The sequence below is a fragment of the Flindersiella endophytica genome (genome assembly GCF_054779015.1).
In genome coordinates, this window is sequence record NZ_BAAGYY010000009.1 from 960,183 (window position 1) to 1,017,461 (window position 57,279).

The 57,279-nt window shown below is 69.4% G+C and carries 51 protein-coding genes (2 of these 51 running past the window's edge); 31 read left to right on the top strand and 20 right to left on the bottom strand.

The genetic code is table 11. The annotated features are described in order from the left end of the window. Positions 1 to 182: the 5' portion of a DUF3073 domain-containing protein gene (locus ACYVF6_RS09640; RefSeq protein WP_460518807.1), read on the bottom strand. Its footprint begins 46 nt before the window's first position; the window shows 182 of its 228 coding nt (coding positions 1-182); the start codon lies at positions 180 to 182; the stop codon falls past the left edge of the window. A 368-nt stretch (positions 183 to 550) separates the two neighbouring features. Between ACYVF6_RS09640 and ACYVF6_RS09645 the strand changes: the two genes are divergently transcribed. Next, complete coding sequence (locus tag ACYVF6_RS09645; RefSeq protein ID WP_460518809.1) at positions 551 to 1,219, top strand: ThuA domain-containing protein; 669 nt, start codon at positions 551 to 553, stop codon at positions 1,217 to 1,219. A gap of 111 nt (positions 1,220 to 1,330) precedes the next feature. On the opposite strand, the gene ACYVF6_RS09650 is transcribed toward ACYVF6_RS09645, so the two are convergent. After that, on the bottom strand, positions 1,331 to 2,500 hold the full coding sequence (locus ACYVF6_RS09650) for a Glu/Leu/Phe/Val family dehydrogenase (RefSeq protein WP_460518812.1): 1,170 nt from the start codon (positions 2,498 to 2,500) through the stop codon (positions 1,331 to 1,333). Between the two features lie 619 nt (positions 2,501 to 3,119). On the opposite strand from ACYVF6_RS09650, the gene ACYVF6_RS09655 reads away from it, so the two are divergent. The 12 genes from ACYVF6_RS09655 (at position 3,120) to ACYVF6_RS09710 (ending at position 18,718) form a co-directional block, all read left to right on the top strand. Beyond that, positions 3,120 to 3,338, top strand: a complete 219-nt coding sequence (locus tag ACYVF6_RS09655) for a BldC family transcriptional regulator (RefSeq protein WP_460518815.1) — start codon at positions 3,120 to 3,122, stop codon at positions 3,336 to 3,338. A gap of 303 nt (positions 3,339 to 3,641) precedes the next feature. After that, positions 3,642 to 5,792, top strand: coding sequence for a glycoside hydrolase family 31 protein (locus ACYVF6_RS09660; RefSeq protein ID WP_460518818.1), 2,151 nt, complete (start codon positions 3,642 to 3,644; stop codon positions 5,790 to 5,792). Positions 5,793 to 5,898: 106 nt separating this feature from the next. Further along, positions 5,899 to 6,810, top strand: coding sequence for a DUF4129 domain-containing protein (locus tag ACYVF6_RS09665; RefSeq protein WP_460518821.1), 912 nt, complete (start codon positions 5,899 to 5,901; stop codon positions 6,808 to 6,810). Then, positions 6,807 to 7,328: a hypothetical protein gene (locus ACYVF6_RS09670; protein ID WP_460518824.1), complete on the top strand. Its 522-nt coding sequence runs from the start codon at positions 6,807 to 6,809 to the stop codon at positions 7,326 to 7,328. The genes ACYVF6_RS09665 and ACYVF6_RS09670 overlap by 4 nt, the downstream gene beginning before the upstream one ends. A gap of 61 nt (positions 7,329 to 7,389) precedes the next feature. Then, a complete protein-coding gene (locus ACYVF6_RS09675; protein WP_460518826.1) occupies positions 7,390 to 8,397 on the top strand; it encodes an AAA family ATPase in 1,008 nt (335 codons plus the stop codon). After that, entirely contained in the window at positions 8,394 to 9,653 is a 1,260-nt protein-coding gene (locus ACYVF6_RS09680; protein WP_460518829.1) for a DUF58 domain-containing protein, read from the top strand. The genes ACYVF6_RS09675 and ACYVF6_RS09680 overlap by 4 nt, the downstream gene beginning before the upstream one ends. An 86-nt stretch (positions 9,654 to 9,739) precedes the next feature. Further along, the gene (locus tag ACYVF6_RS09685; RefSeq protein WP_460518833.1) at positions 9,740 to 10,243 is read left to right on the top strand and encodes a hypothetical protein; all 504 of its coding nucleotides are present in this window, start codon (positions 9,740 to 9,742) and stop codon (positions 10,241 to 10,243) included. Positions 10,244 to 10,273: 30 nt separating this feature from the next. Beyond that, entirely contained in the window at positions 10,274 to 11,968 is a 1,695-nt protein-coding gene (locus ACYVF6_RS09690) for an ABC transporter ATP-binding protein (protein ID WP_460518836.1), read from the top strand. Beyond that, on the top strand, positions 11,961 to 13,775 hold the full coding sequence (locus tag ACYVF6_RS09695) for an ABC transporter ATP-binding protein (protein WP_460518839.1): 1,815 nt from the start codon (positions 11,961 to 11,963) through the stop codon (positions 13,773 to 13,775). Before ACYVF6_RS09690 ends, ACYVF6_RS09695 begins: the two co-directional genes overlap by 8 nt. A 113-nt stretch (positions 13,776 to 13,888) precedes the next feature. Continuing rightward, the gene (locus tag ACYVF6_RS09700; RefSeq protein ID WP_460518842.1) at positions 13,889 to 15,718 is read left to right on the top strand and encodes an ABC transporter ATP-binding protein; all 1,830 of its coding nucleotides are present in this window, start codon (positions 13,889 to 13,891) and stop codon (positions 15,716 to 15,718) included. Continuing rightward, positions 15,711 to 17,495, top strand: a complete 1,785-nt coding sequence (locus ACYVF6_RS09705; RefSeq protein WP_460518845.1) for an ABC transporter ATP-binding protein — start codon at positions 15,711 to 15,713, stop codon at positions 17,493 to 17,495. Before ACYVF6_RS09700 ends, ACYVF6_RS09705 begins: the two co-directional genes overlap by 8 nt. A 92-nt stretch (positions 17,496 to 17,587) precedes the next feature. Then, positions 17,588 to 18,718: a S1C family serine protease gene (locus ACYVF6_RS09710; protein ID WP_460518849.1), complete on the top strand. Its 1,131-nt coding sequence runs from the start codon at positions 17,588 to 17,590 to the stop codon at positions 18,716 to 18,718. 70 nt (positions 18,719 to 18,788) lie between these two features. On the opposite strand, the gene pdxR is transcribed toward ACYVF6_RS09710, so the two are convergent. After that, entirely contained in the window at positions 18,789 to 20,165 is a 1,377-nt protein-coding gene (pdxR, locus tag ACYVF6_RS09715; protein ID WP_460518851.1) for an aminotransferase-like domain-containing protein, read from the bottom strand. 70 nt (positions 20,166 to 20,235) lie between these two features. Here pdxR and ACYVF6_RS09720 point away from each other — a divergent pair, with 70 nt between their 5' ends. After that, positions 20,236 to 21,192, top strand: coding sequence for a DMT family transporter (locus ACYVF6_RS09720; RefSeq protein ID WP_460518854.1), 957 nt, complete (start codon positions 20,236 to 20,238; stop codon positions 21,190 to 21,192). Between the two features lie 10 nt (positions 21,193 to 21,202). After that, the gene (locus tag ACYVF6_RS09725) at positions 21,203 to 21,862 is read left to right on the top strand and encodes an HAD family hydrolase (protein WP_460518857.1); all 660 of its coding nucleotides are present in this window, start codon (positions 21,203 to 21,205) and stop codon (positions 21,860 to 21,862) included. Positions 21,863 to 21,878: 16 nt separating this feature from the next. Here the strand turns inward: ACYVF6_RS09725 and ACYVF6_RS09730 are convergent, their stop codons facing one another. Next, positions 21,879 to 22,802, bottom strand: a complete 924-nt coding sequence (locus ACYVF6_RS09730) for a GNAT family N-acetyltransferase (protein WP_460518860.1) — start codon at positions 22,800 to 22,802, stop codon at positions 21,879 to 21,881. Between the two features lie 81 nt (positions 22,803 to 22,883). Continuing rightward, positions 22,884 to 23,333 carry a VOC family protein gene (locus tag ACYVF6_RS09735; RefSeq protein WP_460518863.1) on the bottom strand — a complete coding sequence of 150 codons (450 nt, stop codon included), beginning with the start codon at positions 23,331 to 23,333 and terminating at the stop codon, positions 22,884 to 22,886. A gap of 52 nt (positions 23,334 to 23,385) precedes the next feature. Between ACYVF6_RS09735 and ACYVF6_RS09740 the strand changes: the two genes are divergently transcribed. Continuing rightward, positions 23,386 to 24,099: a helix-turn-helix transcriptional regulator gene (locus ACYVF6_RS09740; RefSeq protein WP_460518865.1), complete on the top strand. Its 714-nt coding sequence runs from the start codon at positions 23,386 to 23,388 to the stop codon at positions 24,097 to 24,099. 12 nt (positions 24,100 to 24,111) lie between these two features. Here the strand turns inward: ACYVF6_RS09740 and ACYVF6_RS09745 are convergent, their stop codons facing one another. The 3 genes from ACYVF6_RS09745 to ACYVF6_RS09755 all read right to left on the bottom strand — a co-directional run bounded on the left by ACYVF6_RS09745 (position 24,112) and on the right by ACYVF6_RS09755 (position 28,027). Then, entirely contained in the window at positions 24,112 to 24,771 is a 660-nt protein-coding gene (locus tag ACYVF6_RS09745; protein WP_460518868.1) for a hypothetical protein, read from the bottom strand. 9 nt (positions 24,772 to 24,780) lie between these two features. Beyond that, positions 24,781 to 26,244 carry a vanadium-dependent haloperoxidase gene (locus ACYVF6_RS09750; RefSeq protein ID WP_460518870.1) on the bottom strand — a complete coding sequence of 488 codons (1,464 nt, stop codon included), beginning with the start codon at positions 26,242 to 26,244 and terminating at the stop codon, positions 24,781 to 24,783. A 148-nt stretch (positions 26,245 to 26,392) separates the two neighbouring features. Next, positions 26,393 to 28,027, bottom strand: a complete 1,635-nt coding sequence (locus ACYVF6_RS09755) for an IS1634 family transposase (RefSeq protein ID WP_460518873.1) — start codon at positions 28,025 to 28,027, stop codon at positions 26,393 to 26,395. 158 nt (positions 28,028 to 28,185) lie between these two features. On the opposite strand from ACYVF6_RS09755, the gene ACYVF6_RS09760 reads away from it, so the two are divergent. The 3 genes from ACYVF6_RS09760 to ACYVF6_RS09770 all read left to right on the top strand — a co-directional run bounded on the left by ACYVF6_RS09760 (position 28,186) and on the right by ACYVF6_RS09770 (position 33,311). After that, positions 28,186 to 30,804, top strand: coding sequence for a bifunctional FO biosynthesis protein CofGH (locus ACYVF6_RS09760; RefSeq protein ID WP_460518876.1), 2,619 nt, complete (start codon positions 28,186 to 28,188; stop codon positions 30,802 to 30,804). Between the two features lie 81 nt (positions 30,805 to 30,885). Continuing rightward, on the top strand, positions 30,886 to 32,298 hold the full coding sequence (locus tag ACYVF6_RS09765) for an APC family permease (RefSeq protein WP_460518879.1): 1,413 nt from the start codon (positions 30,886 to 30,888) through the stop codon (positions 32,296 to 32,298). Then, entirely contained in the window at positions 32,295 to 33,311 is a 1,017-nt protein-coding gene (locus ACYVF6_RS09770) for an acetamidase/formamidase family protein (protein ID WP_460518883.1), read from the top strand. Before ACYVF6_RS09765 ends, ACYVF6_RS09770 begins: the two co-directional genes overlap by 4 nt. A gap of 39 nt (positions 33,312 to 33,350) precedes the next feature. On the opposite strand, the gene ACYVF6_RS09775 is transcribed toward ACYVF6_RS09770, so the two are convergent. Next, a complete protein-coding gene (locus tag ACYVF6_RS09775; protein ID WP_460518886.1) occupies positions 33,351 to 34,049 on the bottom strand; it encodes a GntR family transcriptional regulator in 699 nt (232 codons plus the stop codon). A 107-nt stretch (positions 34,050 to 34,156) separates the two neighbouring features. Between ACYVF6_RS09775 and ACYVF6_RS09780 the strand changes: the two genes are divergently transcribed. Beyond that, the gene (locus ACYVF6_RS09780; RefSeq protein WP_460518888.1) at positions 34,157 to 35,050 is read left to right on the top strand and encodes a glycoside hydrolase family 16 protein; all 894 of its coding nucleotides are present in this window, start codon (positions 34,157 to 34,159) and stop codon (positions 35,048 to 35,050) included. Positions 35,051 to 35,063: 13 nt separating this feature from the next. Here ACYVF6_RS09780 and ACYVF6_RS09785 read toward each other — a convergent pair whose 3' ends face one another. Beyond that, positions 35,064 to 36,278 carry a cobalamin-independent methionine synthase II family protein gene (locus ACYVF6_RS09785; protein WP_460518890.1) on the bottom strand — a complete coding sequence of 405 codons (1,215 nt, stop codon included), beginning with the start codon at positions 36,276 to 36,278 and terminating at the stop codon, positions 35,064 to 35,066. A gap of 85 nt (positions 36,279 to 36,363) precedes the next feature. On the opposite strand from ACYVF6_RS09785, the gene ACYVF6_RS09790 reads away from it, so the two are divergent. After that, a complete protein-coding gene (locus ACYVF6_RS09790; protein ID WP_460518893.1) occupies positions 36,364 to 36,822 on the top strand; it encodes a MaoC family dehydratase in 459 nt (152 codons plus the stop codon). A gap of 170 nt (positions 36,823 to 36,992) precedes the next feature. Here ACYVF6_RS09790 and ACYVF6_RS09795 read toward each other — a convergent pair whose 3' ends face one another. After that, complete coding sequence (locus ACYVF6_RS09795; protein WP_460518896.1) at positions 36,993 to 38,492, bottom strand: acyl-CoA synthetase; 1,500 nt, start codon at positions 38,490 to 38,492, stop codon at positions 36,993 to 36,995. Between the two features lie 139 nt (positions 38,493 to 38,631). On the opposite strand from ACYVF6_RS09795, the gene ACYVF6_RS09800 reads away from it, so the two are divergent. From ACYVF6_RS09800 to ACYVF6_RS09820, 5 genes are all read left to right on the top strand, one after another. Then, the gene (locus ACYVF6_RS09800; RefSeq protein WP_460518899.1) at positions 38,632 to 38,931 is read left to right on the top strand and encodes a PqqD family protein; all 300 of its coding nucleotides are present in this window, start codon (positions 38,632 to 38,634) and stop codon (positions 38,929 to 38,931) included. Positions 38,932 to 38,963: 32 nt separating this feature from the next. Beyond that, on the top strand, positions 38,964 to 39,305 hold the full coding sequence (locus ACYVF6_RS09805) for a lasso peptide biosynthesis B2 protein (RefSeq protein ID WP_460518902.1): 342 nt from the start codon (positions 38,964 to 38,966) through the stop codon (positions 39,303 to 39,305). Beyond that, entirely contained in the window at positions 39,302 to 41,260 is a 1,959-nt protein-coding gene (locus ACYVF6_RS09810; protein ID WP_460518905.1) for an asparagine synthetase B family protein, read from the top strand. The genes ACYVF6_RS09805 and ACYVF6_RS09810 overlap by 4 nt, the downstream gene beginning before the upstream one ends. Continuing rightward, positions 41,241 to 41,357 carry a lasso RiPP family leader peptide-containing protein gene (locus ACYVF6_RS09815; protein WP_460518908.1) on the top strand — a complete coding sequence of 39 codons (117 nt, stop codon included), beginning with the start codon at positions 41,241 to 41,243 and terminating at the stop codon, positions 41,355 to 41,357. The genes ACYVF6_RS09810 and ACYVF6_RS09815 overlap by 20 nt, the downstream gene beginning before the upstream one ends. A gap of 76 nt (positions 41,358 to 41,433) precedes the next feature. Beyond that, positions 41,434 to 42,468, top strand: coding sequence for a hypothetical protein (locus ACYVF6_RS09820; protein WP_460518911.1), 1,035 nt, complete (start codon positions 41,434 to 41,436; stop codon positions 42,466 to 42,468). Here ACYVF6_RS09820 and crcB read toward each other — a convergent pair. The 6 genes from crcB to mptB all read right to left on the bottom strand — a co-directional run bounded on the left by crcB (position 42,409) and on the right by mptB (position 47,679). Continuing rightward, complete coding sequence (gene crcB, locus ACYVF6_RS09825; protein WP_460518914.1) at positions 42,409 to 42,765, bottom strand: fluoride efflux transporter FluC; 357 nt, start codon at positions 42,763 to 42,765, stop codon at positions 42,409 to 42,411. The two genes, ACYVF6_RS09820 and crcB, sit on opposite strands and share 60 nt — an antisense overlap. Beyond that, a complete protein-coding gene (locus ACYVF6_RS09830) occupies positions 42,762 to 43,097 on the bottom strand; it encodes a DUF190 domain-containing protein (protein WP_460518917.1) in 336 nt (111 codons plus the stop codon). The genes crcB and ACYVF6_RS09830 overlap by 4 nt, the downstream gene beginning before the upstream one ends. Further along, a complete protein-coding gene (locus ACYVF6_RS09835; protein ID WP_460518920.1) occupies positions 43,094 to 43,480 on the bottom strand; it encodes a fluoride efflux transporter FluC in 387 nt (128 codons plus the stop codon). Before ACYVF6_RS09835 ends, ACYVF6_RS09830 begins: the two co-directional genes overlap by 4 nt. Before the next feature lie 695 nt (positions 43,481 to 44,175). Further along, the gene (locus ACYVF6_RS09840) at positions 44,176 to 45,069 is read right to left on the bottom strand and encodes an LLM class flavin-dependent oxidoreductase (RefSeq protein WP_460518923.1); all 894 of its coding nucleotides are present in this window, start codon (positions 45,067 to 45,069) and stop codon (positions 44,176 to 44,178) included. Next, positions 44,999 to 46,216 carry a glycosyltransferase family protein gene (locus ACYVF6_RS09845; RefSeq protein WP_460518926.1) on the bottom strand — a complete coding sequence of 406 codons (1,218 nt, stop codon included), beginning with the start codon at positions 46,214 to 46,216 and terminating at the stop codon, positions 44,999 to 45,001. The genes ACYVF6_RS09840 and ACYVF6_RS09845 overlap by 71 nt, the downstream gene beginning before the upstream one ends. Next, positions 46,213 to 47,679 carry a putative hexosyltransferase gene (gene mptB / locus ACYVF6_RS09850; RefSeq protein ID WP_460518929.1) on the bottom strand — a complete coding sequence of 489 codons (1,467 nt, stop codon included), beginning with the start codon at positions 47,677 to 47,679 and terminating at the stop codon, positions 46,213 to 46,215. The genes ACYVF6_RS09845 and mptB overlap by 4 nt, the downstream gene beginning before the upstream one ends. A gap of 132 nt (positions 47,680 to 47,811) precedes the next feature. On the opposite strand from mptB, the gene ACYVF6_RS09855 reads away from it, so the two are divergent. Both ACYVF6_RS09855 and ACYVF6_RS09860 read left to right on the top strand, forming a co-directional pair. Then, complete coding sequence (locus ACYVF6_RS09855) at positions 47,812 to 48,975, top strand: CaiB/BaiF CoA transferase family protein (protein ID WP_460518932.1); 1,164 nt, start codon at positions 47,812 to 47,814, stop codon at positions 48,973 to 48,975. Continuing rightward, positions 48,972 to 50,147 (top strand): acyl-CoA dehydrogenase family protein, encoded by a 1,176-nt coding sequence (locus ACYVF6_RS09860; protein WP_460518935.1) that lies wholly within the window; start codon positions 48,972 to 48,974, stop codon positions 50,145 to 50,147. The genes ACYVF6_RS09855 and ACYVF6_RS09860 overlap by 4 nt, the downstream gene beginning before the upstream one ends. A gap of 17 nt (positions 50,148 to 50,164) precedes the next feature. Here the strand turns inward: ACYVF6_RS09860 and ACYVF6_RS09865 are convergent, their stop codons facing one another. From ACYVF6_RS09865 to ACYVF6_RS09875, 3 genes are all read right to left on the bottom strand, one after another. Next, a complete protein-coding gene (locus ACYVF6_RS09865; RefSeq protein ID WP_460518938.1) occupies positions 50,165 to 50,959 on the bottom strand; it encodes a hypothetical protein in 795 nt (264 codons plus the stop codon). Between the two features lie 487 nt (positions 50,960 to 51,446). Then, positions 51,447 to 52,160 carry a lytic polysaccharide monooxygenase auxiliary activity family 9 protein gene (locus tag ACYVF6_RS09870; RefSeq protein ID WP_460518941.1) on the bottom strand — a complete coding sequence of 238 codons (714 nt, stop codon included), beginning with the start codon at positions 52,158 to 52,160 and terminating at the stop codon, positions 51,447 to 51,449. A 118-nt stretch (positions 52,161 to 52,278) separates the two neighbouring features. Then, positions 52,279 to 52,833: an SDR family oxidoreductase gene (locus ACYVF6_RS09875; RefSeq protein ID WP_460518944.1), complete on the bottom strand. Its 555-nt coding sequence runs from the start codon at positions 52,831 to 52,833 to the stop codon at positions 52,279 to 52,281. A 55-nt stretch (positions 52,834 to 52,888) separates the two neighbouring features. Between ACYVF6_RS09875 and ACYVF6_RS09880 the strand changes: the two genes are divergently transcribed. The 3 genes from ACYVF6_RS09880 to ACYVF6_RS09890 form a co-directional block, all read left to right on the top strand. Further along, entirely contained in the window at positions 52,889 to 54,103 is a 1,215-nt protein-coding gene (locus ACYVF6_RS09880; protein ID WP_460518947.1) for an amidohydrolase, read from the top strand. After that, positions 54,103 to 54,495 carry a DUF6188 family protein gene (locus tag ACYVF6_RS09885; protein ID WP_460518950.1) on the top strand — a complete coding sequence of 131 codons (393 nt, stop codon included), beginning with the start codon at positions 54,103 to 54,105 and terminating at the stop codon, positions 54,493 to 54,495. Before ACYVF6_RS09880 ends, ACYVF6_RS09885 begins: the two co-directional genes overlap by 1 nt. Before the next feature lie 99 nt (positions 54,496 to 54,594). Further along, a protein-coding gene (locus ACYVF6_RS09890; RefSeq protein ID WP_460518952.1) for an alpha-glucuronidase family glycosyl hydrolase crosses the window boundary here: on the top strand, positions 54,595 to 57,279 show its 5' portion. It continues 180 nt past the right edge of the window; the window shows 2,685 of its 2,865 coding nt (coding positions 1-2,685); it begins with the start codon at positions 54,595 to 54,597; its stop codon lies off the right edge, out of view.

The window sequence follows — 57,279 nt, forward strand, 5'->3', positions numbered from 1 at the left end:
TCGCCGGACGGGGTGCTGTCGGACTCCTCGTCGTCGTCGGGACGGTTGCGGCTGTCGCCGTTGCCGTCCTTTTGACCACCGCTGAGCTCCTGTTGCAGCGCGTCGAGGTCAGGCTCGTACGTGCGGTACTTCAGGTCTCGGGCGACCTTCGTCTGCTTGGCCTTAGCGCGGCCGCGACCCATGGGTCGACCCCCTCGCACAACATCACCGGGACGGAGGTGTCCTGCCGCCCTCGGTATCAACGGTCAAATATGTTCGTAGGTCAAAGGTACCGGCTGCAAACCAACTCGTGCACGGTGGGGGCGGCGACACACCGGTTCCGTTCACGTGACGGAGCCGGTCCGGAACGTAAGGGGTCCGGAGGACTTGTGCCGCTGACCAGCTTCGCCCGCCCGGTGGTCCGATCCGAAAGGCCGGGCCCGGTCGGCCGGATTCGGCCAGGACCCCGTTTCACGTTCAGGTCCCAGTGACAGGCTCAAGATGTAGAGCCACCGTCGCCTCCGCTGTACGAGTTCAGAGCTGATTCAAGAGCTGACCGAAAGGTTCCCCTGTGAACGACTCCAAGATCCGCGTGCTGGTCTGGTCCGAGCACACCGCGCCGAAGGAGATGTACCCCAACGACATCAACGGCGCCGTGGCGGACGGCTTTCGCGGTGACCCCGCGCTGGTGGTCTCGACCGCCGAGCTGGTCGACCCCGGGCAGGGCGTGCCGGAGGACGTACTGGAGCAGACCGACGTGCTCGCCTGGTGGGGGCACATGCTCCACCGCCAGGTGCACGACTCGACGGTCGACCGCATCGAGCGGCACGTGAAGGAGCGCGGCATGGGCTTCCTCGCGCTGCACTCGTCGCACATGGCCAAGCCGTTCTGCCGCCTGATCGGCGACGACGGACGGATCGGCGGCGTGAAGCACGAGGCCGGCCCCGAGTCGGTCAAGGTGCTGGCGCCCGACCACCCGGTGGCGGCCGGTGTGACCGACTTCGACATCGACCCGGAGGAGATGTACGACGAGGAGTTCGGCTGCGGCAAGCCGGACACGGTGGTCTTCCACTCCACGTTCCCGGGCGGGCACGAGTTCCGTTCGGGCCTGGCGTACGAGATCGGCGCGGGCCGCGTCTTCTACTTCCGCCCGGGCCACGAGGAGAACCCGACGTACTACCGCGACGACGTGCGGCACATCCTCCGCAACGCCGTCCACTGGTGCGCCAAGCGCACCTGACCCAAGCCGCGACTGGCCACGCCCGACTCCCCAGCCTTCGCAGTCGGACGTGGCCAGCCGCCTGTCCACGCCTGTTCCGGCCGGTTTCTGGGCCGGTTTCTGGAACCAGGCCTAGCGGGGGTTGCCGAGCCAGAGGCTGCGGAGGCGGCCGACCTCGGCGATGCGCCGCTCGGCCAGCCGGTCGGCGGCCACGGCGGGTGGCACGCCCTCGTCCTCGGCGAGGTCGAAGACCTTGCGGGTGGTGGCGAAGATCCCGGTCGCGCGGGCCTTGGCGCGTTCGAAGTCGAAGCCCTCGATCTCGTCGGCCACCTGGATGAGGCCGCCGGCGTTGACGCAGTAGTCCGGGGCGTACAGGATCCCGCGTTCCTCCAGCGCCTTCTCGATCCCGGTGTGGGCGAGCTGGTTGTTCGCGCCTCCGCAGACGACCCTGGCCCGCAAGGTGGCCACCGTGGCGTCGTCCAGCGCACCGCCCAGCGCGCAGGGCGCGTAGACGTCGACGTCGGCCGCCGCGAGCTCCGCGCTCGAGCCGACCGCGGTCACCCGGGGATGCTTCGAGACCACCGCCGAGACGGCGGCCTCCGAGACGTCGGCGACGACGATCTCGGCGCCGTCGGCGAGCAGGTGGTCGACCAGGTGCCGTCCGACCTTGCCGACGCCCGAGATGCCCACCCGCCGGCCGCGCAGGTCGGGGGAGCCCCACACGCGTTCGGCGGAGGCACGCATGCCCTGGAAGACGCCGTACGCGGTCAGGATCGACGAGTCGCCCGCGCCGCCGTGTTCGGTCGTGCGCCCGGTGACGTACGCGCACTCGCGAGCGATCAGGTCCATGTCGGGGGAGTACGTGCCGACGTCGCACGCCGTGATGTAGCGGCCGCCAAGCGACTGCACGAACCGTCCGTACGCCCGCAGCAGCGCCTCGGTCTTGTCGCGGGACGGGTCGCCGATGATCACGGCCTTGCCGCCGCCGAGGTCGAGGCCGGCGAGAGCGCCCTTGTAGGCCATCGCGGTGGACAGGTTGAGCACGTCCGACAGCGCCGCGGCCTCGCTGGCGTAGGGGTAGAAGCGGGTACCGCCGAGCGCGGGTCCCAGGGCGGTCGAGGCGATCGCGATGATCGCTCGCAGGCCGCTCGTGTCGTCGTTGCAGTAGACGACCTGTTCGTGTCCGGAGATTCGGGCGAACACACCCGGCTGAACCGGTTCAGCCTTGGCAGGATCAGGTTTGGCCGGCGGGTACGCCTGCGCCTCGCCCTCCCCGGTCGACGCGGTTGCGTCCTTGGTCACTGTGGTGACCCTCCTTCGACCATTCCGCTGGGTTGGCGCGGAGGTTTGGTGCGGACCTTTGGTTCAACGATAGATCCGTGCGGATCGGAACACTGGCGAGAGACGCGAGCCGGACCCTGCCAACTTTTCTCGCTTCGGGCCGGATTCGTTGCAACCGAGCTCTAGCTTCGCGAATCATCCCTAATGGGACTATCCAGGGTGCCGCAGCAAATGTCACGGTGAGTAGGCGAAAAATGGCTCAAAGGACCGGCGATGTGTCAGGGTGCTGACCTGCACGGACCGGGCCCCGCGAGCCTACTCGAACACTTTCCGCGACGGCGGCATCACGTTCCGATCGCACCGGCCCACAGGCACGATCGCTCGCCTCAAGACATCCCGGATCGGGTCAGAAATTTGGGGAAAATCTGGGCGGAACCCCTGTGGGCGAGTTACCGTCAGTCACGTGAGAAATGGGTTGGCTCAACACCACGATCACGCAGGGTGGGGGATGAATAACGGGGCGTGAGTCATCCAAGGACGTTGATCTGAGAAATGCCCATTTCTTATGCCAAGGATTCGATGCACCATGGAGGGTGCGGGACGGACTTCACCGTCCGGTTCTCGTGAGGAGGCCGCATAAATGACAACACGAGCGCAGGAAACCGAGCAGCTACTAACACCTGCCGAGGTCGCAGCGATGTTTCGGGTCGACCCGAAGACGGTCACCCGCTGGGCCAAGGCCGGCAAGCTGAGCTCGATCCGAACACTCGGGGGGCATCGTCGCTATCGCGAGTCGGAGGTACGCGCCCTGCTTGCAGGGGTACTCCCGGAGCAGCGTGGCGACAGCGACGATCATTGATCGACCTGTGACGGCCATGACCGGCACTAGGCGCCAACCAGGTGATCCTAGGCAGGCTGCCGGCCCAACGCCGTCCTAGAACAGGCAGAAGACGTGGCGACATCATCTATTCGCGGATGGTGTCGCCACGTTTTGTACGGGGTCCGGGGTCGTCCCCGGAAAGGTGCAGCCGGGGTCCGGGGTCGTCCCCGGAGAATTGCGGCAGAGCTGCGGGCGCTCGCGCGCTCGGCAGCGCTGATCGGTCCGGGCAACAGCCTCCGGGCGGTCGGGTACTCCGCCCGCCGAGCGGTGCGGGACCGGTCGTTGACCCGCTCGCAGACCGACCCGGCTTCGCCACCACGAAGCCCGGGAACGCTGCGGTCGGTCGACCAGACGGGCAGCGGCACGCTGTTCCGGTTCGAGCACACGACGCTGGAGCTTCGCTACCTGGCCGGGGGAGGCGTCTTCGTCGGCTGGGACGGCGCCGAGCCGCTGCCGTCCTACGCCCTGGTGAGCGAGCCCGAGACAGTGCCCGACTCGGGGACAGTCACGGACAGGCTCACGGTCGACGTCCGGCCCGACGGTGAGCTGCACTTTCGGTACGACGGGCAGCTCTTCCGCCGGGACGCAGCCCCGGAATGGTCGGGTGACGGCTGGACTCATCGCACTCACCTCGCGGCGGACGCCGCGGTCCTCGGCCTCGGCGGTCGTTCCACGGCACCCAACCGCAGGCCCGGGACGTACCGGCTCTGGAACACCGAACGCGGCGGCAGCTTCCAGGCCGGCGACGACCCACTCGCGCTGACCATGCCGGTCTACTACGCCACCGGCACGACCGGCCAGCTCACGTTCCACGACAACAGCTTCGACGGCACCGTCCGGATCGACGACGACGTCACCGTGACGATGACCGGCGGGCCGCTGCGCTACTACGTCTTCCCCGGTACGCCGGCGCAGGCGCTCGACTCCTACACCGCGCTCACCGGCCGGCCGGCGCTGCCGCCGCGCTGGGCGCTCGGCTATCACCAGTCCCGCTGGGGATACGGCAGCCAGGCGGCGATCCTCGCCGTCGCCGACGGGTTCGCCGAGCACGAGCTGCCGCTCTCCGGCATCTGGCTCGACATCGACCACCTGCGCGGCAAGCAGGTCTTCAACGTCGACGAGTACCGCTACCCCGACCTCAAGGGCCTCGCCGACGAGCTCGCCGGCCGCGACATCCACCTCGTCGTGATCGTCGACCCCGCGATCGCCCGCCGCAAGGACAACCCCCGCTACGTGTCAGGGCAGGCCGCGGGCGCCTTCTGCCGCGACCGGAACGGGAGGCTCGCCACCGGAGTGGTCTGGCCCGGCGTCACCGCCTACCCCGACTTCACCGATCCGTCGGCTCGCGACTGGTGGTCGGCGCAGTACGCCGGCTACCTCGACCAGGGCGTCGCCGGCTTCTGGCACGACATGAACGAGCCTTCGGCGTTCGCCGCGTTCGGCGATCCGACGCTTCCGCTGACCACCAGGCACAACCTCGACGGCCGTCCGGGCGACCACCGCGAGGCGCACAACGTCTACGGCCTGTTGATGAACCGCGCCGGCTACGACGGCGTTCGCAGGCACCGTCCCGGCGAGCGTCCGTTCCTGATCTCCCGCTCCGGCTGGGCCGGCATGCAGCGCTACTCCGGCAGCTGGACCGGAGACATCAGCACCTCCTGGGAGTCGGTGCGCACGAGCCTCGCGTTCACGATCGGCCTCGGCATGTGCGGCGTGCCGTACTCCGGCCCGGACATCGGCGGCTTCGACGGCCGCCCCGACGCCGAGCTCTACCTGCGCTGGCTCCAGTTGGCCGCCTACCTGCCGTTCTTCCGCACCCACTCCGACGTCACCGGTCCGCCGCGCGAGCCGTGGTGCTTCGGACCGGAGACACTCGACGCCGCCCGGGCGGTCCTGCGCGAGCGCTACGAGCTGCTGCCGTACTGGTACACGCTCGCCCACCAGGCCAACCGCACCGGCGCGCCCTACGTCCGCCCGCTCCTCTGGGCCGACCCGGCCGACCACGAGCTGTGCGACGTCGGCGACGCGTTCCTGCTGGGCGACGCCCTGCTCGTCGCGCCGATCCTGGAGCCGGGCGCCACCGAACGGACGGTCCGGCTCCCGTCGGGCCGCTGGTACGACCGCCGTACGGGGCTGGCGTACGACGGTCCCGGCGAGGTGCGCGTTCGGGCGGCCCTCGACGAGGGTCCCGCGGTGCTGGTCAGAGCCGGTGCGGTGCTCCCTCTGAACGACGAGCGGGGCCGCGTCCGGCTGGAGGCCTGTCGGCCGGCCGCCGGTCAGCCCGACGGCGGTCCCGGTGGCCACCTGATCCTCGACGGCGGCGACGGCTTCGACGAACCGGACGAATGGCACTTCGCGTTCCGCCAGGACGAGCAGGGCGCATGGACCCTCCCGCCCGCACCGTTCGACGTCCGATTGCTGCCACCCGGATGACGATGTGATCTCGAACGCCGCATTCGATCCGGGTTGTGTCTAAGGTGGCAACACTCGGGTGTGACCGTCCGCAGCCGCCGGACGTGCCGAAGGGAGGCGATGCGCTGTGCGCGCTTGGGAACGCCGCCTCGAGCAGCTCAAGCAGAACCCGCTGCTGCTGGTGGGCATCGTCGTGGCACTGCTCGCGGTCGGAGCCGTCGGCGTCGGCCTGCGCGAGCAAGTAGAGCTCGGCAAACAGTCCTACCGCCCCGACCTCACGCCCACGGTGCTGGTCGTCCTCGCCGCCTGCACCATCGTGTTCGGCTTCCTGCTCTGGGCGATGCCCAAGCGCCGGCCGACCGGCCCACCCCGCAAGCGCACGAACCCGCTCATGCAGGCGCTCGGCATGCTGATCGTCGCGGGACTGTTCGCGCTGGCCGCCCAGTGCGCTCCGAAGGGCAGAAATGCTCAGCTGCCGATGGTCAAGCCGCCGGGAACGGTGCCGACACCTCCGGCCGAGACCGGCAGTGGCTCGGTGTCGCCCGGTGTGGCGTCGGGCATCCCGCTGGCAATCCTGGCAGGCCTCGCGATCGCGGCGCTGGCCGGCCTGTTGTGGTACCGCACCCGTGACAACCTCCCGCCCGTCGACGAGCGGAGCGAGGCCGAGGACCTGCGGGTCGTGATCGCCGCCGGTCAGGCCGCGATGGCCGGCCAGGTCGACGCGAGGAGCGCGGTGATCGCCGCGTACGCCGCGATGGAGAACGCCCTCACGCGGGCCGGCGTCCAACGCAGGGTCGCCGACACCCCGACCGAAGTCCTGAGCAAAGCCGGTGCGGCCGGCCTGTTCGGTCCGGCCGCTGCGGCGGCGGCCGCCGAGCTCACCGAGCTGTTCGAACGGGCCAGGTTCTCCGATCGCCCGATGCCGCTCGGTGCTCGCGAGTACGCCGAGCGCGCGCTGGCCGAGCTCGACGCCGACCTCGAGGCAGCGATCGCACGAGCGGCAGCCGCCAGGCAGGACGAGTCGGCAGGAGTCCGATGAACGAGCTTCGGCCCTGGCTGTACTTCGCTGTGGTCGCCGCTCTCATCCTGCTCGGCCCGGCCGGGGCGCTGCTCGCGCTGCTGGCGCTCGCCGTCAACGAGTTCATCGCGCTGATGGTCAACCTGCGCGACGACCGGCTGCCGCGCTCGTCGCGACTGCGCGCCTGGTTCGGCTGGGCCGGCCGGCTGTACACCCGCTACCGGCACTGGCGCGGCTCGTACCACCTCGGCAAGTTTCCCGCGTACGACAAGGCGGTCAGCGACCTGGCGTGGGGCCGTTACTCCCGGCGCGACTTCGACGTGCTGATGCGCAAACGGCTGCTCCGGGCGGCCACGGTGCGCCTCGCCGACCGGCACGGAGTCGACCTGGACCGCCAGCCCGAACGGGCGCGGCAGCTCCTGGGAGAGCACGCGTGGCTGGTGCTGGCGCCCGAGCAGGCCCCGTCCCAGGACCGGTCCAGAGGCGGCGTGGACGTCCAGGAGGTCGAGCGCGTGGTCGCCGCGATCGAGGCGCTCTAGCGACAAGCACCTGCCACAAGCACTCACAAACACAGTCGACGGGGTTCGAGGAGAGAAGCAGATGAGCATGACGCCGGAGCAGACCCACGCCCGTGCGCGCGAGGTCGTCGGCGAGCTTTCGAAGGTGATCGTCGGCAAGCGCGACGCGCTCGAGCTCGTGCTGATGGGCGTGCTCGCCGGCGGCCACGTGCTGCTGGAGGACCTGCCCGGTATGGGCAAGACGTTGCTGGCCCGCACGTTCGCGAACGTGTTCGGCCTGTCGTTCACCCGCGTCCAGTTCACGCCCGACCTGCTGCCGCAGGACCTCACCGGCGCCGCGATCTACAACCAGAAGACCGGCGAGTTCAGCTTCCGCGAGGGCCCGGTCTTCACCCAGTTCCTGCTCGCCGACGAGATCAACCGCACGCCGCCGAAGACACAGGCAGCGCTGCTGGAGGCGATGGAGGAGCGGCAGGTCTCCTCCGACGGCGTGACCCGGCCGCTGCCCGGTCCGTTCGTCGTGCTGGCCACGGAGAACCCGATCGAGTACGAAGGCACCTACCCCCTGCCCGAGGCCCAGCTGGACCGGTTCGTCCTGCGGACGAAGCTCGGCTACCTCGACGCCGGGCTGGAGGCCGAGATGGTCCGGCGGCGGATCGGCCGCGGTGGCGTGGCGCCGACCGTCGACCAGACCTCCAGTGCCGCCGAGCTGCTCGACATGATGGGCTCGCTGGAGGCGGTGGAGGTGCACGACGATCTGCTCGCGTACATCGTCGCGCTCGTCCAGGCCACCCGGCACCACCCGAAGGCCCAGGTCGGCGCCAGCCCGCGCGGCACGCTCGCGGTCACGCAGCTGGCCCGGGCCGCGGCGGTGCTGGCCGGCCGCGACTACATCACGCCCGAGGACGTCCAGCGGGTCGCCGCTCCGGCGCTCGGGCACCGGATCGTGCTGCGGCCGGAGCTGTGGGTACGCCGGGTGTCGGGTTCGGATGTGATCGCCGAGGTGCTGGAGGACGTGGCCACGCCGGCGACCCGGCCCCAGAGCCAGCCCCAGCAACAGCATCAGCAGGCCGTCACAGGGGTCTCGTGAGACCGTTCACGCCGACCTGGAAGGTCTCCAGCCTGCTGGTGCGGCTGTCGGCCATCGCCGGGCTCGCCCTGATCGTCGCGGTCATCACGAGCCGGGCCGAGCTGGTCGTGGTCGCCGCGCCGTGCCTGGCCGCCGGCGTGCTGGTGGCGCACCGGCGCCGGCCACCGCAGGTGGCGGTGTCCGCGACTGTCTCCGAACCGCGCTGCTTCGAAGACGACGAGCTCGACCTGACCGTACGGGTCGCGTCGCCGGATCCGCTGGGCGGGATCGGCGCGGTGTTGCATATGCCGCACGGGTTCGAGCAGCCGGACGACGCCCGGCGGCTGAGCTACGACACCAAGGCCTACACCGCGACCTGGAAGGTACGCCCGGTCCGCTGGGGGAGCTGGACGCCCGGTCCGCTGCGGATCCGCCTGCATACGCCTGGGTTCGGCCATGTCGGCATGCTCGACCTGTCGATGGAGCAGGTGACGGTGTTCCCGCCGCCCGCCCGGGCCAAGGACCTCACGGTGCCACCGGTGCTGCTCGACCGCTTCGGCAGCCACGTCTCGCGGCGGCGCGGCACCGGCACGGAGTTCGCGGAGGTACGTGCGTACGCTCCCGGCGATCTGATGCGGCGGATCAACTGGTCGGTGAGCACGCGCCGGGGCGACCTGTTCGTGAACGCCTACCACGCCGAGCGATCCGCCGACGTGATCGCCGTCGTCGACACCACGGTCGACGTCGGGCCGTGGGGTACCTCCACGCTCGATCTGGCCGTCCGTGGCGCGGCCGGCGTCGTCCAGGCCTATCTGCAGTACTCCGACCGAGTGGGCGTGGTGTCGCTCGGCGGCTCACTGCGCTGGCTCGGGCCCGACATCGGGATGCGGCAGTACTACCGCATCGTCGAGACGTTGCTCACCACCCGCCGCGACGACTCGTTCCTCGAGCCGGAGCTGGCGCACCTGCCGCGCAAGGCGCTGCCGCCGGGCGCGCTGGTGTTCGTGTTCAGCCCGTTGATCGACCCGCGGGCGGTCGAGGCCGTACGTGACGTACGCGAGCGCGGGCACGCGGTCGTGGTGATCGATGTGCTGACGACCGAGCCGCCGACCGACCGAAGCCCGGAGGGGCGGCTGGCACTTCGGCTGTGGCGGTTGGAGCGGGAGGTGCTGATGCACGGGCTGGCGGAGATGGGCGTCACGGTGCTGCCGTGGGGTGACGGCGGGGTCCCGCTCGACCGCGTACGCCTGGAGCCGTTGTTGCGGGCGGCCCGATGACCGCGCAGACGCCTGTCCCTGCAGCCGGGGCAGGAACCGAAGCGACGCCTGCGCCGGCGCCGAGGCGAGCGCCGCGCCTGGCGGGCGTGCTGGCCGGTGTGCCGGGGCTGCTCGCCGTCCTGGTGACGGTACTGGCCGCGCCCGGCGGGCTCGGTTGGTTCGTCCTGATCGCCGGTGGATTGGCGGTCGTGCCGGGAATGATCCACCGGACCTCCGCGCTGTTCGAGCCGGTCGCGTTCATCGCGGTGATCATCGGGGCCGCGGGCGCCGCCGCCTCCGGCCGGTTGCCGGCGATATTGGCGGTGCTGGTCGGAATTCTGTTGCTGGCCTACGCGATCACGATCGAGCTCGCCGACGAGCTGGCCGGCAACACCGTCGTCGAGCCGGGCACGTTACGGCGCTGGGCGTCTGGCGTCCTGCCGTTGCTCGCCGTCGGCGTCGTCGCGGCCGCGACCGTCGGAGTGGTGCTGCTGCTGCCGATTCCGCCTTTGGCGCTTGCCGTTTTCCTCGCACCGCTGGCCCTGATGCTGGCGGCCGTACTCACGTTCGGCGGCCGCATGATCGGCACGAAGAAGCGCGCGAACCCTTAAGGGCAAGGGCATTTCGCGATATACTCGTGTGTGCTGGTTTTGCTGCGGTACACCCTGCGGGTTCGGCCTTGGTTGACGGCGGCCGCGATCGGTCTCGCGCTGCTTTCGGCCGCGATCGGTGTGCTGCTGACCTACCTCACCGGCCAGGTCATCGGTGCCGTGCCGGTGCTGGTGGCCGGCGAGAGCTCGGCGTTCGGCTTCCTGTTTCTCCTGGCGGCGCTGGGCGTCTGCTTCGTCGTCGACGCCATCGTCCCGGTCGGCCTCGACGCGTTGCTGGCCGATCTGCGCAACCACGTCGACGCCGACGTGACGTACCGGATCAGCCGGATCTTCCTCGCTCCGCGGGAGATCGCGCACCTGGAGGACCCCTCGGTCGCTGACCTGCGCGAGCGCGCGCAGGGTCGCGGTGGGATCTCTGTGTCGATAGGAGTGCAGTGGGCCATCCAGTTGTCACGCACTCGGTTCGCGGTCGTGGGCTCCGCGGCCCTGGTGGGCGTGCTGTTCTCGTGGTGGGTCGCGGCGGTGTTGCTGGTGTCGACGCGGCTTGCCGAGTGGCTGGTCGGGCGTTCGGTCGACAAGGAGTCCGGCGCGTGGACCATGCAGACGGAAGGGCATCGGCGAGCGAGCTACCTCTTCCAGTTGGGCATGGGCGAATCGCCGAAGGAGCTCAGGGTCTTCGGGCTCGCGCCCTGGCTCGTACAGCAGTACATCGAGCACTGGACGGCTGCGATCCGGCCGATGTGGCGGGCGCGGCGCCGAGCGGCACTCGCGATGTGCGGCTCGCTGGCCGGGCACGTTGCCGTGCACGCCATCGCTGTCTGGCTGGCCATCCGGGCGGCGACGGCCGGGCAGCTGACGATTGCCGAGGTCGTGACGGTCGTTCCCGCGATCATGGCGATTGGCCTGGGCTACAACGGCAGTGCCGCCGGCACCGTGCGGCGCGGCCTGGATCCATATCGCGCACTGCTCGAGCTCGACTCGCTCGTGAGGCCATCGGAAGAGGGTTCGGCGGCGTCTGGCGCGGGCGGGATCCGGTTCGAGAGGGTGAGTTTCCGCTATCCGGGTTCGGAGGTCGACGTGTTGCGCGACCTGGACCTGGAGATCGCGCCGGGTGAGGCGCTGGCTCTGGTCGGTGTCAACGGGGCGGGGAAGTCGACGTTGGTGAAGCTGCTCGCAGGCGTCTACCAGCCGACCGCCGGCCGGATCACCACCGGCGGCCGCGTCGCCGCGATCACGCAGGACTACCTCCGGTTTCCCCTGTCGGCGAAGGAGAACGTGACGTTCGGCCGGGAGGGCGACCTCGCAGGTGTCGCGGCGCGCGCCGGTGTCGAAGACCTGGTGGCGCGGCTGCCCGGCGGCTGGAGCACTGTCCTCGACAGGACGTACGAGGGTGGTGCCGACCTGTCGGGTGGTGAGTGGCAGCGGTTGGCTCTGGCCCGCGCGTTGTACGCGGTCGAGGGCGGCGCGCAGGCGCTCGTGCTGGACGAGCCGGCGGCGGCGCTCGACGTCCGTGCGGAGGCGAGGCTGGTCGAGCGCTACCTGGAGCTGACGAGAGGAACGACGTCGCTGATCATCTCGCACCGGTTCTCCGTCGTTCGGGGAGCGCACCGGATCTGCGTACTCGACGACGGGCGGATCGCCGAGTCCGGAACGCACGAGGAGTTGCTGGCGCTGGGCGGCACGTACGCCGAGCTGTTCCGGCTGCAGGCGGAGCGCTATGCGTGACGCGTTGCGCGACCTCGGGCTCTGGGTGGCGACCGCGTGGCGGGCGGGGCCGGTGTGGTTTCTGCTGGAAGCCGCGCTCGCGATTCCGCACGTGCTCGCGCCGGCGGGACAGGCGTACGGCATCAAGCTGGTCGTCGACGGGCTGAGCGGACGATCCGAAAGCCTGTGGCCAGGCGTCGTGGTGACTGTCGTGGCGTTCGCCTGGCAGTTCCTCGCGATGGCGGTCGTGGTGCCGATGGAGGCGACCATGAACGACCGTGCGTACGTTCACCTGCATCGTGAGCTGCTGCGGCTGACCGCCGGCATACCCGGGATCGCGCACCACGAGGATCCCGCGGTCGCCGACCGGATCGGGCTGCTCCGGGAGCAGGCGAGGAACATGTCGTACAGCCTTGGCGGGCTGGCCTTCGGCCTGGCCTCGGCGGTCAACGGCTTTGCCGTACTGGGCATCCTGGGGTCGGTCCATCCGGCGCTGCTGGTGCTACCGGTGCTCGGGCTGACGCGGGTGTGGGCGGCCGCGGTCAGCGGTAACCTCCAGCAGCGGGCCGCCGAGGAGAGCGCGCCGCAGCGGAGACTGGCAGGGCAGCTGGCGGGCCTGACCACGTCGGCACGGCACGGTCTCGAGATGCGGGTGTTCGGGCTCGGGCCGTTCCTGCTGGACCGGATCGCCGGCCTGTTCGAGCGGGCCCGGCGGCGGCGGTCGGCCGCGATCCGGCGTGGTGCCCTTCTGGAGCTCGCCGTTCGCGGAGGATTCGGTGTCGCGTACGTCGCGGCGATCGGGTGGACGATCTGGCTGGCGCGGAACGGGTCCGCGTCGGCAGGCGACGTCGCGCTGGTCGTCCTGCTCGCGCCGCAGGTCGATCAGGCCGCGACCCAGATCGCCGCGAACACGCGGAATCTCGGGCAGACCGCGCGATATTTCGGGCGGTTGCGCTGGCTGCGGGAGTACGCGTCGGAGCATTCCTGGGCGGATGCCCTCGCGCCGGCGCCCCCGCGGTTGAGGTCCGGGATCGCCTTGCGAAATGTGTCGTTCGGATATCCGGGGTCCGGGGTCGTCCCCGGGGAAGCACAGCCGCGGGCGGAACGACCCGCTTTGTCCGGTGTGGACCTGGACCTGCCCGCCGGGTCGACGGTGGCGTTGGTCGGCGAGAACGGTGCGGGGAAGACGACGGTGGTGAAGCTGCTCGCGCGGCTCTACGACCCGACCGGCGGCGCGGTGCTGCTGGATGGCGTCGACCTGCGATCGCTGCGTCCTGCGGAGTGGAGCCGGCGGCTGTCGGCGGGTTTCCAGGACTTCGCGCGCTTCGAGTTCGCGGTCCGCGAGTCGGTCGGTGCCGGTGACCTGTCGCGGCTGGACGACGATGCCGCGTTGTGGGGCGCGCTGGGCCGGGGCGACGCGGCCACGTTCGTACGCGCGCTGCCGGCTGGGCTGGACACCCAGCTGGGGAAGAGCTTCGCGGGTGGAGTCGAACTGTCGGGCGGGCAGTGGCAGCGGCTGGCGCTGGCCCGGGCGTTCCTGCGGGACCAGCCCTTGCTGCTTTTGCTGGACGAGCCGACGGCGGCGCTCGATCCGGCCGCGGAGCACGCGCTGTTCGAGCGGTTCGCGGCGGCGGCCAAGCAGGCGGCGGCCGCCACAGGAGGGATCACGGTGCTGGTGTCGCACCGGTTCTCGACCGTGCGGATGGCTGATCTGATCGTCGTACTGGAGGGCGGTCAGATCATCGAGTCCGGCGGGCACGCTGAGCTGGTCGCCGCCGGTGGGCGCTATGCGGAGCTGTTCGAGCTGCAGGCGCGCGCCTACCGCTGAGCGGCTTCCGTGGACGTTCTGTAGATCCTTTGTGGACGGTCGAGCGTGATCGTTCCGGACGGGAGCTAAAACCGGTCGAGTATGTCGGTGGACGGCGTTACGGTCGTCTGGCCATGTTCACTCTGTTCCGATACATGTTCCGGATCGCGCCCGTGAGCGCCGCGATCTCGCTGGCGCTTGCGATCGGCTCGGCCGGCCTCGGTGTCCTGATGACCTATGTCGTCGGTCAGGTCGTCGGTGCCGTGCCCGACGTGATCGGCAACCAGCCAGGTGCGATGTCCATGAGTGTGTTCAGCGTGCTGCTGGGCGCCCTGCTGTTGATCTTCCTGATCGAACGCGTGCTGCCGACGATCGATCAGATGATCGGCCTCAACCTCGACAACCACATCCACCGCGCGCTCGCGATCGCGATCACCGAGCCGGTGCTGCGGCCGCGCAGGGTCGCGCATCTGGAGGATCCGGAGATCCAGGACATCCAGGAACGCGCCAAGGGCAAGGCGGGCTTCCAGGTCGGGCGGGGCGTACGCAACGTGCGCTGGCTGCTGAGCAGCCGGCTGACGTTGTTCGGCTCGGCGGCCCTGGTCGGGCAGATGTTCTCGTGGCCGGTGGCGGCCGGGCTGGTCGTGGTCACGCTGCTGATGGAGTACTACCGCGCGTGGCTGTGCGAGCGGGAGATCGACTCCTGGTGGGGCATGACCGAGGGACAACGCCAGGCCGACTACACCTTCAACCTCGGCATGCGCGACGCGCCCAAGGAGTTACGCGTGTTCGGCCTGGGCGACTACCTCGTCGGGCGTTACGTCTCGAAGTGGATGGAGTCGTTTCGTCCGGTCTGGAAGGCCAGGCAGCGCGGCATGTGGCTGGCGATCGGCGTCGGCGTGGTGCACCTCGGAGCGCAGGCGGCCGCCGTCCTGCTGGTCGGGCGGGCCGCGCTGGCCGGAGAGCTGCCGCTGACCCAGGTCGCGACGGCCGTGCCCGCGATCCTCGCGGTGGGCATGTCCTACAACGGCTGGGGCGTGATGCAGATCCGGCGCGGGCTGTCGGCCTACAAGTCGATGCGCGACCTGCCCGAGATGATCTCCTCGCGCTATCCCGACCCGCTCGCCGACGAGTCGTCCCGAGCCTCGACCAGCGTGATGCCGCAACGGTCGATTCGCTTCGAGAACGTCAGCTTCCGCTATCCAGGGTCCGACTACGAAGTGCTGAGCGGGCTCGACCTCGAGATCCGGGCGGGTGAGGCACTGGCGCTGGTCGGAGTCAACGGTGCCGGCAAGTCCACGTTGGTGAAGCTGCTCGGCGGGGTCTACCAGCCGACGAGCGGCCGGATCACGGTCGATGGTGTCGACCTCGCCTCGCTCGACCTCGAGACCTGGCAGCGCCGGGTGGCCGCGATCGTCCAGGACTTCCTGCGCTTTCCCCTGCCCGCGACCGACAACGTCGTGCTGGGCGCGGTCGAGCATGCCAAGGATCCCGGCGCGATCGAGCTCGCGGCGCGGGAGGCCGGCATCGACGAAGTGATCGGTGCGCTGCCTTCGAAGTGGGAGACGGTGCTCGACAAGACCTACGACGGCGGCGTCGACCTGTCGGGCGGTGAGTGGCAGCGGCTGGCGCTGGCCCGGGCGTTGTTCGCGGTGCACGCGGGCGCGGGCGTGCTGGTGCTGGACGAGCCGGCGGCGGCTCTCGACGTCCGTGCGGAGGCACAGCTGGTCGAGCGTTACCTGGAGCTGACCAGTGGCGTGACGTCGCTGATCATCTCCCACCGGTTCTCCGTCGTCCGCGACGCGCATCGGATCTGCGTCCTCGCCGACGGCCGGATCGTCGAGTCCGGCACCCACGACGAGCTGCTTGCCACCGGCGGCCGCTACGCCTCGATGTTCCGCCTGCAGGCCGAGCGCTACATCACCGGTGGCCTCGACGACGAACTGGAGACGATCGATGGGTAGGACCTGGCGGGTGCTGCAGCTCTGGTTCGGCACCGCGTTCCGGGCGGCGCCGCTGCTGATGGCGGTCTCCTGTGTGCTGGTCGCCCTGCAGTCGGTGACCTCGCCGGTGCAGACCTACGGCGTGAAGCTGCTCGTCGACGGCCTCACCGGCTCCGAGAACTCCGCGATCGCCTGGGGTGTCGGCGTGATCGTGGTCGCGATGGCGGTCTCGTTCGTCGGCATGGTGCTGACCGATCCGTTGCGCGACACTGCGCAGGAGCGGGTTGCCTGCCGGGTGCACGCCGATCTGCTCGACGTCACCACCGGCGTGCCGGGCATCATGCACCACGAGCGCTCCGACATCGCCGACCGGCTGGAGCTGATCCGTGAGCGGTCCTGGCGACTCGGTGTCGGCGCCGAGATCCTGCTGTGGGTGGTGGCGACGATCGCCAACACCGGCACGGTGCTCACGCTGCTGGCCTCGATCCATCCGCTGCTGCTCCTCCTGCCACTGCTCGGTGCCGGGCGGATCTGGTCGGCCTACGTCAGCGGCCGGATGGAGCACCAGGCCTGGGAAGACACCATGCAGCAGGAGCGGTTGTCCGACCGGCTCGCCGAGATCGCGAAGGATCCGCGCAGCGGCCTGGAGCTCCGGGTATTCGGCCTCGGCAAGGTGCTGGTCAACCGGATCATCAAGCTGCAGAACGATCGCTACCAAATCCTGCTGCGCGCCACCAAGCGCGGCGGCTTCCTCGACGGTGGCGTACGCCTCGCGTTCGCCGCGTCCTACATCGCCGCGGTGATCTGGGTGGTGTGGCTGGCACGAAACGGCCGGGCGAGTGCCGGCGACGTCGTGCTCCTGCTGCTGATCGCGCCACAGCTCGACCAGATGACCGGCGGTATCGCGCAGAACGTCTTCTGGGTCGGCGAGGTCGTGCGGAGCTTCGCGCGTTACGAGTGGCTGCGCGAGTATGCCCGCGACAACGCCTGGGCCGAGGTCCGGGCCGAGACACCGAAGCGGCTGACGTCCGGGATCGTGCTGCGCGACGTGAGCTTCTCCTATCCCGGTTCGGAGAGCTCGGTGCTCTCCGGCATCAACCTCACGTTGCCGGCGGGCTCGACGGTCGCGCTGGTCGGCGAGAACGGCGCCGGCAAGACCACGTTGGTGAAGCTGCTGGCCCGCCTCTACGACCCGACCTCCGGCTCGGTGCGAATCGACGACGTCGACATGCGCGACCTCGATGCCAACGACTGGCGGCTGCAGATGTCCGCGGGCTTCCAGGACTTCGTGAAGTTCGAGTTCACGGCGCGCGAGACCATCGGCATCGGCAACGTCTCCCGGATCGACGACGACGCCGCCATCGCCTCCGCGATCCGGCGCGGCGACGCGGAGTCCGTCATCGCGAGGCTTCCGAACGGGCTGGAAACCCAGCTCGGCAAGAAGTTCAAGGGCGGCGTCGAGCTCTCCGGCGGCCAGTGGCAGCGCCTGGCCCTGTCGCGTGCGTTCATGCGCGAACGGCCGTTGCTGCTGCTCCTCGACGAGCCGACGGCCGCGCTCGACCCCGAGGCCGAACACGCGCTCTACGAGGAGATCGCCGAAGCGTCCCGGGAGTCCGCCCGCGAAACCGGCGGCATCACCGTGCTGGTCTCCCACCGCTTCTCGACCGTCCGGATGGCCGACCTCATCGTCGTCCTCGAGGACGGCCGGATCGCGGAGCTCGGCAGCCACGAGAAGCTCCTGGCGGGCGGCGGACGATACTCCGAGCTGTTCGAGATGCAGGCGCGCGCCTACCGCTGAGCCCGGCCGACCCGGTTTCTCAGGTTGCACTTATGTGGATTGACTCAGGTTGAGCCCAGGGTGGTCTCAGGCTGGGCGACGACATTGTTGGCATGACGCAGCCAGGACAGTTCCCCTCAGGCCAGAACCCCGTCCAGCCCGGCCAGCCGGTACCGCAAGCACAGCCCCAGCCCCAGTCTCAGCCTCGACCGCCGCAGCCGCAGCAGCCGCAGGTCACGCCGTCGCCGGTGCAGACCCAACAGATACCGGTGCCGGCCGGTGGTTACGGGCCTACCCAGTTGCCGCCGCGGTGGCCGCCGAGTGGGCCGACACCGCCAGGCGGTCCGGGTGTGCTGCCGCCTCAGCCGCGGCAGCCCGAGCCGAACGGGCGTAAGCGGTCCACCAAGGCGATGCTCGCCGCCGCGTTCGCCGCAGTCGCCATCGGAGCGGGCGCAGTAGGTGGCGTAGCCGGTGGTGCGCTGGCGTCCGGCAATGCACCTGTAGCCAGCGCGAACAGCGGTACGGTCACCACCCAGCAGGCCGCCAGCAAGACCAGTGCCCAGACGATCGCGAAGATCGCGGCAGCGGTTTCGCCGAGCGTCGTGCAGGTCGAGGTCGCCACCTACCAGGGGAAGGCGATCGGATCCGGCGTCATCCTGAGCTCCGACGGCAAGATCCTCACCAACGCGCACGTCATCTCAGGCGCGAGTGACGGCGGCACCGTCAAGATCACGTTCTCCGACGGCAAGACCGCGAACGCGACCGTGCTCGGCTCCGACACCAGCAGCGACCTCGCCGTCCTGCAGGCCGAGGACGTCAGCGGCCTGAAGGCCGCCACGCTCGGCGACTCCAGCAGCGTCCAGGTCGGCGACGAGGTCGTCGCGATCGGATCGCCGGAAGGACTGCAGGGCACCGTGACCTCCGGCATCGTCAGCGCGCTCGACCGCGACGTCACCGTCGGCTCCGAGCAGCAACAGCAGGATCCGACGAGCCCGTTCGGCCGCACCTCGTCCGAGAACAGCGGAACGACGACGTACAAGGCGATCCAGACCGATGCATCGCTCAACCCGGGCAACTCCGGAGGCCCGCTGATCAACCTTTCCGGCGAGGTGATCGGCATCAACTCCGCGATCTACTCCCCGGCCTCGGCCTCCGGTCAAGCCGGCAGTGTCGGGCTCGGGTTCTCGATCCCGATCAACGAGGCGAAGGAGATCATCACGCAACTGGAGAACGGAAACAGCTGATCCCAAGAGATCCCTCCTGGGTATAGAGAGAGCAGACGGCGGCGCGCGATCCCCTCCCAGCGCGCCGCCGTCACCCTGCTCGAAGGCAGGCCGAAGCGAGCACCCGCGCCGCTTCGGCCAGTTTGCGTTCGGACATCCGCGAGTAGCCCAGCACCAGCGCGGCAGCCGGCGGAGTACGAAAGTGCAGTGGCCCGGCCGCCTCCAGCACCACACCGCTGGCCTCGGCCCGCCGCAGGATCGACGCCTCGTCGAAGCCTGGCAGTTCCACGTACACATGCAGTCCGGCCGAAACGCCGCGGATCCGCGCCGCCGGCAGGGCGGCGGAAAGCGCGCTCACCAGTGCGTCCCGGCGACCGCGGTAGACCCGGCGCATCGCGCGCAGGTGCTTGTCGTGCTCGCCGGTGGCCAGCAGCCGCCGGAACGCGTACTGCTCCAGCACGGGCGAGCCCAGGTCGGTGTTCGCCCGCCACTGGCGTAACGCCGAGTCGTACGGTGCCGGCGCCACCGCCCAGCCCAGCCGGAGCCCGGGGGCCAGCGGCTTGCTCAACGAGCCGAGCAGGACGACATGATCGGGCGCCAGTCCCTGCAGGCACCCGACCGGCTCCCGGTCGTACCGGAACTCCGCGTCGTAGTCGTCCTCGATGATCAGGCCGTCCGTGGACCGAGCCCAGTCGACCAGCGCCGCCCGCCGCCGTGGCGAGAGCACGACGCCGGTCGGGTACTGGTGTGCCGGCGTGACGAGCACGACCCGCGCGCCGGTTCGCGCGAGCGCGGTGACGTCCAGCCCTTCGTCGTCCACCGGAACGCCGACCGGCGTGAGGCCTACCGAGCGCAACAACTGGTTGCATCCGCCCGACGACGGATCCTCGACCGCGATCGAGCCGATCCCCGAGCGGACGAACAGCTGGCCGAGGTTCGCCAGTCCTTGAGCGACTCCGCCGATGACCACGACCCGCTCCGGTGCGACCTCGGCCGCGCGCACCCGGCGCAGGTACGCCGCGAGTTCGGCCCGCAGCTCGGGGACGCCGGCCGGATCCGGATAGCCGAGCGCCGACGCCGGCAGCTCATCCAGCGCCTGGCGTACGGCCGCGGCCCAGCGCTTGCGCGGGAACTGCGACAGGTCGGGGGTGCCGGGCCACAGGTTGTACGCGGCAGTCGCCGCCGCCGGCGCGGACACCGGCGGCAGCGGGCGCTCGGGCTGGACGTGCCTGGCCACCCGGGTGCCGTCGCCGTGCCGGGCGACCAGGAAGCCTTCCGCGATCAGCTGGTCGTACGCCGAGACCACGACGCCGCGCGAGACGTTGAGGTCGGCTGCGAGTACCCGGCTCGCCGGCAGTCGCAGGCCCGCCGCCAGCCGGCCCGACCGGATGCCGTCCCGGAGCTGCTCGGACAGCTGGGCGGCATACCCGCCGGCGTCCCGGTCGAGCACCAGTGGAAGGTCGATCACGGATTTGGTCCTTGATTTCGCTGCACGATTGGACCTCCACTGTGGACCAAGTTGCCAATAGCGTGCAACTATGACCGCCGCGCCCACCGCCCCCGTCCCGCAGGCCTCCCACCCGGCCGCTCAGCTGACCGCGACCAGGCAACCGGTCGCCTGGCTCGGCGCGGGCTTCGCGATGTTCCTGGTCGGCAGCATGACCGGCGTCGGTCCGCTGATCATCGACTATCCGGTCTACGGCGGCCAGGCCGTCCGTTACCTCGTCGCCACGGTGCTGATGTTCGGCCTGATCCGGCTGCGCCGGCTGCCCCGGATCCGGCTCACGGCCCGCGATGCTGCGCTGATCGTGGCGCTGGCGGCGGTCGGGCTGGTGGCGTTCAACCTGTTCCAGCTCGCGGCGCTCCGGCACGCGACACCCGCGGTCGTGGGCACGATCCTCGGGTCGGTCCCGATCGTGCTGGCCGTCGCCGGGCCGCTCGCGACCGGCCGCCGCCCGCGGCCCAGAACGATCGCCGCCGCCGCGGTCGTGGCCGGCGGCGCCGCCATCGCAACCGGTTTCGGCTCGACCGACGCCGCGGGGATCGGTTTCTCGCTGGCCATGCTCGCCTGCGAGGCCGGCTTCTCGCTGCTCGCGGTGCCGTTGCTGACCAAGCTCGGCCCACTGCGCACGTCGGCGTACGCGATCGCCGTCTCGGTTCCGATGCTCACCGGCGTCGGCCTCCTCGCCGACGGAACCGGTTTCCTGCGCCGCCCGACGGGTGCGGAGCTCGCCGGGTTCGCGTACATCGCGGTTGTCGTCACCGTCGTCGCGTTCCTGTGCTGGTACGCCTCGCTGCCCCGCCTCGGTGCCGACCGGGCCGGCCTGTTCGCCGGCTTCGTCCCGGTGGGCTCGATCCTGACGGCCATGGTCGCCGGAACCGGTTTCCCCACCGGAGCCGACCTGCTCGGCGCGCTCGTCGTGATCGCCGGCGTGCTCATCGGGGTCTTGGGCGGCGGCAAGCGAGGCACGGGCCAGGTGGCGCGGACACCGTAGGCTCGCAGGCGTGGCTTCCGACTCCCGTGCGTACGACCTGATCATCTTCGACTGCGACGGCGTGCTCGTCGACAGCGAGCGGCTCGCGCTGAAGGTCGACGTCGAGATCTATGCCAAGCTCGGCTGGCCACTGTCGGAGCGCGAGATCGGCGACCGTTACATCGGCCGGACCTGGGACTTCATGCTCGCCGAGCTCGAGGCCCAGCTCGGCCACGCGCCCGACCCCGCGGTTCTCGAGGAGTGGAGCCGCCGCCACCGCGAGGTGTTCGAGACCGAACTGGAGCCGGTCGACGGCATCGCCGAGGCGCTCGACGGCATCACCACGCCGGCCTGCGTCGCGTCCAGCAGCGGTCACTCCCGCCTGCGCCGCACGCTCACCAAGGTCGGCCTGTACGAACGCTTCGCGGGCCGCATCTTCAGCGCCGAGGACGTCGCGCACGGCAAGCCCGCACCCGATCTCTTCCTGTACGCCGCCGAGCAGCTCGGCGTAGAACCCGAGCGCTGCGCGGTCGTCGAGGACAGTGAGTACGGCGTGCTCGCCGGCCGCAGCGCGGGCATGACGGTCTACGCCTACACCGGCGGCGACCTCATCCCCGCCGAACGTCTCGTCGGCGAACGCACCACCCTGTTCGACGACATGCGCAAGCTCCCCGGTCTGCTCAGTACCTGAGCCGGCGGAGGAGCCCTCAACCCCGTTCGGAACGGGCCCAGCCGCGCTTGGTGTGGGTGAGGACGCGGAAGCCGGCTCGCACCAGCCACGCGATCTCCTCGGGTTCGTCCTCCCACGCGTAGTGCAGTAGCCGGTCGATCCGTGCCAGCCGCAGCCAGTCGGCTGCCTCGGCCAGCAGGCGGAGCCGCACGCGCCGCGGATCCGCCGCGCTGACGGTGTGGAGGTTGCCGATGTCGGCCCAGCCGTCCTGCCGGGAGATCAGGCCGGAGACCGCCAGGTTGGTCTCGACCTCGATGTAGCCGGCCTCGCCGGACCCCAGGCAGGCCGAGAGGCGAACGCCGTTGACGCCGACGCTGCGCCGGATCTCCAACCCAGGCAGGGCGTCCGGCTCCGGCGCGGGCAGGTCCTCGACCCGCGCGAGCAGCACGATCTCGGTCTTGCCTTCGTGGACGAAGCCGGACCGCTCGTACAGGTCGCGAACGTGTGGCCACTGCTCGGGCACGCCGTAGATGCCGGGCGCCGGAAGGGACCCGTCGGCCCACTTCCGGCGTACGCCCCAGCGCTCCAGCTGGGCCAGGCAGGCGCGGATCAGCACGTCGCCGGACTCGTCGGCGCCCGGCCGGAACGGCGCCGACCGGGCGTGCACCAGCCACCGGATCTCGCCGACGCCGCGGTAGTCCGCGCCGACCTCCGACGTGCTGCCGTACCGCAGCAGCAGTGCCGCCGCGACCACGCTGCCCCGCAGCTCGGCGACCAGCGTCACGCGCTCGACCACCCACGGGTCGACGATCGGCTCGCCGGGCTCGCGCTCGAGCTGGCTGAGGACGGTGTTGACGGAGACCGACGAGCCCGGCACCACGGCGCTGACGTGAGCGTTGACCAGCCCGGTGACCTGCTCGCGGTCACTGCGGCGGAACGGGCGTACGACGATTGAAGACACGGGCGAACCTCCGAAGAAACGCAAGGGGAACAGGAGGCCGCTACCAGTGCGGTACGAGCCCGAGCTTAGCAGCGTCAGGTGCTAGGTGACGCAGAATTCGTTCCCTTCGACGTCCTGCATGATGAAGTGGCCCTCGACGTGGGTCACGATGGTCGCGCCGGCGGCGACGAGGCGTTCGGCCTCGGCGTCCTGCCGGGCGCGTACCTGGTCGGGCGGCAGGCCGAGGGAAGCCTTGATGTCCAGATGCAAGCGGTTCTTGACGGCCTTGCCCTCGGGTACGGCGAGGAAGAAGATGTCCGGCCGGCCTTTGCCCGAGGTGTCGATGATCGTACGGGCCGCATGGCGCTGGTCGGCCGGGATGTTGTGGGCGTCGGCCCAGGCTTCCCAGCTCTCGAAACCTTCCGGTGGGCTGCCGGCGGGCTGGTCGGCTGGGCTGCCCGGATAGTTGTAGCCCTCGAGCGCGGTCAGCCAGAACCGCGACACCTTGTCGACGTCGGCGCAGTCGAAGACGATGTGGATGTCATAGACCATGGTGAGCAGCATTCCTTGCCTCGGGTGACACCCTTGTGTCACCGTCTCAGCCATGAACCGTACGGATCGCCTTTACGCGCTGACCGAGGAGCTACGCCGGGCCGGTAGCCGCGGCCGCACGTCGGCGGAGTTGGCGGGACGGTTCGAGGTCAGCCGGCGCACGATCAAGCGCGACGTCCTCGCGCTGCAGGAGTCCGGGCTGCCGATCTGGGCGCAGGGCGGGCCGGGTGGCGGTTACGTGCTCGACGCCGCGGCCTCGCTGCCGCCGCTGAACTTCACGCCGGCCCAGGCGATCGCGGTCGCGGTGGCGCTGGCGTCGGTGCACCATGCGCCGTTCGCCGCTGATGGCGCGACGGCGCTGGCGAAGGTGTTCGACATCCTCGACGGCGACTCGCGGCGCCGGGCTACCGCGCTCGGCGCCCGGATCTGGGTCAACGACGATCCGCTCGATCCGCCGCCGGGAGCGACGACGGGCCCAACCGCCGGCGCCCGGGTGATCGAGGAGGCACTGCACCTCCGGCGGGTCGTCGTGCTGGACTACCTCGACGCCAAGGGCGCCCGGACGCGGCGCCGGGTCGAGCCGATGATGCTGGCGCTGACGTACGGCCACTGGTACCTCATCGGCTGGTGCCAGGAGCGGGACGCCGTGCGATGGTTCCGCTGGGATCGGGTGGTGGACGCGCGGCTGACCAAGCAGGCGGCGCCGGAGCGGGAGCTGTCGGTGATCGGCGAGTTCCCGCCCACGGCGCGTTCCATCCGGCCGTGACGCCCAGCTCGGTCAGGACGGCTCGCCACGTGGCCACACCGCGTTGTAGACGGCCCGGGCACCTTCGTAGCGGGACAGGTCGCTCATCCGGCGTACGTCGGTGCGTTTCCACCTCGCCGCGGCGGCCGGGCAGCTCATCCGTTCCGCCCGCAGGTCCTTGGCGTCCTTGATGTCGCCGGCCCAGCGCGTGACGGACTGCCGGGCCTCGAGCAGCAAAGCCTCGCCGGCGTTGTTCTCGTCGGCGCACGGGCCGTACTCACCCATCAGCCGCCGGTACTTCGTGTCCGCGCCCTGGAACGCCAGCACCGACCGGTCCGCCGCCGGCCGGCTGCGATCCCAGTCGCGCATCGCCTCCTTGAACTCCGTCCGCATGCCGAACAGCGCGTTCATCGCCTCGATGTGCTTGTGCCACTGGACGATCGCCTGCTCGGCCTCCGCGAGCGCGTCTCGCCGTGCGGCGTCGACCTTGATGCACGGGCTCGGCGTGCTGCGCGCGGCCGACGTCGACACGTTCGCCGAAGGCTCGGAACGCGTTGCTTCGTTGGGCAACCGGAGTTGCTGGTAGCCGAGCCCGAACAGCGTCACGGTGGCGCCCACCACTGTCATGGTGACGATGATGACCGCGAGCCTGCTTCGGTGTGGCTCCACGATGCCTGTATGGCGACCGTTCATCGTTGCTCCTCAGTTGCCATGGAACAGCTGGCCGGCCTTCGTCCACACGTCTTGGCCGATTCGCTGGCCGGCCTTGCGCGCATCCTCGTCGCCTTCCTCCAGATGGATTCCGCCGTAGCGCCGCGAGAGGCCGGCCTCGTCAGCCGCGGCGGTGAACGTCGGCCAGGACAGGGTGATGTCGGCCGCCGGCGTGATCCCGGGCTCGATCCGTGAGCTTCCCGCGCGTACGGTCGCCGACAGGCCGAACCGATCGCTTCCCGTGAACCGCTTCAACACCGTGGCCGCGGCCGCACTGAACGTCGAGTGACCGGAGGCGAACTCGCCGAACGGAGGGGTGGGGAAGGTCGCCGGCTGGTACGGCTTCCAGGTGCCACCGTCGATCGTTCGCGTGCCGAGCCCGGGTCCGGCCCAGGCTCGCACCTGCTTTCCGTCGTACAGGTAGCGAATCGCGGTGATCGGGCGCACCGAGTCGTAGGCCAGCTTGTTGTCCCAGGCGCAGATGCTCGCGTCCAGCAGCGCGTTGTTGAGGACGAAGAACATCCGTACGTCGTCGTCCATCGCATGGTTGTCGCGCTGCGACACGTGTCGCGCGAACAGGTTCCAGTGCCCGGGCGGGGTCTCGCTGTTCGGACCGTCCGACCAGTACTCCGAGATCGCCTTCTGGCGGTCGGTGAGGTTCGCGCTCAGGTCCAGCACTGCCTGCGCCTCCCGTGCGTAGGCCTTCTTGTCGAAGATCGCCGGACCGTTCGGGCTGCGTAGCTCGTCTCCGCTCCGCATGGCGAACGGCGTCACGTTGCCCCACTGCGGGGCCAGATACGCCTGCGTCACCTGGCGGCCGAGCGAGTTGGTGAAGACGAGCGGCTGCCATCGGTTCGGATCCCGGACTGTGCCGGGATCGATCGGGCCGGCCACGACCATCGGCGAGTTCACCGGTCGATAGCCGGTGTAGTCGGAGTATGCGCCGGGCGCCAGATCGCCGAGCTGGTTGGAGCCGTCGTGATGCCGGAACGACAGCACCGCGCCGCAAGCGGCGTAGGCGGTCTTCGCCGGCTGGCTGGAGGCAGAGGTGTCGTAGCCCTGCTGGTGCAGCAGTTCGGTGAACTGCTCCGTCCGCGCGGGGTACAGGTCGACGGCTGCCTGGTAGAAGCCGAAGCTGAACGCCTCGGCTCGATTGGCCTGGGTACGTTCGGCGGCTGGTCTTCGTAGCGCTCCGCCGAGCCGGGTGCCGGCAGCGGTGTCGTCGTAGGCCGCCCAGGCGTCATAGCCACAGGTGTGCGCGATGGCCATTGCGCGAGCGACCATGGGTGGGCCCAGGGAACCGGTGCGAACTGCCTCCAGCAGTGCGCCGTTCCATCGCAGAACGGGGTTTTCCTCAGCGCCCGTTCCAGAGATGCTCACCGCGGCAGCGGCGGAGATCAGCTGGACGGCGGTTGTCGCGGCCCACACCAAGCGGGCGGGCCCACGCGGAAACATCGGGGCGTGCTCCTTTGTCGCATAGAACCGTGAGCACAGACCCCTCTGCGGCCACCCTGCCTGCTCCTGATGTCAGCAAACCGCGGCACAAGCTAGCGGAGTTTCGAAAGCGCTACAAGAGCGCGGTAAGTGTTTTGGTTCACGGAATTCAACTGGAGGGGGGCGCATAAGCCCCCAACCCGAACAACTCGAACAACTGCTCCTGCACCGGATCCATCGTGGTGAGGACACGGCGCGTACGTGGCCGGCCTCCGGAGGAGGGATAGCGCAGCAGCGTCTCCTCGATGCCGGCCAGCTGGTCCAGCAGGTCCCGCACGGAGAGGTTGAGCCCCGCCTGCTGCGCACGCAGCCGCATCACGTGCGTAACAGTTGTGGCGAGCACCGAAATCAGCGTGTCGATCGCGACTCGCTGATCGTTCCACCGCCAGGCCGCCGACGGAGCTTCGACGACCGGGCCGACCCATTGCCGTAGCGTCGACTCGACGCGGTACTTCGCGCGATAGGCCGTGACGATCTGCGGCACCGGCCAGTCGTCATGGCTGGTGATCAGCAGTTGTTTGCCGAAGTGCTCGCTGTGGAGACGGGACAGGGCCGCGGTGTCCACCCGCCACCGCAGACCACCGGAGCCGGAGAGCGACGTGGAGAGCACCCGTTCGCCCCAGCGGAACCGGGTGATTCTCGAGACCTCTGCCGCGAGCAGCTCCCGCGACTGGCCCAGCTCGCCTCGCGACAGCGCGTCGGCCAGCTCGCGCAGCCTGCGAGTCGCCTGGCCCAGATCCTGGGCGAGTCCTCGAGCGTGCGCCGCCTGCAGGTTGGCCGAGTGAACGAGGACGGCCCGGCGCTCCACACCCGAGACGCGAGCGTGCGCGTCGAACGCGGTCAGACCCGGCTGGCCGGGATCGATCGACTGGCGGCGGCTCGCGGGAACGGCCAGCAGGGCTGGATGGTCGCTCGGCGGCAACGAGCCGATGAACGAGTGGGGTGGGCCCGTGGCGCCGGGGGCCGGATGAGCACCGTGCCTGTCCAGCCGCGGCTTCAGGTTGACCAATGCGCTCTGCTCGGTGTCGAGGACCACGGTGACCGGCGCGCCGAGCTGTTCCGCCAGCTCGTCGGCCAGCTCGCTGAAGGTCGGTGCCGCCGAGTCGACGTGCCGGTACGGCCGGGCCAGCAGCGGAATCGCGCCGTCGAGCGTGACGACCAGGCCGAGGCCGATCGGCCACAGCCGGTCGCCGGCGGCATCGGTGAACGTGGTGAACTGCGGCACGTCCAGCAGGAGAAGCTCGCTGCCGGGCTCGAACAGACTTGCCCGTAAGGCTGCCTGGAGTTGCTCGACATGTCCCGCGGTGAGCCTGTCCAGCGCGCGCCAGAGCCTGCTCTGGCTGAGGGCGTCCGCAGGTGGGCACGGCCGGACGATCCGTTCGGCGCCCACGCCGCTCCACCAGCCGGCGAGGTCCTGGTGCGGTGCCACGACGCGCTGGAGGACGGCGAGCGCGAGATAGGTGCCGACAGGAACGCGCATGCGCGTGCGTCCCACCACGCCGTCGGTCAGCTCCGCCAGCCCGAGGTCGGCGATGACGTTCCACACCCCGGCGACCGCCCCGAACGGAAGCTGCTCGGCGCGGGCCGGAGCCGCGGACTCGCGGCCGGACACGGCGGCACCGATCTCCTCGGCCGTGCCGAGGTAGCGCTGCGCGACGATCCGGGGTTTGCCGTCGACCCGGCCGGACTCGGCGAGGTAGTAGTACGTCCTGCCGTTGACGCGCTTGCCGATGACCGATGCCACACTTTAGGTAATACATCCGACGAGCCGTCAAACGCAACTTTCGCCAGCAGCATGACCTGCGCGGATCCTGTCCGAGCAGCGCGTGCGGGAGACCGGTGCGAAGCGGTTACGGCCCGCGCGCTGGCGGGCAGGCATCCCGCATGCCTAGCGTTCCGATCATGACCGACCCGACTGCAGACCCGGTTGGCGAGCGGCCCACCGCGTCGGCGATGCGGCGTGCGCTCGCTCGCGCTCGCGACGGCAAGACGCTCAACACTGACGAGGCAGCGGTGCTGCTGCACGCCCGCGACGACGACCTGCGCGCGTTGAGCGAGCACGCGAGCCGTGTACGTGACGCCGGGCTGGTCGCGGCGGGCCGGCCGGGGGTCATCACGTACAGCCGGAAGGTCTTCATCCCGCTGACCCGGCTGTGCCGGGACCGCTGCGGCTACTGCACGTTCGTGACCGTGCCAGGCCGGCTGCACGCGCCCTACCTCAGCCCCGACGAGGTGCTGCAGATCGCGCGCGACGGTGCGGCGATGGGCTGCAAGGAGGCGCTGTTCACCCTCGGCGACCGGCCGGAGGACCGCTGGAAGGCCGCGCGGGAGTGGCTGGACGAGCGGGGCTACGACGACACGCTCTCGTACGTCCGCGCGATGGCGATCCTCGTACTGGAAGAGACCGGCCTGCTGCCGCATCTCAACCCTGGTGTGCTTTCGTGGCGCGACCTGCAGCGGCTGAAGCCCGTGGCGCCCTCGATGGGCATGATGCTCGAGACCACCGCGCACCGGCTCTACACCGAGCGTGGCGGGCCGCACTACGGCTCGCCCGACAAGGATCCCGACGTCCGGTTGCGCGTGCTGGAGGACGCCGGCCGCAGCTCGGTGCCGTTCACCTCCGGAATCCTCATCGGCATTGGCGAAACGCACCTCGAGCGCGCCGAGTCGCTGTTCGCGATCCGGCAGGTCGCGCGAACGTACGGCGGCATCCAGGAAGTCATCGTGCAGAACTTCCGGGCCAAGCCCGACACCAAGATGCGCGCGACGCCGGACGCCGACCTGCAGGAGCTGGCCGCGACGATCGCGGTGGCGCGGCTCGTGCTCGGCCCGAAGGTGCGGCTGCAGGCGCCGCCGAACCTCATCGACTCGGAATACGACCTGATGCTGCGTGCGGGCATCGACGACTGGGGCGGCGTCTCGCCGCTGACACCCGACCACGTGAACCCCGAGCGGGCCTGGCCGCAGATCGACGAGCTGGCCGCGCGGACGTCGGCATCCGGTTTCGAGCTGCGCGAGCGGCTGACGATCTACCCCGAGTACGTCCGGCTCGGTGAGCCGTGGCTCGATCCGCGGCTGGCCGGGCACGTCGCCGCACTGGTGGATCCCGAGACGGGGTTGGCGAAACCGGGCGCGATGCCGCAACCGCTGCCGTGGCAGGAGCCTGACGGCGGATGGTCGCTGGCGGGTGCCGGGTCCGGTCGTACCGACCTGCACGTCACGGTCGACACCGAAGGACGTACCGACGACAAGCGCAGCGACTTCGACTCGGTCTACGGCGACTGGAACGAGCTGGCCGCCATGGTGCCGACAGCGCCTGCCCGGATGGACTCCGATGTCAAGTCGGCCTTGCGGCGTGCCGAGCAGGACCCGGCGGGCCTGAGCGACGACGAGGCGCTGGCGTTGCTGCACGCCGATGGTGCCGAGCTCGACGAGCTCGCGGCGCTGGCCGACGGGCTTCGCCGTGACGTCAACGGCGACGACGTGACGTTCGTCGTGACGCGCAACATCAACTTCACCAACGTCTGCTACACCGGCTGCCGGTTCTGCGCGTTCGCCCAGCGGCGAAACGACTCTGATGCGTACACGCTGTCGCTCGCCCAGGTCGGCGATCGGGTCGACGAGGCCTGGCAGGCCGGCGCGACCGAGATCTGCATGCAGGGCGGCATCCATCCGGACCTGCCCGGCACGGCCTACTTCGACCTCGCCGAGGAGGTGAAGCGGCGGCAGCCGGACGTCCACCTGCACGCGTTCAGCCCGATGGAGGTGATGAACGGCACGGCGCGCACCAACCTGCCCGTCCGCGAGTGGCTGACGCGCGCGAAGGAAGCCGGCGTCGACTCGCTGCCCGGCACGGCCGCCGAGATCCTGGACGACGACGTGCGGTGGATCCTCACCAAGGGCAAGCTGCCGACAGCGAGCTGGATCGACGTGGTGACCACAGCACACTCGCTGGGGATCCCCACGACGTCGACGATGATGTACGGCCACGTCGACAGCCCGCAGCACTGGGTCGCGCACATCAAGCTGATCGCGGATCTGCAGCGCAAGGCGCTGGCCAACAACGGGCGTCCGGGCTTCACGGAGTTCGTGCTGCTGCCGTTCGTCCACACCAGCGCGCCGATCTATCTCGCCGGCCTGGCGCGCCCGGGACCGACGCCGCGCGAGAACCGCGCGGTGCACGCGCTGGCGCGCATCCTGCTGCACGGCCTGATCGACAACATCCAGTGCTCGTGGGTGAAACTCGGTTCGGAGCTGTGCCCGCAGGTGCTCGACGGCGGTGTCAACGACCTCGGCGGCACGCTGATGGAGGAGACGATCAGCCGGATGGCCGGCGCGGCCAACGGCTCGTACAAGACGATCACCGACCTGCGCGAGATCGCGGCGTCGGTCGGCCGGCCCTTGAAGCAGCGGACGACGGGCTACGGAACGCCGTCCGACGAGCGGATCGCCGCCGCCGAAGCCAGCGACGGCGTGTGCGAGGCCGTTCGCGGACCACGGAGGGCACTGCCGGTCGTCTAGGGGGTGTCCTGTGGATGTCACCGGGCTGCGGCACCCCCTAGACCTTGACGCGCCTCTGAGCCGGGTTCAGAGTGCGTTGATATGGCAGAGACGTCCGGTTCGGTCGAGCAGTTCGGGTACCAGCAGGAGCTCAAGCGGTCGTTGTCGTTCTGGGACCTGCTGATCTACGGGCTCGTCTTCATGGTTCCCATCGCTCCGTTCGGAATCTTCGGCTCGGTCTTCCAGGCGAGCGGTGGAATGGTCGCTCTCGCGTACGCGATCGGCATGGTCGCGATGGTGTTCACGGCGATCTCGTACGCCCAGATGGCCAAGGCGTTCCCGCTGGCGGGCTCGGTCTACGCCTACGCCGGGCGTGGCATCGCGCAGCCGGTCGGGTTCCTCGCGGGCTGGCAGATCCTGCTCGACTACATCCTGATTCCCGCGCTGCTGTACATCGTCTCCGGCATCGCGATGCACTCGTTCGTGCCGCAGATCCCGGTGTGGGGCTGGGTCCTCGCGTTCGTGGTGTTCAACACCGCGATCAACGCGCTCGGCATCGAGATGACCGCGCGGATCAACCGCGTGATGCTGGTCGGCGAGCTGATCGTGCTCGCCATCTTCCTGGTCGTCGGCATCGCCGCGCTGGCGCAGGGCAAGGGTGAGGGCTTCGGGCTGTCGCCGTTGTTCGACTCGGGGACGTTCTCGGTGGGGTTGGTGTTCGGCGCGGTGTCGATCGCGGCGCTGTCGTTCCTCGGGTTCGACGCGATCACGACGTTGTCGGAGGAGAACCGGCAGCAGGCCCGGCAGATCGGACGCGCCGTCGTCGGCAGCCTGCTGGTCGTCGGCGTGCTGTTCATCGTCCAGACCTGGGTGGCCGGGCTGCTGGTCCCGAACCGCGAGCAGTTGCTCGCCAAGGGCGACGCGGCGGGGACGGCGTTCTACCAGGCGGCCGAGGTCGCCGGCGGGCGCTGGCTGTTCGTGCTGGCGGCGGTCGCGACCGCGATCGCCTGGGGCTTCGCGGACGCGCTGGTCGCCCAGGCGGCGACGTCACGCGTGTTGTACGCGATGGCGCGGGACGGGCAGCTGCCACGGTTCCTGGCCCACGTAAGCCCGCGTTATCGCGTGCCGGAGCGCGCCACCGTGCTCGTCGCGATCGTCACGCTCGTGGTCGGCGTCGCCCTCAGCCTGCGCGCCGACAGCGGGCTCACGCTGCTGACGACGCTGGTCAACTTCGGCGCGCTGTCGGCGTTCCTGCTGCTGCACGCGTCGGTGATCGGGCACTACATCGTCCGGCAGCGCAGCCGCGACTGGCTGCGGCACCTGGTGGTTCCGCTGGCCGGGATCGTGATTCTGGGGTACGTACTCATCGAGGCGCAGGTCGCGGCGCAGATCGTCGGGCTGACCTGGCTGGGCGTCGGAATCGTCATCATGGTGGTCTTGCTGGCCACGGGACGGCAGGCGAGACTGGCGCAGGAAGAGATCGCGGAGCAGCCGGAGAGCAGGGAGACGACGTGAGCGTGGTGACGTATCGTCCGGGTTCGTTCGAGGACTACGCCTGGACCTTCGGCGGCGTGCGACCGGTGCGCACGGTGCGGCCCGGCGACGTCCTCCAGCTGTGGACCGAGGACTGCTACGCCGGCAAGATCCGCAGCGCCGACGACCTGGTGTCGCAGGTGTGCGAGTGGCCCTTCCTCAACCCGCAGACCGGTCCGTTCTTCGTCGAGGGTGCACAGCCGGGTGACACGCTCGCGCTGCACTTCGTCTCGATCGAGCCGGCCTCTCCGTTCGGCGCGGCGACCACGGTCCCGTTCTTCGGCGCGCTCACCTCCGACGCCTCGACGGTGACGCTGCAGGATCCGCTGCCCGAACTGGTCTGGATGTACGACATCGACGTTGCGCGCGGCGTGTGCACCTATCGCGCGCGGCGCAGCGATCTCGTCCTCGAGTTCCCGCTCGACCCGATGCACGGCACGGTCGGCGTGGCGCCGGCCTCGTTCGAGGCACGGTCGGCGCTGGTGCCCGGTGCGCACGGCGGCAACCTCGACACGCCTGAGCTGCGTGCGGGTGTGACGGCCTACTTCGGCGTCAACGTCGAGGGCGCGCTGTTCTCGCTGGGCGACGGGCACGCGCGCCAGGGCGAGGGCGAGGCGTGCGGCACAGGCGTGGAGTGCGCGATGAACACCGTGGTCATCGTGGAGTTGCTGCACGGCGTGGCGACGCCGTGGCCGCGGTTGGAGAGCGACTCGCACCTCATGAGCATCGGCGCGGCGCGTCCGCTGGAGGACGCGTATCGCGTGGCGAACGTCGACCTGGTGGACTGGGTGGCGGGGGGGTACAAGCTCGACCGGCTCGACGCGTACCAGATCGTGGCGCAGCTCGCGACCGCGCCGATCGCCCAGGTGTGCAACCCGATCTACACCGTGGTGGCCAAGCTGCCGAAGGCGTTGCTGCCCTCGGCTTCGATGTACGGCGGTGCGCATCAGGCACTTCGTGAGCAGTCGGCCACCTACCAGGCCGGCAGGCTGTGAGCGGAACGAGCGGAACGCCCTTCCTGGCCCGAGGTCTGCCTAGCCTGAGGTGCTGTCGAACGTCAGGTGGGAGGTCAGCCGGTAGCGGTCGCCGCGGTAGATGGAGCGGGTGTACTCCACGATCCGGCCGGTGAGGTCACGGGTCGCGCGTTCGAAGAGCAGGGCCGGCGAGTGCAGCGGAACCGTCAGCAGGACGGACTCCTCCGCGTCGGAGACGGTGGGCTCGATGCTCTGCACGGCGTCTGCGACCACGACTTCGTACCGCATCCGCAGCACCTGGTAGAAGTTGCCGGATTCCAGGTCGGCCGCCTGCAGCCCGGCGACCAGCTGCGCCGGCAGGTGCAGGCGTTCGATCGCCATCGGTTCGTCGTCGACCAGCCGCAGGCGTACGGCGTGGAGCACCGGATCGCCGGGCGAGCAGAGCAGCCGGGCACCGATCCGGGGCCCGGCGGCGGCGATCTCGAACGAAAGGACGCGACTTCGCCACTCGCCGTCGGCCGGCGGTACGAAGTAGGAGCCCTGGAGGTTCTGCGTCACCTTCGATCGGTTCGTGAACGTCCCGCGGCCCTGTTGCCGGATCAGCAGCCCGGCCTGCGAGAGCTCGTCGACCGCGGCGCGGAGCGTCGGGCGGGAGACGCCGAGCTGCCGGCACAGCTCGCGTTCTGGCGGGATGCTGCTGCCTGGCGCCTGCGACCCGATGAGGTCCAGCAGGTATTCCCGGACTCGCTCCCGCTTCATCCCTCTGAGCGTACCAATATTTACCCACTGCCAAGGGGTTGACAGCGCGCGATTCGCGGACGACGGTAGGCAATATCTGACCAATTACTTACCAATGGAGGCGAACGATGCGCAGGTCTTTCGCCGCACGCGCCGGCGCGGTGGTGGCTCTCGGCCTGACCACCGCCCTGGCAATCGGCACGACCGCTCCCGCAGGCGCGGCACCGAGCGCCGAGCTGTTCGACGACTTCACCTATGCGGGGCCCGACGACTCCCGGATCGCCGCGCGGAACTGGACGGTCCGGACCGGCGGAGGCGGACCAGGCGTGCCCGGCGCCGTCTGGGCGAAGGAGAACGTGGCGTTCCCCGCCATCGACAGCGGGAAGGCGCTGGAGCTGAAGGCGTCGTACGACGGCACCACCACCAGGCAGTCCGAGGTCTACCACCAGCGGAAGTTCTTCGAAGGCACCTACGCCGCCCGCGTACGGTTCACCGACGCGCCGCTCTCCGGGCCCGACGGCGACCAGCTGGTCCAGACGTTCTTCACCATCACGCCGCTGGACGCGCCGCTGGACCCCGACTACGGCGAGCTGGACTTCGAGTACCTCCCGAACGGCGGCTGGGGCGAGACCGGCCCGACCATGTTCACCACGACGTGGGAGACCTATCAGGCCGACCCGTGGATCGCGGACAACATCTCCACCAAGCGCACCGGCAGCCTGGCGGGCTGGCACGACCTGGTGATCCAGGTGTCCGGCGGCCGCGCCATCTACTACCTCGACGGCGCCGAGTTCGCCAACCACGGCGACAAGTACTACCCCGAGACGCCGATGTCGATCAACCTGAACCACTGGTTCATCTCCGGTGGCCAGGTCTCCAACCCGACGCCGCGGGCGTATGTCGAGCAGATCGACTACGTCTACTTCAGCCGGAACGAGGTCGTCGCCCCTGCCGAGGTGGGCACGCGGGTGCAGGCCTTCCGTTCGGCAGCCGTCGACTGGAAGGACACCGTCACGCCGTAAGCGCTGTGCCGGGCTACCGCCACAGCTGCTGGGTCGCGAGCTGGGCGCCCTCGACCAGGGCGGCCAGCTTCGCCCACGCCAGCTGCGGATGGACGCGTCCACCGAGACCGCAGTCCGTACCGGCGAGGACGTTCTCGCGGCCCACTCCCTCGGCGAAGCGGACGATGCGCTGGGCCACCAGCTCCGGATGCTCGATCAGGTTGGTCGAGTGGCTCACGACGCCGGGCATGATGACCTTCCCGTCCGGCAGCTTGGTCTCGCGCCAGACCGTCCACTCGTGCTCGTGGCGTACGTTCGCCGCTTCGAAGAGGTAACCGCCGGCGTTGACCGCGAGCATGCACGACACGATGTGCTTGATCGGGATGTCGGTGCTGTGCGGGCCGTGCCAGCTGCCCCAGCAGAGGTGGAAGCGGATCCGGTCCTCCGGCAGGCCGCGGATCGCATGGTTGAGCGCCTCGATGCGTTGCATCGTGAACGCCTGATAGTCCTCGACCGACGGCTCGGGAACGATCTGGTCCCAGTTCTCGGCGATGCACGGATCGTCCAGCTGCAGGATGAGCCCCGACTCGACGATCGCGGTGTACTCCTCGCGCAGCGCGTCTGCGCACGCCCACATGAACTCTTCGTCGGTTTTGTAGTGGTCGTTGAGGAAACGCGCGCAGGAGCCGGGCGCGACGGCGTTCAGGAAACCCTCCTCCACGCCGGCGGCGTCGAACGCCGCCTTGGCGTTGGCGATGTCGCGCCGGACTGCTTCTTGCCCGGTGTAGGTGACCGGCCCGCGGCAGACGGGGAACGTCCGCGAGGAGCCGCCGACCGAGATGCCGGACTCCGGGTCGGCATAGGCCTCGGCGTACGTCGTCCAGTCGCGGCGGTCGGCGAAGCTGCTCAGGACGATGTTGCCGGGCTCGGAACGGTGCTTCGGCATTGCCCACAAGGGCGTCTCGGAGATCTCCAGTCCACCCAGGCGTTCGAAGACATAGCCCCACCAAGCGCCGTAGTCGGTCTTGTCGCCCATCGTGTGGCCGTACTCGCCGTCGTTCGGTATGTCGATGCCCAGTTCACGCTGGCGTCGCGCGAGCTCGGCGACCGCGCCGGTGAGCTCGGCCTGGAACTCCTGCTCGTCCACCGCCTCGCCGACCATCCTGCGCCGGTTGAGCTCGCGCAAGTCGTCGGGGCGCGGCAGGCTGCCGGCGTGGCTGGTGAGGATACGGTCGGTGCTGGTGCGCATCTTGCCCCTTCCTAGGTCAGGATGGATCCAGGAGTTTCATGGTCGTACCGCGAGCCGGAGCTAGCAAGGCACGAGAGGAGTCACTGTGACAACAGTCGTCGACAGTCCGGATGCCCTGAAGGCCAAGGCCGGTGAACACCTGGGCACCAGCGAGTGGCTCGAGATCACCCAGGAACGCGTCAACACCTTCGCCGACGCCACCGACGACCACCAGTGGATCCACGTGGACGTCGAACGCGCGAAGGCGGGACCGTTCAAGGGCACGATCGCCCACGGATATCTCACGTTGTCGCTGGTGATACCGCTGTGGAACCAGATCCTCGAGGTGCGCGGCAAGGGCATGGGCATCAACTACGGCCTCAACCGGGTGCGCTTCCCGGCTCCCGTGCCAATCGGCTCGAACGTGCGCCTGTCGGCGACGCTCGCCGAGGTCAAGGACGTCGCGGGCAACGGCATCGAGATCGTCGTCGACATGACCGTCGAGTGCGATCGCGCGGAGAAGCCGGCCTGTGTCGCGCAGGCGATCTACCGCTTCTATCCCTAGGCGATCTATTCCAAGGGGTCGCCGGTCAAGCGCGCGGCGCATGGCGCCGCGCTGGCAAGGCGGAGGAGGAGCCAGGAGGGGCCTCCGGCGATCGACGACAACGCAGCCGGCGTGGATGCCAGGCGTCGCGCGTCAGGCGACCCCTTGGAATAGATCGTCTAGGCCTGTGCCTACTTCTGGCCGTAGGCCTCGCGCAGCGGCACCTTGAGCAGCTTGCCGCTCGCACTGCGGGGGAGCTCGTCGACGAAGCGGACGGATCGCGGCACCTTGTAGGCCGCGATCCGTCCGTCGAGGAATGCCAGGATGGCTTGCTCGTCGGCGGATTCGCCGGGCGCCAGCACGACGAGCGCGCGGCCGACCTCGCCCCACTTCTGGTCCGGAACACCGATCACCGCGCAGTCGGCGACCGCGGGATGGGAGTGGAGCGCGCCCTCGATCTCGGCGGGGTAGACGTTCTCGCCGCCCGAGATGAACATGTCCTTGACCCGATCCACCAGCGACACGAAGCCGTCGTCGTCGACGACGGCGATGTCTCCCGTACGGAACCAGCCGCCCTCGTCGATCGCGGCGGCGGACTCTGCCGGCAGGTCCCAGTAACCGCGCATGACGTTGGGGCCGTGCACGACGACCTCACCCTTCTCACCCGGTGCCACGTCGGCGCCCCTCGCGTCGACCACGCGGACGTCGGTGAAGAAGTGCGGCACACCCGCGGTGCCCGCCTTAGCCGCCACCTGGTCGCGGTCGAGGAACAGAACGCCCGGCGAGGCCTCGGTCATGCCGTAGCCCTGCACGAACGTGAAACCACGCTCCAGGTACGTATCGATCGTCCGGGCCGGTACGGGCGCACCGCCACACGTCAACGTACGCAGGCTGGACAGGTCCGCCGTCGCCCACTCCGGCGCCAGAGCCATCGCGTCGTACATCGCGGGAACGCCGAACAGGTACGTCACGGCGTGCTGTTCGATCAGCCGGAGCGCCGCTCCCGGGTCGAAGCGCTCCATCAGCACAGCCGTTCCGCCCTTCAGGATCGTCGGCAGACAGGTCATGTTGAGGCCCGCTGTGTGGAACAGCGGTGCGCACACCAGCGTCACCTCGTCGCCGCGTAGGTCGGAGTCGACGAGGACGTTGACGGAGTTCCACGTCAGGTTGCCGTGCGTCAGCATCGCGCCCTTCGGCCGACCCGTCGTGCCGGAGGTGTACATCACCATGGCGAGGTCGTCGAGTGACACCGGTTCGTCGATCGTCGCGGTGCCGGCCTCGGCCAGCAGCGTCTCGTACGAATCGTCAACCAGGACGAGCGACTCGACCTCCTCCGCGACTGCGGTCGCGGCCGGACGCAGCCCGGCGCTCGCGATCAGCACCCGGCTCGTGGAGTTCGCCAGCACGTATCGCAGCTCCGGCACCGCCAGCCGGGGATTGAGCGGGACGAACACGGCACCGAGCGCGGCGGTGGCGAACAGCGTTTCCAGGAAGGCGGGATGGTTCGGCCCGAGATAGGCGACGCGGTCGCCGCGCTCGATTCCCAACGTACGCAGGGCATGCGCCAGCCGGTTGCTGCGCTGGTACAGCTCGCGATAGGTCCACGCACGCGACTCGAACCGGACCGCCACCCGATGCGGCGTCTTCCGGTCGCGTCTCGTGAGCCACGAGCCGATGCCTTGGTCGCGCACGTTGCCTCCCGGTCAGGGTGGCTCCGTCCGCGATGATCGTCCTGGTCCGGCTCGCTGTCAACCGCACCATTGGCCCGTTTAGGTCAAATCTTTTCAATCACTCTGGACTAACCGAAGCTTGTCAACGAAGCTCGTAGGCATGAAAAATGCGGCCGACCACCCCGTGACCGTGCCGGACCACATCCACCACGTTGCTGACGATCTGCAGCACGTCGTCGTGATGAACGCGCAGAACGGCCAGATCTTCGGCCTCGACAACACCGCGGCGTTGATCTGGAACGTGCTGACCGAGACCGGATCCGAGCGGGCCGCGGCGGCAGCGCTGGTCGAGCGCTACGACGTCGAGCCGGACCAGGCGGCAGCCGACGTGCGTACCTTCCTGGACGATCTGGTCGGCGCCGGCCTGCTGGTCCGCGACCTGCGCGGGGCCGCCGGGTGATCGGCGCGTCCGTTCAGGCTTACACCGCGTTGATGAAGGGCAAGCGCCTGCTGGCGGCCGGCGGCTGGCCGGCGATGGTCGAGGCGCTGCCACCCAAGCCCGACGGTCCGGCGGCACTCGACTTCGCGAACGTCCGGAGCGTCGCCGACGCGTGCGCGCGGGCGGCCCGCAGGCTGCCGGTCGGAACCGCTTGCCTCGAACGCTCCTACGCCACCTGCACGCTGCTGCGCCGGCAGGGCGTGCCGTCGTTGTTCTGCGTGGGCGTCAGCCGGTTCCCGCCGATGCGGTTCCATGCCTGGGTCGAGGTCGACGGGCAGGTGCTGAACGAGGCGCAGCCCATCCACGAGATCTACCGCACCATCTGCTCGCTATGAGCACGGTCGCGGCGATCCTCGGCACCGGGGTGCGAACGCCGACGCTGGAACAGCTCCAGCCGTTGCTGACCGCCGGTGCGTATCCGGACAGCCTCGCGCCAGCGGGCGTACGCGAGGGCGCGTGTGCACTGGGTGCGTGCGTGCTTCCCATACTGGACGAGGACACGCAGCCGGACGCGAGCCAGCCGATCGGCCTGTCAGGCCTTCAGGTCGTCTTCGCCGGGCGGCTCGACAACCGGGCCGAGCTGGCGGCGGCACTCGACGTCGATGCCGGACGGCCGGACGCCAGGATCGCCGCGCTCGCCTACCGGCGGTGGGGCGAAGCGTGCCCGGAGCGCCTGATCGGTGCGTTCTCGCTGCTGGTGTGGGATTTCGCGCGCGAACGACTGTTCTGCGCCACCGACCATCTCGCGTTGCGGCCGTTGTTCTACGCCGAGACGAGCCACGCGTTCGTCGTCGCCTCGACGATTCGCCAGGTGCGAGCGCATCCGGGGGTGCCGCGTGAACTGGACGAGGGCTTTCTGCTGGCGTCACTGGCCGTCCCGACCGGGCCGCCGTTGCAGTCGGAACGCACACCGTATGTTGGCGTCAGGCGGCTGTTGCGCGGGTCGGCGCTGGTCGCCGAGCCCGGCAAGCGGCCGCGCACCTGGCGTTACTGGCGGCCGGAGGAGCTGGCCGAGGCGACGGGAACGCTGGACGAGCTCGGCGCGGAGCTGCGTGCACGACTCGAGACCGCCGTGCGGGCGCAGAGCCGCTCCCGTCGCAAGCTGATGTGCACGCTGAGCGGCGGCCTCGACTCGTCCACCATCACGGGTTTGGCCACGAAGCTCGCCGGCAAGCCGGTCGATGCAACTTCGCTGGTCTTCGGCAGCGGCACCGAGGCCGACGAGACCTTCTTCCGCCGGCTGGCGGAGCGGCGTTACGGCGTCACCGCGGTCGAGATCGACGGCAACGAGTGCTGGCAGTTTCGCGACATCGGTCCCGGCGAGGTCTCGGTGTCGGCGGACGAGCCGTACATCAGCTACTCCGCGTTCCGCGAGACGAGATCGTTCGCGCTCGCTGCCCGTGACAACGGTTGTGACGTGGTGTTCTCCGGCCACGGCGGCGACGAGCTGATGGCCGGCAGCGAGTACTTCCTGGCCGACCTGCTGGCTCGCGGCCGGTTGGCCGAGCTGTGGCGGCGCGGCCGCGAACTGGCGGGGCTGAGCTTGTGGAACCGTACGTACGCGTCCTGCCTGCGCTCGCTGGCCGCCGGACCGGTGCTCGCGTCGTTGTTTTCTCGTACTGCCGGCATCCAGTGGGCCGGCGGTGCCGTGGACCTGGACCGGCACTGGTTCCGGCCGCCCGCACCACCTTGGCTGAGTCGCGATCCGGCTCGCCGCGGGCAGGTCGACCGGATCTGGCGCGAGGTCACGACCGTCGGTCTGCGGCCGTACTCCAGGGCACACGAGCTGTCGTGGATTCGCGCGGCGGGTCTCGCGCCCGCGCTGAACGATGCCGTGTACTACCCCATGGGCCTGGAGCTGCGGGCGCCGTTCTACGACCGCCGGGTCGTCGAGCTCGCGCTGTCGATTCCGGGTGAACGGAAGCTGCGGATCGACGACGGCACGCGAGTCACCAAGCTGGTCCTGCGTTCGGCCGTCCGCGACCTGTTGCCGCCGGAGATCCTGGAACGGCGGACGAAGGCATCGCTGAGCGTCGGCTCGGCGAACGGTTTGCGCAACGAGTGGACGCGAATCTGGAACGATGGCCGGTTCGAGGTGGCCGGGCGTGGCCTGGTGGAGTGGGAGCCGCTGGCCCGGGCGTTGCGCGCGGCGCGGATGGGGCAGTGGCAGAACATCGGGCAGCTCGCCTCGCTGGTCGTCCTCGAGTTGTGGTTGCGAGCCAACCACAGCGCCAATTCCAGGGCGAGCCAACGGAGGGAGGTGAGTCCGCATGGAACGCGAAGCGTATGAAACGCCTCAGCTGGTGCTGCTCGGCGATGCCAAGGATCTGGTCAAGGGTGAGCTGGTCGAGATCCACGGCGACAACGCGTTCACGTGGTGGTGCTGACGTTTTGAGCGAACCACCTCTGTCCGGGGTTTCGCGGCGGTAGTCTGGCCGCGAAACCCCTTGCCTGGATGGAGATATGACGCACATCGTCTTTCTCACGCGCGGTCACGGCTATGGTCACGCGGCGGTCGACGTGCCCGTGATCCGCGCGCTTCGTGACCTCCGGCCGTCCGTCACGGTCGAGGCGGCGTCGTACGGCACAGGACTCGAACACTATGCCCGGCAGGGGATGCCGTGTGCTGACCTGCGGATCGACGATGTCAACGACCAGGGCGCCGAGGCGGCGCTGCGGGTGACGGCGTTCCTGCGTTCGCGGAAGTCGGCCGACCTGGTGGTGGCGCACGAGGTGTTCGCGGCGCCGGCTGTGTGCGGAATGCTCGGCCTGCGCAGTGTGCTTTTGACGCACTGGTTCTTCTCGGAGGTCGGCCTGCCGGAGCGCGACGAGGTGCTGCGTGCGGCGAAGTCGCTGCTGGTGCTGGACTTTCCGCAGGCGCACGTGGTGCCGTCCGGTCTGGCCGGGCAGGTGACGTTCGTTGGCGCGGTGGCGAAGCGGTTCGACCTCGACCGGGCGGCGGCCCGGCGCGTGCTCGGCGTCGGGGCCGCCGAGCGGGTGGTGGTCGTGACGGCCGGTGCGGTGACACCGTACAACGCGCGGCAGCTCGAGACCCTGGAGTCCCGGGCGGTCGCGGCTTGTGCGGGCTGGGCGAAGCCGTTCGTCCTGGCCGGCTCGCGCCGGGTCTCGCGGCCGGAGATCTACTACGCCGCTGCCGACGTCGTGGTGGCGAACGCGACGTTCGCGACTCTGTGCACGCTGGTCCGTAACGGCGTTCCGACTGTCGCCGTGGTCGGCGAGGGCAACCCGGTCGACCGGCTGCATACGGAGTTCTTCGCCAGGGAAGGGCTGCTGCGGCTGGTCGAAGGGGTAGAGCTGTCCGAGGAGGCCCTGCGTTCGGCACTGTCGTCGGCGGCGACGGCAGCGACGGCAGCGACCGCTGTCAAGCCGCGGTCGAGCCTGCCGTGGGCGGAGCCGCACGACCTCGCGCGACTGCTGCTACAACGCCTGGGCGAATGCCAGCCCGACGTACGCCGCTCCGAGTCCGGCGATCAGTGAGGCGCCGACGTTCAGCACGGCGAGCAGCCGGGCGCCGCCGGCGAGCAGGCGCAGGGTCTCGTAGCCGAACGTGGAGTAGGTCGTGAGGGCGCCGCAGAAGCCGATGCCTGCCAGCGAAAGCACCTCGCTGTCGAACGGGAAGCCCACCAGGAAGCCGAGCACGAAGCAGCCGGCGACGTTGACGGTGAAGGTACCCCACGGAAAGACCGAGTCGTGCCGGGTCTGCACGGCACGGTCGACGAGGTAGCGGGCGGGCGCGCCGATCGCGGCGCCGAGAATCACCAGCAATGCCGTCATGAGCGGCCCACGTACCGGATCACCTCGACCGGATCGACGATCACCAGGCCTTCGCTCACCAGCTCGTCGAGCTGCGGAAGGAAGTCGCGTACCTTCTCCTCCGTATCGACGATGACGATCGCGATCGGCAGATCTTCGGAGAGCGAGAGCAGCCGCGTCGTGTGGATCCGGCTGGACGCACCGTAGCCCTCGATGCCGCGCAGCACCGACGCCCCGGCCAACCCGGCCGCGTGCGCGCGATGCACGATCTCGCTGTAGAGCGGCTTATGATGAAACGTGTCGTCTTCGCCGACGAAAATGGTCAGGCGCGTGGCGGGACCTTGTAGCTTCATGGGATGTCCTTGTGGGAAAGGGCTTTGACCAACCAGCGGGTGGCAGCCTGACCGGCGAACACCGCGACCAACGCGGCGACGAGGGTGCCGGCAAGGTAGAACAGCGCGAGCCGTGGCGCCCCGGCCGTCAACGCCTGCTGCGTCTCGACGACGTAGGTGGAGAACGTCGTGAACCCACCAAGCACGCCGACGCCGAGAAAGGGCCGCAACAGGCGGTGCCCGGACCAGACGTCGGTGACCAGCACCATCAGGACGCCGATGAGGAAGCAGCCGCTGACATTGGTGGCGAAGGTCGCCCAGGGAAACTCGTGCGGTGCGTGAGGAAACGCGGCGGCCAGCTCGAAGCGGGCAGTCGCCCCTAGTGCGCCGCCGACGCCGATCACGGCCAAGACGAGCCAGGAAGCGCCGGTGATTCGGCGCAACCTTGGTTTGCGTGTTGTGGCTGCGAGGTCGCGGGTGGTCGTTTCGGGCACGTCTCTCCTACCAGGCGGGTTCTCACTGGTAGGGACCGTTGTCGGCTGTGGCCGAGGTTCTCCCCGCCTCACGGGGACGGCGGGCCCCACCGCCGGACTGTAGATTACCCGATGGCCCGCCGGGCCGCGGTTCTGCCCTCAGATTTGATATTCCCATCCGGTGGTGGCTGCACAGGCAGGGACAACGGCGTGTAGCTGTGCCGCACCACCACACCACCGTCTACCAAGCGAATGGGCAATTCTATTAAGCAACCACGGTAGGCCTGGGTTCTGCCACCCGACGGATCGACTTGGCACAGGCGAACCAGTGCGAAACCGTCTGCATGACATGCCGCACCCAGCCTGGATCAAAAGAAAGTCAGAACAGTGGCAGAGCAAAATTCTTGAACCTCAATCACAGAAGGTTAACTACAGCGAAACCCGCAGCCGAATACGTTGGTCCGGTAGGCCTGCTCAAGGGGCACCTACCGTAACCATCAAATTTCGTTAACCCCAAGCCACAACGAACCCGCAGCCAAAGAAACAACGCCAACCACTCAGCAACCACCGGACACACCGCAACCTACCCCGACGGTGAGCCCCAGAGTGAGGGCAGAACCGCGCCCCTACCCACCAGCCAACCGAGGCAGCACCCGCTCAGCGATCTCCTCGACAATTGCCGGGTCCTCGGTCCAGACGGGGTCGTCCGGGCGAGGGTGGTGGAAGACGATGTCGGTGAAGCCCAGCCGCGCATATCGCTCGACGAACTCCGTGAACGCGTCGACGCTGGCCAGCGGCCGCTCGTCCGTATTGCCCAGAAGGTAGATCCGCCGGATCTCAGCCGGGTCACGGCCAAGCCGCTCGCAGTGGGCGGTGAGCAGATCGACTTGCCTGCGTACGATCCGCTCCGTGCCTTCCGGGGTCTGGTCGCCATGCGACGAGTCGCCGTACGTGATCCAGGCATCCCCATAACGAGCCACGACAGCGAGAGTCTTCGGCCCGCCGGCGGCCAGGGCGAGCGGCAGCCGCGGTTGTTGGAGGCAGCCAGGATACATTCTCGCGTCGTCAACGGTGTAGTGCTTCCCGGCATACGACACCACAGGCGAACGCAGTAAGCGATCGAGCATGTCGACGAACTCGGCGAAGCGATCAGCGCTCTCCCCCGGCGACAGGTCCGCGCCGCCGAGGACTCGGGCGTCGAAGCCGCGGCCGCCGGTGCCGACGCCCAGCAACACGCGGCCGCGAGAGATGTGGTCGAGCGTCATCGCTTCCTTGGCGAGCGTAACGGGGTGGCGGAAGTTCGGCGTCGTCACCATCGTCCCAAGCCCGACCCGCTGGGTCGCACCTGCGAGGCCGGTCAGCCAGGGGATCGCCGCGTGCCAAGGGCGATCGCGGTAGCGCCGCCACGACAGGTGGTCATACGTCCACAGGTGATGATAGCCCAGCCGCTCAAGCCGCTGAGCCCGTTCGATCGTTTCCGGCCAGGGGTCGGTCGGCAGCATCAGGACTCCGATTCGCACGATCCGATCCTACGGAGTCGGCCCGCGCGGGCAGCCCGAGCAACAGCCCGATCGACACCCACACGAACAGGCTGCTGCCCAGGAAGCCGTCGATGCCGCTGAAATCCCAGCGCCACAAGAAGACCGCGCTGCTGGCCAGCGTCAGATACGCGACGACCATCCCGCCGAGGAGCAGCCGGCGCCGCAAACCCGGAGCCGCACGAAGGGCGTGCGAAGCCAGCAGCAGGAGCGCCGGCACCAGCCACACCAGGTGGTGCACCCAGCTGATCGGGCTGACCAGGCAGCCGGTCACACCCGTCAACGCGAAGCCCGTCAGCAGATCCGCGCCCCGCACCCGGCAGAACCACACCGCCAGCGCACCGAGCACCAGCAGCCCCCACACCAGCCGGCTCGGCGACGGCGGGTCGAGCCGGGCCAGCATCCCGAGCAGCGACTGGTTCGACGCGTACGTCAGGTCGCCCACGCGGCTGGTCTGCCACAGCGCCTCGGTCCAGAACGTCCGGGACGTGCCGGGCAGCAGCACAGCCGCCAGACCGGTGGCCACAACGGCAGCCACAGAAGCGACCGCCGCCGCTCGCCAGCGGCGGGTGACGAGGAGGTAGCCGACGAACGCGGCAGGCGTCAGCTTGATCGCCGCGGCCAGCCCGATGCCGATCCCGGCCCACCGCGATCCCCGCCGGAGCAGGCGCCAGTCACCGAACACGAACGCGAGCAAGACCAGGTTGACCTGGCCGAAGCTGACCGTGTCGAACACAGGCTCCAGGATCGCGAGCAGGCAGCACGTCGCGACGACGGTGAACCAGACCGGCCAGCCACGACTCCGGGCCAACGGCGAGACCAGCCAGTACGTCACCAGCGCCAGCGACGACAGCGCGAACGTCAGGCTCACAACGATCGCGACCGGCCAGCCGACCAGCGCCATCGGCAGCATCGTGAGCGCCGCGAACGGCGGATAGGTGAAGCCGTACTTCGTCCCCGGCAGGACATACTCGTACAGTTGCCCGCCGCCGACCCAGGAGTTGATCGCGCCGTAGTACACGCTGAGGTCGAAGAAGCCACGCCAGTACTGCACCGCCCACAGGAACACCACGGTCGCCGCCACCAGGCCGACGGCCAGCAAGCCCAGCCGCCACGTCCGCCCGTTCACCGCTGGAACACCGGTACGGGCCGGCCTGCCTGCGGCGCGGACAGCCGCCCGACCGCCAGCAGCGCGCCCAACGCCAGGCAGACACCCAACGCCGCTTGACCGATCGCACCGTAGCTCAGCGCGAACCCGTCCGGCAGGACGACCAGGACGAGCGCACCGCAGGCGACCGCCAGCCACTGCCGTAGACGTTCGTCACGTTCGTCCACGAGCGCGGCGGCCAGCGGAATGACGCCCCACAGCAGGTACCACGGACGAAACGCCGGCCCCAGCCCGACGACCGCGACGAACGCCAGCCCGAGCGAACGCACCGGCCCGATCCGCTCTCGGCCGATCCACAGCACGAGGCCCAGCCCGACCGCCGTCGAAAGCCCGGCCCACCGCCACCAGGTCATCGCCTCGCCGGTGCCGGTCACGACCGCCGTGATCCGGCCGAGCGCGCTGGTCACCGACCAGTTCTGCGCCGAGACCGGCGTGCCGAGCACTCGCGTCCAGCCGAAGCCCGTGCCGGCGAACGAGGTGACCAGCACAGCGGTCCCGACGGCCACCGCACCGACCGCGAGCCCGGCCAGGGCACGTACCCGCCCGCCGACCAATCCGCGCGCGGCCCACAGCGGCACCAGGAAGCCCAGCGCGAGCACCGCGGGCACTTTCACCAACGCGGCAAGAGCGATCAGCGTCGCACCGCAGACCAGGCGGGCCCAACGTTCCGCCTCCGCGTGCCGCGGCGACCCGTGCCAAGGCGACGCCGACCGCGAACCCGCGGCGATCGCCAGGCCCGCGGCCAGCAGACCGAGCATGACGGCGTCGTTGTGCGCACCGGCGACGCAGTGCAGCAGGACCAGCGGGTTGAGCACGCCGAGCCACAGCGCGCCGGTCGGCGAGGCACCGCAGCGTTCGGCCAGCCGCGGCAGGGCCCACAGCAGCAACGCGACGCCGAGCAACGCGACCAGCCGCATGCCGAGCACGCCGATCGTCAGGTTCGTGCCGGCCACGCCGGCGACCGCCGCCGCGTACAGCACGAAGACCGGCCCGTACGGCGCGGCCGTGTGCTGCCAGATCTCCGGCACCTCGGCCGCGATCGGCCCGCCGAGCGCCGACGGCCCGTGCTGGTAGATGCCGATCCCGGCGTTCACCATCGCGCCCTGGGTGAGATAGCTGTACACGTCACGGCTGAACAGCGGCGGGCAGGCCAGGAACGGAACCGCCCACCACAGCAGGATGTTCCGCAGCTCGGCCGCGTCGACGGCCACCCCTCGCCGGGCGTGCACCAGGTTGCCGAGTCGCCACCACGCGACGACGAGCAGCGCGAGACCGACGTACGTGCAGACGACGGCGGGTCCGGGCGTTCCCGCGGAGCCCTGATCGACCAGTTGAGGCACGCTCACGGCGGCGATGACAGCCGATCCGGATGCGCCGAGTACGCGCAGCTGTGCCAGGTCCGGGCGCGACGAAACCAACTGCACGCGGGCACGTTGCCAGGTCCAGACGACCGGTCGGCGACCGGACGATGTCCGCGGAGTGTCCGGGCCGCCGATGCGAGTGAAGGGTTAGGGTCGAGAGGCTTCCGGAGACGGGCAACGGCGAGGAGAGCGTGGATGGCAGGCGCGGCGAGCACGGCTGGCACCGCCGGCGCGCTCGACGGCGTCCTGGTCGCCGACTTCAGCCGTGTGCTGGCCGGGCCGTACGCCACCATGCTGCTCGCCGACCTGGGCGCGACCGTCGTGAAGGTCGAACGCCCGGGCGCCGGCGACGAGACGCGCACGTGGGGTCCGCCGTGGTCGGACGGTGTGAGCACGTACTTCCAGGCGATCAACCGCAACAAGCGCTCGGTCACCTGCGATCTCGCGACCGAGGCCGACCGGCGGGCCGCTGCCGAGCTCTGCGACCGGGCCGACGTCGTCGTGGAGAACTTCCGTACCGGAACGATGGATCGCTTCGGCCTCGGCGCCGCCCAGGTGCTGGCCCGCAATCCGCGCGCGGTCTACTGCTCGATCACGGGCTTCGGCTCCGGCCCGGGTGCCGGCCTGCCGGGCTACGACGTCCTGCTGCAGGCTGTCGGCGGGCTGATGAGCGTCACCGGACCCGCTGACGGCGAGCCCACCAAGGTGGGTGTCGCCGTGGTCGACGTGATCACCGGGCTGCACGCGCACGCCGGGATCCTGGCCGCCCTGCGGCATCGAGACCTCACGGGCCAGGGCCAGCACCTCGAGGTGAGCTTGCTGGCCTGCTTGCTGAGCGGGCTGGTCAACCAGACCTCCGGTTACCTCAACGCGGGCGTAGTACCCCAGGCGATGGGTAACCGGCATCCGAGCATCGCGCCGTACGAAGTGCTGCCGGCGGCGGATCGCCCGCTGGTGCTGGCAGTCGGCAACGACCGGCAGTTCGCCGTGCTGTGGAACGAGCTCGGCCTCGAGCCGGACCCGCGGTTCGCCACCAACGCCGAACGCGTCAAGCATCGCGACGCCTTGCTGGAGGCGCTCACGACCGCTCTGACCACCGCGCCCGCGCAGGACTGGGTGGCCCGGCTCACGGCGCGCGGTGTGCCCTGCGGTCTGGTCAACGGGATCGACGAGGCGGTCGACCTCGCGGCCAGGCTCGACCTCTCGCCGACGATCGAGATCGAGGGCGCCGACGGGAGGGTATCCAGGCAGGTACGCCACCCGGTCGGCTTCTCCGCGACGCCGGCGACCTACCGGCTGCCGCCGCCAAGCTGGGACGAGGTACGTCCGATCACAGAAGTGCTGAGGGATCTGGCATGAACAAGCCCGCTGCCGCTGACCCGATCGAGCTGCTCGCCGGTCCGGGCCTGCTCACCGACGACGAGCGCGACATCCAGCTGACCGTACGCCAGTTCGTCGACGACAAGGTCCGGCCCTACATCGGCGAGTGGTTCGAGCAGGGCCGGTTCCCCCGTGAGCTGGTGGGCGAGCTGGGCTCGCTCGGTGTGCTCGGCATGCATCTCGAGGGCTACGGCTGCGCGGGCGCGAACGCCGTCAGCTACGGCCTGGCCTGCATGGAGCTGGAGGCCGCCGACTCCGGCCTGCGTAGCTTCGTGTCGGTGCAGGGATCCCTTGCCATGTACGCGATCCGGCGGTTCGGCTCGGAGGAGCAGCGCACCGAGTGGCTGCCGCGGATGGCTTCGGGCGACGCGATCGGCTGTTTCGGCCTCACCGAGCCCGACTTCGGCAGCAATCCCGCGGGCATGCGTACGTCCGCGCGCAGGGACGGCTCCGACTGGGTGCTGGACGGCACCAAGCTCTGGATCACCAACGGCGGACTCGCCGACGTCGCGGTGGTGTGGGCGCGTACGGACGACGGCATCCGCGGCTTCCTGGTGCCGCGGGGCACGCCGGGCTTCACGACCAGCGACATCCACGGCAAGCTCTCGATGCGCGCGTCGGTGACGTCGGAGCTCGTGCTGTCGGGCTGCCGCCTGCCCGCTTCGGCGATGCTGCCGGAGGCGCGCGGCTTGTCGGGTCCGCTGGCGTGTCTGAACGAAGCTCGGTTCGGAATCGTCTTCGGCTCGCTCGGTGCCGCCCGCGACTGTGTGGGGACGGCGCTGGACTACGCCGTGACGCGGGAGCAGTTCGGCAAGCCGATCGCCGCGTTCCAGCTGACGCAGCAGAAGCTGGCGGACATGTCAGTCGAGTTGCTGAAGGGCTATCTGCTGGCGATTCGCCTCGGCCGGCTGAAGGACGACGGTGTCCTCCAGCCGGAGCAGGTGAGTGCGGGCAAGCTCAACAACGTGCGGGAGGCGCTCGCGATCGCGCGGGAGGCCCGGACGATCCTGGGTGCGAGCGGGATCTCGCTGGAGTACTCCGTGTTGCGGCATGCCAACAACCTCGAGTCCGTCCTCACCTATGAGGGGACCAGTGAGGTGCACACGCTGGTGCTCGGTCAGGCGTTGACCGGCATTTCCGCCTACCGCTGAAGCGGTGGCCAGAACGGCTACCGCACCAGGACGATCCCGTTGGAGTAGGTCCTGTTGTGGACCGTCACGGGATTGCCGGCCAGCCACTTGGCCTGGACGTCGACGCGGATCTGCCCGCCACAACTCGACGACCGGTACGCCGGCACGCCGTTCAATGTCAAGCGTGGCTTGACGTGATGCAGGTTCTGGCTGATCGACTGTGTACGCGAGCCCTGGGTGGTCGTGCCGCAGCGGCGGCCGTTGCGGTCCAGTGGGGTGGAACGCAACGTCAGGCGCACCTTCGACTCGCCGCCAGGATAGGGGCCGTACTCACGGCTCAGCTCGACGTCGGCCATGACGTTCACGGTCGACGCCTTTCCGACCGAGACCGTCTTCCCGAGGAACGTGGCGGTCCGCCGGACGACCGAGCACCGCTTGATGTCGGGAATCGCCTTGCTGCCAACGCAGGTGTCGCTGCCGTCGCCGTACTCTCGCGAACGCGAGCTCGCGGAAGCGGCGTCGAGCCGCATCTGCTTCGGTACGAGCTTCAGCACAGCCTTGTCCGGGTCGATCGACGTGGACGCCACACCGCGCAGCTCGCAGGTGTAGGCGCTGTCCTTCGGCGCGATGAACAGCCAGCGAATCGTGGCCGTCTTGACACCGGAGGACTTACCGAGATGGTTTGTGGTCGTGTACGTCGAGCCGCCTCCGCCACCGAGGCAGATGATCCGGGCTCCCATCATCGGGCCCCGGGAGACGTTCGACGTTGCCGCCAGCTGGCCGACGATCAGTTTCGCCTGGCCGGCTCGAAGCGACATGTCGGGCATCCGCATGACAGTGGTGTAACGCGGATTGGATGCGCGTAACTCTGACGCCACTAATGACGCCGCCTCTGCTTCTCCCTCGAAGGCTGGCGCCTGAATTGGCGCCAGTAAGGCGAGCGTGATCAGGGTAGAAAAAGACAACAGTGCAGGGTGTTTCATGGCACAGGCCTTCGTTGAGACAGAGTGGGGTAGGCGGCGAGCCGCCGCCGGTCCAGCGTGGGGTTTGCTGGGGCACCCAGCCAGCAGAGTGAGCTGGCAGAAGGCACAGTTAAGTAGCAGGTCAGCCCGGTGTCAGTAGGTTCGTCCGTAATTGGACGGTCCGGCCGTTATCGCTCATACGGACCGTATTCGACCGAATGCTACCGGCGAGGAAAGCGCTCACCCCAGAATGACGAAATCGTCGGATGACTGACAAGGAATGGCATATCGCGGCCGTCGGCACCGCGATATGCCATTCCCCGAAACACTTAATCAGATCGATGTCAATGACACCTTGTCATCCGGTGAAATTGACATCAGCGCAGGCGTAGAACGACTGGTCCAGGTGGCTGGCCTGCCAGATCATGAACACGATGTGACGCCCGGTCCGCCCGGGAGCGCTGACCGGGAACGACACCGTGACGCCGTTGAGCTGCGGCTCGGTCGACGGCGTACCCTCGCCCGGCAGGTACCGCCTGGTCGTGGTGACCAGTTCCAGGTCGGCCCAGTCGAGTGCGTCGGTGGTCGCGTCGTAGCCCTGGCGGGTCACGTAGATCTTGTAGTAGTCCGCGCCGTGCCTCGCAGCGTCATGGGTCTGGAACGTGAAGTTGTTGCTGAGGTTCGTCATCGTCCAGGCGCCGGGGTTGTCGAGTGCGTTGTAGCGCCCGCTGCTGGTGTGTCCACCGCTGCAGAGCTGGTTGTCAGGCAACGCTGCCTGATGATTGCCGGCGACGCCTTCGCGATAGAGGCCGTTCCAGTTCCACATCGCGTTCGTGTCGGCCTGCCAGGCCTGCCAGCACATCGGATCCTGCGTCCGCATGTTCGGGTTCTGGAAGTCGTTGCCCCAGCGCTTCCAGCAGCTGTAGTGCCGGGACATCGGGTTGATCGAGGAGCCGTGAGCGGATGCGTCGGTCGCAGGTAGGACGGTGAGGAAGAGCGCGGCGGCGGCCGCGAAGAGCACGAGCCGCAACGCCGAACGTGGGATGGTGCGAAGGGCTGTCAGAGATTCCATTGGGCCCCCAATGGGCTTGGTGGGACAAGGGGTCTCTGCACCCGGCCGATTCTTCGAAACGCAGTCTAGTGTCGACCGGCCTGGCCGAAACGTTTCGACTATGTTTCTGCTGTTTCCTTCAGATAGGCGACCCACGTTCGGGCTCCGGCCGGCTGGGCGTTCTCCGACAGGTAGCCGGCCCGGAACGTCCTGCCGAGCCGGCCGGGAATCCGCACCCGCAGGATCGGCCGGCGCAGCCCGCGCACGTCCAGCCACAGCCGCATGGTGTCCAGCGACGACAGCTCCTCCGGCCGCCGAAGCTCTCGATCGCCTCCACCGGCCCGAGCTCGAGGCGGTGGACGATCTGGTCGGCGACGACGTGGCCAACTCCGGCAGCCCGCGCCGCGTCGAGGAGCCGCCGCGTGCCGTCGATCTCGACGGCGACGGTGTAGCCGCGCTGATACGGAACGGAGGCGAGGTGCACGACCGCGTCCGCCTCGCGTACGGCCGCGGTGAGCCCATCGCCGGTGGTCAGGTCGGCGCGTACCCATGCGACCGGACCGTCGGCGAGCGCCGGCCGGCGGCTCGCCGCCCGTACCGCGTCGCCGGCCTCCATCAGTCGCGGCAGCAGCGCTGTGCCGAGCCGCCCGCTCGCGCCGGTGACGAGCACGGTGCTGGTTCGGTTGTCGTCCACGCGGGCGTGGACGGATGGGCCGGTGAATTCGTGACATCGCGGTAGATTCTGCGGAATGAACGTAGCGATCACCGGCGGTTATGTCGTACCCGTTTCAGGTGAGCCGATCACGGGCGGCACCGTCGTCATCCAGGACGGCAGGATCAGCGCGGTCGGCTCGGCGGAGGCCACGGAGATTCCTTCGGGCACGCCCGTCGTCGACGCGGCCGGTAGCTGGGTGTTGCCGGGATTCGTCGAGTCGCACGGCCACGTGGGAATCCACGAGGAAAGTGTCGGCTGGGCCGGCAACGACACCAACGAGATGACCAACCCGAACGGTGCGCGGATGCGTGCGCTGGACGCCATCAACCCGGCCGATCTCGGCTTCAAGGACGCGCTCGCGGGCGGCGTCACGAGCGTCGTCGTCAAGCCTGGTTCGGGGAACCCCATCGGTGGGCAGACGGTCGCGATCAAGTGCTGGGGCCGCACCATCGATGAGATGGTGATACGTGAGCCGGCCAGTGTGAAGAGCGCGCTGGGCGAGAACCCCAAGCGGGTCTACGGCGACCGCAAGGAGCTGCCCTCGACCCGGCAGGGCGTGGCCGCCGTGATCCGCGACGCGTTCACCAGGGCCCAGGACTACAAGGCCAAGAAGCGTGCGGCGGAGGTCGAGGACAAGCCGTTCGACCGCGACAACTCGCTCGAGACGCTGGTCCGCGTGCTCGACGGCGACCTGCCGTGGTGCCAGCACTGCCACCGGGCCGACGACATCGCCACGGCGATCCGGCTGTCGAAGGAGTTCGGCTACCGGCTGATCGTCAACCACGGTACGGAAGGGCACCTGATCGCCGACCTGCTGGCCGAGCAGGGCGTGCCGGTCATCATCGGGCCGCTGTTCACGTCTCGTTCGAAGCTGGAGATCCAGGAACGCTCGTTGCGCAATCCCGGCATCCTGGACCGCGCCGGCGTCGAGATCGCCATCACGACCGACCACCCGGTGGTGCCGATCAACTTCCTGGTCCACCAGGCCACGCTCGCGGTGAAGGAGGGCTTGGACCCCGCTGCGGCGTTGCGCGCGCTGACGGTCAACCCCGCCCGCATCATGCGCCTGAACGACCGGGTTGGCGCGCTCGAGGTCGGCCTCGACGGCGATGTCGTCGTGTGGTCCGGCGACCCGCTCGACGTGATGAGCCGCGCCCTGCGTACGTTCGTGTCAGGCCGTGAGGTCTACACCTACGACCTGGTGGCACGGACGGGCACCATGCTGAACGCGTTCTACGAAGAGGCCTGATGCTCGTCCAGTCGGACGGCGGCTGGGTCCTGCCGCTCGCGGGATATCAGGTGACCCGATGCTCGTTCGACCACGCCGTCACGCTGCTCTTCGAGAATGACTTCGAGGTCACGATCGAGTCGGCGTTCGTGCTGCGCGCGGCCGATGGCGGCGGCGAGCAGCTGGTGCCCGGCGATCCGCCCACACTGGCGCCGGCGTTGACGTTCTGGCAGCGGACGGCCGCCTCCGCGCTCGCTTACGACGACGGCCGGCTCGAGCTGCGATTCGGCGACGGCGGGACGATCGACGTGCCGTCGGACGAGCGCTACGAGGCCTGGAACCTCACCGGGCCGGGTGGGCTGCGCGTCGTCAGCATGCCCGGCGGCGAGTTGGCCATCTGGACGCCCAGCTGACGCCTGATTCGCTTATTTACAAGGGGTGCGGCCAGTTGCGGTCGCACCCCTTCGACATTCGTTGACGGTGCGCACGACAGGTTCCTAACGTTGCGCGGTATGCACGCCGACATCTCCCGGCGAGGTCTGCTCGCCGGAGGAGGCGCACTCGTCGCCTCAGGACTGGTCCAGCCGCCCGCGGCACACGCGGGCGCTCCCGCGCTCGAAGAGCTCCAAGCACTCCCCGCCGAGGACGGTTACGACCTCTGGCTGCGCTATCGCCGCGTCCAGTCGGCTGTGCTGCTCGACAGCTACCGCCGGGCGATCACTCATCTGGTCGACCCGGGTGAGGGGGCGCTGCTCGCGTCCGCCACCGCTGAGCTGCGCACCGCCCTGCGCGGCCTGCTCGGCCGCGACACGCCCGTCCGGTCCAGGCCGGACGGCCGGGGTGCGGTCGTCTTCGGTACGCCGGACTCGTCCCCGCACGTGGCGCGGCTGGTCGGCAAGGCGGAGTTGGCGAAGCTCGGCCCGGAAGGCTACATGCTGCGCTCCATCCGGGACGCGATCGTCGTCGCCAGTGTGTCGGAGCGAGGCGTGCTGTACGGCGCGTTCCACCTGCTCCGCCTGCTGCAGACCCAGCGCGATCTGACGCGGCTGGACCTCACCGAAAAGCCCGCGAACCCGCTGCGACTGGCCAACCACTGGGACAACCTCAACCGAATGGTCGAACGCGGCTACGCCGGCGACTCCATCTTCCACTGGGACGAGCTCCCAGCGACCCGGCAGCGCTACACCGACTACGCCCGCGCGCTCGCCTCGATCGGCATGAACGGCGCGGTCGTCAACAACGTCAACGCGCAGGCCGACTTCCTGTCCACGGGCCTGATCGAGGGGCTGGCCGCGCTGGCCGGTGCGCTGCGCCCGTGGGGCGTCCGGCTCTACCTCTCGGCGAACTTCGCCGCTCCGATGGTGCTCGACAAGCTGCCCACGGCCGACCCGTTCGAACCGGCCGTCAAGGAGTGGTGGCGCGCCAAGGCCGACGAGATCTACGCGGCGATCCCCGACTTCGGCGGCTTCCTGGTGAAGGCCAACTCCGAGAGCCAGCCCGGCCCGATCGACTACGGCCGTACGCATGCCGACGGCGCGAACCTGATCGCGAACGCCGTAGCGCCGCACGGCGGCATCGTGATGTGGCGCGCGTTCCTCCACGACTTCGACGCCAACACCTGGGCGCACAAGGCGTACGAGACGTTCAAACCGCTCGACGGCCAGTTCGCCGACAACGCCATCGTGCAGGTCAAGAACGGGCCGATCGACTTCCAGGTCCGCGAGCCGGTGCATCCGTTGTTCGGTGCGCTGCCGAACACCAGGACGATGCTGGAGCTGCAGGTCACGCAGGAGTACACCGGCCAGTCGACCCACCTGTGCTACCTCGTTCCCCTGTGGAAGGAGGTGTACGACTTCGACACCCACGCCGACGGCGAGGGCACGACCGTCGCGAGCTTGCTGGCCGGCGTCGCGGGAGTGCTGAACTTCGGCGACGACACCAACTGGACCGGGCATCACCTCGCGGCCGCGAACACCCATGGGTACGGGCGGCTGGCGTGGAATCCGCGACTCGGCGCGGCGGAGCTGGCCGAGGAGTGGATCCGGATGACGTTCGGTTCCGACGGCCGCGTGCTGCGCACGTTGCGGGGCATGTTGTTGTCGTCGCGGGAGATCTTCGAGGACTACACCTCGCCGCTCGGCTGCGGGTTCATGCAGCTGCCCGACAACCATCTCGATCCCGACCCGAACGCGTCGCAGGCGTTCCACCGTTCCGACGCCACGGGCACCGGTTTCGACCGGACCGTCGCCACCGGAAACGGCTACACCGCCTTGTACCACAGCCCGAACCGGGAGCTGTACGAGTCGCTCGCGACCTGCCCGGAGAACCTGCTGCTGTTCCTCCACCGCGTGCCGTACAGCCACCTGCTGAGCTCCGGCAAGACCGTGATCCAGCACATCTACGACACACATTTCGACGGCCTCGACGACGCGCGCCGGCTCCGGGAGCTGTGGCGAGGCCTGCGCGGCCGGATCGATGACCGGCGTTACACCGAGACGCTGGACCGATTCGGCCGGCAGGTCGACAACTCGACGCTGTGGCGGGAGGTGCTGGCCGGCTTCTTCTTCGAGAAGGGCAAGGTGCTGGACGGCAAGCGGTCCTGGGTGCAGGTGCAGCCGGTGCTGTCGACCTCGGTGGTGCTCAGCGGCGTGCCGAGCGCGCTGGAAGTCGTGGTGGGCAACGCGTCGGCCAGCCGGCAGGACGTCTCGATCCAGCTCGCGCCCACCGACGGCTGGACGTCCGGCGTCGGCACGATCGGCCTGCCCTCGAAGGAGTTCGCGACGGTCCGGATTCCGGTCGAGGCGTCCACGCCGACGCCGGGATTCGCCCAGCCGCGCGTGCAGGCCGACGCCGGCGGGCTGCCGGTGCTCGGCGGTTACCCCGTGCTGCGCGGTGTGAGCGTCGTGGTGGTGCCGAGCGGAGACCGTTGCGTACTTGCGCTCGACTCCGGTACAGACAGCAGCCCGCTGCTGGACACCTACCAGCGCTTGTCGCCGTCGAACCTGTGGGACGCGGAGAAGGGCTTCGGCTGGGTGGGCACCAAGCCGCAGTCCCGCGACCGGGGTTCGCGGTTCGATCCGTTGCGCCGCGACTTCACCAACGACACGACGGCTCGTACGTTGCGGGTTTCGGTGCCGGCCGGTGCGCACGAGGCGTTCATCCTGGTGGGCGACAACAACCAGTGCTATCCGACGTAC

Coding starts and splice junctions, on each gene's coding strand:
- ACYVF6_RS09810 (WP_460518905.1), top strand. CDS start 39,302: ATGAGCACGGTCGCGGCGATCCTCGGCACCGGGGTGCGAACGCCGACG.
- ACYVF6_RS09705 (WP_460518845.1), top strand. CDS start 15,711: ATGGGTAGGACCTGGCGGGTGCTGCAGCTCTGGTTCGGCACCGCGTTC.
- ACYVF6_RS09750 (WP_460518870.1), bottom strand. CDS start 26,244: ATGTTTCCGCGTGGGCCCGCCCGCTTGGTGTGGGCCGCGACAACCGCC.
- ACYVF6_RS09870 (WP_460518941.1), bottom strand. CDS start 52,160: ATGGAATCTCTGACAGCCCTTCGCACCATCCCACGTTCGGCGTTGCGG.
- ACYVF6_RS09800 (WP_460518899.1), top strand. CDS start 38,632: ATGAAAAATGCGGCCGACCACCCCGTGACCGTGCCGGACCACATCCAC.
- ACYVF6_RS09675 (WP_460518826.1), top strand. CDS start 7,390: ATGAGCATGACGCCGGAGCAGACCCACGCCCGTGCGCGCGAGGTCGTC.
- ACYVF6_RS09775 (WP_460518886.1), bottom strand. CDS start 34,049: ATGAAGCGGGAGCGAGTCCGGGAATACCTGCTGGACCTCATCGGGTCG.
- ACYVF6_RS09740 (WP_460518865.1), top strand. CDS start 23,386: ATGAACCGTACGGATCGCCTTTACGCGCTGACCGAGGAGCTACGCCGG.
- ACYVF6_RS09880 (WP_460518947.1), top strand. CDS start 52,889: ATGAACGTAGCGATCACCGGCGGTTATGTCGTACCCGTTTCAGGTGAG.
- ACYVF6_RS09820 (WP_460518911.1), top strand. CDS start 41,434: ATGACGCACATCGTCTTTCTCACGCGCGGTCACGGCTATGGTCACGCG.
- ACYVF6_RS09815 (WP_460518908.1), top strand. CDS start 41,241: ATGGAACGCGAAGCGTATGAAACGCCTCAGCTGGTGCTGCTCGGCGAT.
- ACYVF6_RS09765 (WP_460518879.1), top strand. CDS start 30,886: ATGGCAGAGACGTCCGGTTCGGTCGAGCAGTTCGGGTACCAGCAGGAG.
- ACYVF6_RS09735 (WP_460518863.1), bottom strand. CDS start 23,333: ATGGTCTATGACATCCACATCGTCTTCGACTGCGCCGACGTCGACAAG.
- ACYVF6_RS09780 (WP_460518888.1), top strand. CDS start 34,157: ATGCGCAGGTCTTTCGCCGCACGCGCCGGCGCGGTGGTGGCTCTCGGC.
- ACYVF6_RS09885 (WP_460518950.1), top strand. CDS start 54,103: ATGCTCGTCCAGTCGGACGGCGGCTGGGTCCTGCCGCTCGCGGGATAT.
- ACYVF6_RS09745 (WP_460518868.1), bottom strand. CDS start 24,771: ATGAACGGTCGCCATACAGGCATCGTGGAGCCACACCGAAGCAGGCTC.
- ACYVF6_RS09805 (WP_460518902.1), top strand. CDS start 38,964: ATGAAGGGCAAGCGCCTGCTGGCGGCCGGCGGCTGGCCGGCGATGGTC.
- ACYVF6_RS09695 (WP_460518839.1), top strand. CDS start 11,961: ATGCGTGACGCGTTGCGCGACCTCGGGCTCTGGGTGGCGACCGCGTGG.
- ACYVF6_RS09860 (WP_460518935.1), top strand. CDS start 48,972: ATGAACAAGCCCGCTGCCGCTGACCCGATCGAGCTGCTCGCCGGTCCG.
- ACYVF6_RS09720 (WP_460518854.1), top strand. CDS start 20,236: ATGACCGCCGCGCCCACCGCCCCCGTCCCGCAGGCCTCCCACCCGGCC.
- ACYVF6_RS09760 (WP_460518876.1), top strand. CDS start 28,186: ATGACCGACCCGACTGCAGACCCGGTTGGCGAGCGGCCCACCGCGTCG.
- ACYVF6_RS09785 (WP_460518890.1), bottom strand. CDS start 36,278: ATGCGCACCAGCACCGACCGTATCCTCACCAGCCACGCCGGCAGCCTG.
- ACYVF6_RS09865 (WP_460518938.1), bottom strand. CDS start 50,959: ATGCGGATGCCCGACATGTCGCTTCGAGCCGGCCAGGCGAAACTGATC.
- ACYVF6_RS09655 (WP_460518815.1), top strand. CDS start 3,120: ATGACAACACGAGCGCAGGAAACCGAGCAGCTACTAACACCTGCCGAG.
- ACYVF6_RS09710 (WP_460518849.1), top strand. CDS start 17,588: ATGACGCAGCCAGGACAGTTCCCCTCAGGCCAGAACCCCGTCCAGCCC.
- ACYVF6_RS09855 (WP_460518932.1), top strand. CDS start 47,812: ATGGCAGGCGCGGCGAGCACGGCTGGCACCGCCGGCGCGCTCGACGGC.
- ACYVF6_RS09830 (WP_460518917.1), bottom strand. CDS start 43,097: ATGAAGCTACAAGGTCCCGCCACGCGCCTGACCATTTTCGTCGGCGAA.
- ACYVF6_RS09700 (WP_460518842.1), top strand. CDS start 13,889: ATGTTCACTCTGTTCCGATACATGTTCCGGATCGCGCCCGTGAGCGCC.
- ACYVF6_RS09670 (WP_460518824.1), top strand. CDS start 6,807: ATGAACGAGCTTCGGCCCTGGCTGTACTTCGCTGTGGTCGCCGCTCTC.
- crcB (WP_460518914.1), bottom strand. CDS start 42,765: ATGACGGCATTGCTGGTGATTCTCGGCGCCGCGATCGGCGCGCCCGCC.